General features: G+C 35.0%; 56 protein-coding genes, 1 other RNA gene and 1 other annotated feature (2 of these 58 running past the window's edge). Of the genes, 50 read left to right on the top strand and 7 right to left on the bottom strand.

Annotated elements, in window-relative coordinates; translation table 11 throughout:
- Positions 1–1,053, top strand: the 3' portion of a protein-coding gene (locus tag JOD07_RS05155) for a CapA family protein (RefSeq protein WP_204612610.1). 204 nt of this gene lie to the left of the window's left edge; only the last 1,053 of its 1,257 coding nucleotides appear in the window; its start codon lies beyond the left edge, outside the window; its stop codon occupies positions 1,051–1,053.
- Between the two features lie 45 nt (positions 1,054–1,098).
- Here the strand turns inward: JOD07_RS05155 and JOD07_RS15640 are convergent, their stop codons facing one another.
- Positions 1,099–2,778, bottom strand: a complete 1,680-nt coding sequence (locus tag JOD07_RS15640) for an ammonium transporter (protein ID WP_158738878.1) — start codon at positions 2,776–2,778, stop codon at positions 1,099–1,101.
- 82 nt (positions 2,779–2,860) lie between these two features.
- Positions 2,861–4,957, bottom strand: coding sequence for a glutamine synthetase III family protein (locus JOD07_RS05145; RefSeq protein WP_207756811.1), 2,097 nt, complete (start codon positions 4,955–4,957; stop codon positions 2,861–2,863).
- 621 nt (positions 4,958–5,578) lie between these two features.
- Here JOD07_RS05145 and JOD07_RS05140 point away from each other — a divergent pair.
- From JOD07_RS05140 to JOD07_RS05050, 19 genes are all read left to right on the top strand, one after another.
- Positions 5,579–6,670 carry a class II glutamine amidotransferase gene (locus JOD07_RS05140; RefSeq protein ID WP_158738879.1) on the top strand — a complete coding sequence of 364 codons (1,092 nt, stop codon included), beginning with the start codon at positions 5,579–5,581 and terminating at the stop codon, positions 6,668–6,670.
- Entirely contained in the window at positions 6,670–8,175 is a 1,506-nt protein-coding gene (locus JOD07_RS05135) for a glutamate synthase-related protein (RefSeq protein ID WP_158738880.1), read from the top strand. Before JOD07_RS05140 ends, JOD07_RS05135 begins: the two co-directional genes overlap by 1 nt.
- A 12-nt stretch (positions 8,176–8,187) precedes the next feature.
- Positions 8,188–8,616: a 4Fe-4S dicluster domain-containing protein gene (locus tag JOD07_RS05130; protein ID WP_158738881.1), complete on the top strand. Its 429-nt coding sequence runs from the start codon at positions 8,188–8,190 to the stop codon at positions 8,614–8,616.
- Between the two features lie 4 nt (positions 8,617–8,620).
- Positions 8,621–9,859, top strand: coding sequence for an NAD(P)/FAD-dependent oxidoreductase (locus JOD07_RS05125; RefSeq protein ID WP_204612608.1), 1,239 nt, complete (start codon positions 8,621–8,623; stop codon positions 9,857–9,859).
- Entirely contained in the window at positions 9,849–10,571 is a 723-nt protein-coding gene (locus tag JOD07_RS05120) for a GltB/FmdC/FwdC-like GXGXG domain-containing protein (protein WP_204612607.1), read from the top strand. Before JOD07_RS05125 ends, JOD07_RS05120 begins: the two co-directional genes overlap by 11 nt.
- 15 nt (positions 10,572–10,586) lie before the next feature.
- Positions 10,587–11,903 (top strand): type I glutamate--ammonia ligase, encoded by a 1,317-nt coding sequence (glnA, locus tag JOD07_RS05115; RefSeq protein ID WP_158738884.1) that lies wholly within the window; start codon positions 10,587–10,589, stop codon positions 11,901–11,903.
- 28 nt (positions 11,904–11,931) lie between these two features.
- Positions 11,932–12,501, top strand: coding sequence for an ANTAR domain-containing response regulator (locus JOD07_RS05110; protein ID WP_158738885.1), 570 nt, complete (start codon positions 11,932–11,934; stop codon positions 12,499–12,501).
- 19 nt (positions 12,502–12,520) lie between these two features.
- Complete coding sequence (gene dapF, locus JOD07_RS05105; protein WP_204612605.1) at positions 12,521–13,387, top strand: diaminopimelate epimerase; 867 nt, start codon at positions 12,521–12,523, stop codon at positions 13,385–13,387.
- Positions 13,377–14,561: an LL-diaminopimelate aminotransferase gene (locus JOD07_RS05100; protein ID WP_204612596.1), complete on the top strand. Its 1,185-nt coding sequence runs from the start codon at positions 13,377–13,379 to the stop codon at positions 14,559–14,561. The genes dapF and JOD07_RS05100 overlap by 11 nt, the downstream gene beginning before the upstream one ends.
- A gap of 153 nt (positions 14,562–14,714) precedes the next feature.
- A complete protein-coding gene (gene asnB, locus JOD07_RS05095) occupies positions 14,715–16,559 on the top strand; it encodes an asparagine synthase (glutamine-hydrolyzing) (RefSeq protein ID WP_204612594.1) in 1,845 nt (614 codons plus the stop codon).
- Positions 16,560–16,687: 128 nt separating this feature from the next.
- Positions 16,688–16,861, top strand: coding sequence for a 30S ribosomal protein S21 (rpsU, locus tag JOD07_RS05090; RefSeq protein WP_158738889.1), 174 nt, complete (start codon positions 16,688–16,690; stop codon positions 16,859–16,861).
- A 31-nt stretch (positions 16,862–16,892) separates the two neighbouring features.
- Complete coding sequence (locus JOD07_RS05085) at positions 16,893–17,336, top strand: GatB/YqeY domain-containing protein (protein ID WP_158738890.1); 444 nt, start codon at positions 16,893–16,895, stop codon at positions 17,334–17,336.
- A gap of 85 nt (positions 17,337–17,421) precedes the next feature.
- Complete coding sequence (gene yqfC / locus JOD07_RS05080) at positions 17,422–17,733, top strand: sporulation protein YqfC (RefSeq protein WP_158738891.1); 312 nt, start codon at positions 17,422–17,424, stop codon at positions 17,731–17,733.
- A 45-nt stretch (positions 17,734–17,778) separates the two neighbouring features.
- Positions 17,779–19,017, top strand: a complete 1,239-nt coding sequence (gene yqfD, locus JOD07_RS05075) for a sporulation protein YqfD (RefSeq protein ID WP_158738892.1) — start codon at positions 17,779–17,781, stop codon at positions 19,015–19,017.
- A complete protein-coding gene (locus JOD07_RS05070) occupies positions 18,980–19,951 on the top strand; it encodes a PhoH family protein (protein ID WP_158738893.1) in 972 nt (323 codons plus the stop codon). Before yqfD ends, JOD07_RS05070 begins: the two co-directional genes overlap by 38 nt.
- A 17-nt stretch (positions 19,952–19,968) precedes the next feature.
- Positions 19,969–22,194: an HD family phosphohydrolase gene (locus JOD07_RS05065; RefSeq protein WP_158738894.1), complete on the top strand. Its 2,226-nt coding sequence runs from the start codon at positions 19,969–19,971 to the stop codon at positions 22,192–22,194.
- Positions 22,154–22,615 carry an rRNA maturation RNase YbeY gene (ybeY, locus tag JOD07_RS05060; protein WP_243144505.1) on the top strand — a complete coding sequence of 154 codons (462 nt, stop codon included), beginning with the start codon at positions 22,154–22,156 and terminating at the stop codon, positions 22,613–22,615. Before JOD07_RS05065 ends, ybeY begins: the two co-directional genes overlap by 41 nt.
- A gap of 21 nt (positions 22,616–22,636) precedes the next feature.
- Positions 22,637–23,749, top strand: a complete 1,113-nt coding sequence (locus JOD07_RS05055) for a DUF3048 domain-containing protein (protein WP_158738896.1) — start codon at positions 22,637–22,639, stop codon at positions 23,747–23,749.
- Positions 23,750–23,751: 2 nt separating this feature from the next.
- Complete coding sequence (locus JOD07_RS05050; protein ID WP_158738897.1) at positions 23,752–24,144, top strand: cytidine deaminase; 393 nt, start codon at positions 23,752–23,754, stop codon at positions 24,142–24,144.
- A 24-nt stretch (positions 24,145–24,168) separates the two neighbouring features.
- Here JOD07_RS05050 and JOD07_RS05045 read toward each other — a convergent pair whose 3' ends face one another.
- Genes JOD07_RS05045 through JOD07_RS05035 form a run of 3 tightly spaced genes read right to left on the bottom strand, consistent with a single transcriptional unit; the run spans position 24,169 to position 25,221 of the window.
- Positions 24,169–24,741, bottom strand: a complete 573-nt coding sequence (locus tag JOD07_RS05045; protein ID WP_158738898.1) for a manganese catalase family protein — start codon at positions 24,739–24,741, stop codon at positions 24,169–24,171.
- Positions 24,717–25,016: a spore coat protein CotJB gene (locus JOD07_RS05040; RefSeq protein ID WP_158738899.1), complete on the bottom strand. Its 300-nt coding sequence runs from the start codon at positions 25,014–25,016 to the stop codon at positions 24,717–24,719. Before JOD07_RS05040 ends, JOD07_RS05045 begins: the two co-directional genes overlap by 25 nt.
- 13 nt (positions 25,017–25,029) lie before the next feature.
- On the bottom strand, positions 25,030–25,221 hold the full coding sequence (locus JOD07_RS05035) for a spore coat associated protein CotJA (RefSeq protein WP_243429248.1): 192 nt from the start codon (positions 25,219–25,221) through the stop codon (positions 25,030–25,032).
- A 201-nt stretch (positions 25,222–25,422) separates the two neighbouring features.
- On the opposite strand from JOD07_RS05035, the gene era reads away from it, so the two are divergent.
- The 22 genes from era (at position 25,423) to JOD07_RS04925 (ending at position 48,734) form a co-directional block, all read left to right on the top strand.
- Positions 25,423–26,328, top strand: coding sequence for a GTPase Era (gene era, locus JOD07_RS05030; protein ID WP_158738900.1), 906 nt, complete (start codon positions 25,423–25,425; stop codon positions 26,326–26,328).
- 59 nt (positions 26,329–26,387) lie between these two features.
- Positions 26,388–27,743, top strand: coding sequence for a magnesium transporter (gene mgtE, locus JOD07_RS05025; RefSeq protein ID WP_158738901.1), 1,356 nt, complete (start codon positions 26,388–26,390; stop codon positions 27,741–27,743).
- Between the two features lie 102 nt (positions 27,744–27,845).
- Positions 27,846–28,007 (top strand): YqzL family protein, encoded by a 162-nt coding sequence (locus JOD07_RS05020; protein ID WP_158738902.1) that lies wholly within the window; start codon positions 27,846–27,848, stop codon positions 28,005–28,007.
- Position 28,008: 1 nt separating this feature from the next.
- On the top strand, positions 28,009–28,761 hold the full coding sequence (recO, locus tag JOD07_RS05015) for a DNA repair protein RecO (RefSeq protein ID WP_204612592.1): 753 nt from the start codon (positions 28,009–28,011) through the stop codon (positions 28,759–28,761).
- Between the two features lie 48 nt (positions 28,762–28,809).
- Positions 28,810–28,990: a binding site (T-box leader), on the top strand.
- 57 nt (positions 28,991–29,047) lie between these two features.
- Entirely contained in the window at positions 29,048–30,430 is a 1,383-nt protein-coding gene (locus tag JOD07_RS05010; protein ID WP_158738904.1) for a glycine--tRNA ligase, read from the top strand.
- A 191-nt stretch (positions 30,431–30,621) separates the two neighbouring features.
- Complete coding sequence (ppdK, locus tag JOD07_RS05005) at positions 30,622–33,267, top strand: pyruvate, phosphate dikinase (RefSeq protein WP_204612590.1); 2,646 nt, start codon at positions 30,622–30,624, stop codon at positions 33,265–33,267.
- Between the two features lie 489 nt (positions 33,268–33,756).
- Positions 33,757–34,704, top strand: coding sequence for a TAXI family TRAP transporter solute-binding subunit (locus JOD07_RS05000; protein ID WP_158738906.1), 948 nt, complete (start codon positions 33,757–33,759; stop codon positions 34,702–34,704).
- The gene (locus JOD07_RS04995; protein WP_204612588.1) at positions 34,704–35,222 is read left to right on the top strand and encodes a DUF1850 domain-containing protein; all 519 of its coding nucleotides are present in this window, start codon (positions 34,704–34,706) and stop codon (positions 35,220–35,222) included. The genes JOD07_RS05000 and JOD07_RS04995 overlap by 1 nt, the downstream gene beginning before the upstream one ends.
- A gap of 63 nt (positions 35,223–35,285) precedes the next feature.
- On the top strand, positions 35,286–37,235 hold the full coding sequence (locus JOD07_RS04990; RefSeq protein ID WP_201800562.1) for a TRAP transporter permease: 1,950 nt from the start codon (positions 35,286–35,288) through the stop codon (positions 37,233–37,235).
- A gap of 138 nt (positions 37,236–37,373) precedes the next feature.
- Positions 37,374–38,384, top strand: a complete 1,011-nt coding sequence (locus JOD07_RS04985; RefSeq protein WP_204612586.1) for a deoxyguanosinetriphosphate triphosphohydrolase — start codon at positions 37,374–37,376, stop codon at positions 38,382–38,384.
- A gap of 11 nt (positions 38,385–38,395) precedes the next feature.
- A complete protein-coding gene (locus JOD07_RS04980; RefSeq protein WP_158738909.1) occupies positions 38,396–38,842 on the top strand; it encodes a YaiI/YqxD family protein in 447 nt (148 codons plus the stop codon).
- 150 nt (positions 38,843–38,992) lie between these two features.
- Positions 38,993–40,804: a DNA primase gene (gene dnaG / locus JOD07_RS04975; protein WP_158738910.1), complete on the top strand. Its 1,812-nt coding sequence runs from the start codon at positions 38,993–38,995 to the stop codon at positions 40,802–40,804.
- Positions 40,805–40,838: 34 nt separating this feature from the next.
- Positions 40,839–41,912 carry an RNA polymerase sigma factor RpoD gene (gene rpoD / locus JOD07_RS04970; RefSeq protein ID WP_158738911.1) on the top strand — a complete coding sequence of 358 codons (1,074 nt, stop codon included), beginning with the start codon at positions 40,839–40,841 and terminating at the stop codon, positions 41,910–41,912.
- A gap of 64 nt (positions 41,913–41,976) precedes the next feature.
- On the top strand, positions 41,977–42,666 hold the full coding sequence (locus tag JOD07_RS04965; protein WP_158738912.1) for a tRNA (adenine(22)-N(1))-methyltransferase: 690 nt from the start codon (positions 41,977–41,979) through the stop codon (positions 42,664–42,666).
- Complete coding sequence (locus JOD07_RS04960; RefSeq protein ID WP_158738913.1) at positions 42,657–43,475, top strand: Nif3-like dinuclear metal center hexameric protein; 819 nt, start codon at positions 42,657–42,659, stop codon at positions 43,473–43,475. The genes JOD07_RS04965 and JOD07_RS04960 overlap by 10 nt, the downstream gene beginning before the upstream one ends.
- Positions 43,476–43,501: 26 nt before the next feature.
- Positions 43,502–45,175, top strand: coding sequence for a nucleoside kinase (locus JOD07_RS04955; protein ID WP_158738914.1), 1,674 nt, complete (start codon positions 43,502–43,504; stop codon positions 45,173–45,175).
- Positions 45,176–45,237: 62 nt separating this feature from the next.
- Positions 45,238–45,586: RNase P RNA component class A (rnpB, locus tag JOD07_RS04950), an RNA gene on the top strand.
- A 312-nt stretch (positions 45,587–45,898) separates the two neighbouring features.
- Complete coding sequence (gene metF, locus JOD07_RS04945) at positions 45,899–46,771, top strand: methylenetetrahydrofolate reductase [NAD(P)H] (RefSeq protein WP_158738915.1); 873 nt, start codon at positions 45,899–45,901, stop codon at positions 46,769–46,771.
- A gap of 63 nt (positions 46,772–46,834) precedes the next feature.
- Positions 46,835–47,005: a hypothetical protein gene (locus tag JOD07_RS04940; protein ID WP_180322419.1), complete on the top strand. Its 171-nt coding sequence runs from the start codon at positions 46,835–46,837 to the stop codon at positions 47,003–47,005.
- A gap of 102 nt (positions 47,006–47,107) precedes the next feature.
- Positions 47,108–47,419, top strand: a complete 312-nt coding sequence (locus JOD07_RS04935; protein WP_158738916.1) for a hypothetical protein — start codon at positions 47,108–47,110, stop codon at positions 47,417–47,419.
- 12 nt (positions 47,420–47,431) lie between these two features.
- Positions 47,432–48,361 (top strand): DUF2953 domain-containing protein, encoded by a 930-nt coding sequence (locus JOD07_RS04930; RefSeq protein ID WP_158738917.1) that lies wholly within the window; start codon positions 47,432–47,434, stop codon positions 48,359–48,361.
- Positions 48,339–48,734: a GerW family sporulation protein gene (locus tag JOD07_RS04925; RefSeq protein WP_158738918.1), complete on the top strand. Its 396-nt coding sequence runs from the start codon at positions 48,339–48,341 to the stop codon at positions 48,732–48,734. Before JOD07_RS04930 ends, JOD07_RS04925 begins: the two co-directional genes overlap by 23 nt.
- Positions 48,735–48,781: 47 nt before the next feature.
- Here the strand turns inward: JOD07_RS04925 and ychF are convergent, their stop codons facing one another.
- Both ychF and JOD07_RS04915 read right to left on the bottom strand, forming a co-directional pair.
- Positions 48,782–49,879, bottom strand: coding sequence for a redox-regulated ATPase YchF (ychF, locus tag JOD07_RS04920; RefSeq protein ID WP_204612584.1), 1,098 nt, complete (start codon positions 49,877–49,879; stop codon positions 48,782–48,784).
- 132 nt (positions 49,880–50,011) lie between these two features.
- Positions 50,012–50,194: a hypothetical protein gene (locus JOD07_RS04915; protein WP_158738920.1), complete on the bottom strand. Its 183-nt coding sequence runs from the start codon at positions 50,192–50,194 to the stop codon at positions 50,012–50,014.
- 216 nt (positions 50,195–50,410) lie between these two features.
- Here JOD07_RS04915 and JOD07_RS04910 point away from each other — a divergent pair, with 216 nt between their 5' ends.
- The 8 genes from JOD07_RS04910 to JOD07_RS04875 form a co-directional block, all read left to right on the top strand.
- Positions 50,411–50,971 (top strand): YhcN/YlaJ family sporulation lipoprotein, encoded by a 561-nt coding sequence (locus JOD07_RS04910; RefSeq protein ID WP_204612582.1) that lies wholly within the window; start codon positions 50,411–50,413, stop codon positions 50,969–50,971.
- Positions 50,972–51,062: 91 nt separating this feature from the next.
- On the top strand, positions 51,063–51,926 hold the full coding sequence (lgt, locus tag JOD07_RS04905; RefSeq protein WP_158738922.1) for a prolipoprotein diacylglyceryl transferase: 864 nt from the start codon (positions 51,063–51,065) through the stop codon (positions 51,924–51,926).
- Positions 51,927–52,053: 127 nt separating this feature from the next.
- Complete coding sequence (locus JOD07_RS15970; RefSeq protein ID WP_158738923.1) at positions 52,054–52,221, top strand: aspartyl-phosphate phosphatase Spo0E family protein; 168 nt, start codon at positions 52,054–52,056, stop codon at positions 52,219–52,221.
- A gap of 159 nt (positions 52,222–52,380) precedes the next feature.
- Positions 52,381–52,812 carry a division/cell wall cluster transcriptional repressor MraZ gene (gene mraZ / locus JOD07_RS04895; protein ID WP_204612574.1) on the top strand — a complete coding sequence of 144 codons (432 nt, stop codon included), beginning with the start codon at positions 52,381–52,383 and terminating at the stop codon, positions 52,810–52,812.
- A 16-nt stretch (positions 52,813–52,828) separates the two neighbouring features.
- Entirely contained in the window at positions 52,829–53,764 is a 936-nt protein-coding gene (rsmH, locus tag JOD07_RS04890; protein ID WP_204612572.1) for a 16S rRNA (cytosine(1402)-N(4))-methyltransferase RsmH, read from the top strand.
- 16 nt (positions 53,765–53,780) lie between these two features.
- Positions 53,781–54,332, top strand: a complete 552-nt coding sequence (locus JOD07_RS04885) for a septum formation initiator family protein (protein ID WP_158738926.1) — start codon at positions 53,781–53,783, stop codon at positions 54,330–54,332.
- A 4-nt stretch (positions 54,333–54,336) separates the two neighbouring features.
- Complete coding sequence (locus tag JOD07_RS04880) at positions 54,337–56,367, top strand: penicillin-binding transpeptidase domain-containing protein (protein WP_204612570.1); 2,031 nt, start codon at positions 54,337–54,339, stop codon at positions 56,365–56,367.
- A 68-nt stretch (positions 56,368–56,435) separates the two neighbouring features.
- Positions 56,436–57,671 carry the 5' portion of a penicillin-binding transpeptidase domain-containing protein gene (locus JOD07_RS04875; RefSeq protein WP_204612568.1) on the top strand. It continues 714 nt past the right edge of the window, so 1,236 of the gene's 1,950 nt are visible here — the first part of the coding sequence; the start codon lies at positions 56,436–56,438; its stop codon lies beyond the right edge, outside the window.

The following is a 57,671-nucleotide window of genomic DNA, read 5'->3' as shown; positions in this document are numbered from 1 at the left end:
GGTGATATTATGGTTCATAAATGGCAGCTTTGGGAGGCATATGATTCATCGAGCAACACATATAATTTTGATAGACAATTCGAATTAATAAAGTCAGAATTAGTTGCTGCAGATATAACTATTGGTAATTTGGAAACAACTTTTGGAGGAAAAGAAAGAGGGTATAGTGATTACCCAAGATTTAATACACCAGATGCTCTGGCAACTACATTAAAAGATGCAGGATTCGATTTACTGACAACTGCCAATAATCATACCATGGATACCAATGCCCCGGGAGCAATTCGAACTTTAGAGGTTCTTGACCAATTAGGACTAGAGCACGCAGGTACTTACAGAAGTCAGGAAGAAAGTGAAAAGATGCAATTAAAAGTGGTCAATGGAATTTCTTTTGTCTTTTTATCTTATACTTATGGTACCAATGGAATTCCTGTCCCTAAAGACTTGCCTTATTTGGTAAATTTAATTGAGACTGAAAAAATGAAAGCAGACATTAAAAAAGCTGAAGAATTATCTCCAGACTTTATCGTTGTCAATCTTCATTTTGGAGAGGAATATCAAAAATATCCCAATGAAACGCAAAAAGAATTGGTAGATGAATTATTTGATGCAGGGGCAGATATTATCCTCGGAGGACATCCTCACGTTATTCAGCCTATGGAAGTTAGAAAAATTATACGTTCCGATGGTACTGAAGAGAGGGGATTTGTAATTTACTCCCTGGGGAATTTTATTTCATGTCAAAGAACACCTCTGGATCCCCCCAGAGATGCTGGAATCATTTTAAATTTAGATTTTGAAAAAATCGATGATCAAAAAGCAATGCTTAAAGGGATATCGTTTATGCCCACATGGGTACAGTTTACTAAAAGAAATGGAAAAAGAGTCATTCGAGTGATAGGAAATAATTTATCCGATGAAGATTTAAAGACATACTTAACAGAAGAGGAAATCAACAGATTTAGAAGTACAAAACAGAATACTTTAAAGCAGCTTTTAGGAGATCAAGAAGTTAAAGAAGAGAATGGATTTTATATATATGATATTGAATAAAGTAAAAAACCTAAACCCTTTATTTAAAGGATTTAGGTTTTTATTTTATGCAAGACTGGCAGATTCTTCCGCATCATCTTGTAATGCGTCATAACCTTCTTCACCGGTACGAATTTTAATTACGTTTTCAACGTCATATACAAATATCTTTCCATCTCCGATATGTCCTGTATATAAAGCTTTTTTGATTGCATCGATTACAATAGGAACAGGGATTTTACATACAACGATTTCAACTTTAACTTTAGGCAAAAGATTAATTTCAAGTGGAGCGCCTCTATAGTATTCAAGACTGCCTTTTTGCATTCCACATCCTAATACATTTGTTACAGTCATTCCTGTAATACCGATTTGGTCCATAGCAGCTTTTAATTTTTCAAACTTGCTTTGTTTTGTGATAACAACAATTTTGGTCATTTTTGCATTTACTTTTGAAGTATTATATTCTACTGGTACAGCTTGATCGATGGATGGAGCAGCAACAGCAGCTTCAGCTTGCGGTAATATCATAAAGTCTGCGTAACTGCTTGCAATACCGTGTTCTTCAATATCAAGTCCTGTAATTTCCTCTTCTCTTGAAACTCTAAGACCAACGGTGAAATCAATAATAGAGAATACAATGGCCATTGTTATCCCAACCCACGCAATTACGGCCAAAACACCGATAGTCTGAACAGCTACAAAGTTGAATCCTCCGCCGTATAAAAGACCTCCGTCAAGAGCGAAAATTCCAACCATTATCGTTCCAGCAGCACCACACAAGCCGTGAACGCCAACTGCTCCTACAGGGTCATCTACTTTCAGAACTTTATCAATAAATTCTATACCAAATACAATGATGAAAGCAGAAATAATACCTATAAATAAAGCTCCGGCAGGAGATACCATGTCACAACCTGCTGTGATTCCTACAAGGCCTCCGAGGGCACCATTAAGTGTCATAGAAACATCTGGTTTTTTATATCGGATCCATGTGATAATCATGGTAACGGTTGCGGCAGCGGCAGCAGCAAGATTGGTCGTAACGAAAATTGATGACATTGAAAGTAAGGATTCATCTCCGGTAGCAGAAACTGTTGAACCACCATTGAAGCCAAACCAGCAGAACCAAAGAATAAATACACCTAAAGCTCCCAAGGTTAAGCTGTGACCTGGTATAGCTCTTGATTCACCGTCTTTTGAATATTTACCGATACGAGGACCTATGATTTTAGCTCCGATGAAAGCAGATACGCCTCCAACCATGTGAACAGCAGTAGATCCTGCGAAATCATGGAAACCTAATTGTGAAAGCCAACCGCCTCCCCAGATCCAATGACCAGAAACAGGGTAAATAAATGCACTGATTACAACACTGTAGATACAATATGCTAAGAATTTTGTTCTTTCAGCCATTGCACCTGATACAATGGTTGCCGCAGTAGCACAGAATACTGTTTGGAAAATCAAAAAGGCATAGGAAGGAATAGTAGAACTGTAATCACCCCTTACGAAGAAGTCGGGTGTACCAATCAATCCGAAGTTTGAAGTACCAAACATGATCCCAAATCCTATTACCCAGAAAACAATAGTTCCTAGAGCAAAGTCCATGAGATTTTTCATAATGATATTTCCGGCATTTTTAGCTCTGGTAAAACCTGTTTCTACCATTGCAAAACCAGCTTGCATGAAAAATACAAGAACAGCACCTAATAATACCCAAATCGTATCAACTGATGAATACATATTTATTCCCCCTTTAAATGATTAAATATATAAATAAAGGCGTGCATTCCATATTACAGTATAGAATACACGCCTTTGTGCTTTAATAAACACTATATAAAAGTTCACCGTAAGTTGGGTAAGCCCAATATTTTTTACCAACTTTGATTTCAAGATTATCGATTACGCTTCTAAGCTCTTGCATTGCGATATATACTACTTCACGATAATATTTTGCAGTATCTAGCAGATTGTTTTGATTTTTAGCTTCAAGGATTGCATTATCCAGCTTTTCGATATTCTTGTAGAGACAAGCAGTTGAATCGGAAATCGATTCAATTAATGCTTCTTCAAGTTTACAGTTCAAATCTTTGCTAATAGATTTTTTATTTACAACAACTTCAGTCAAATCTTTCAGATAGCTTATAACAGAAGGAATAATTCCTCTCTTTGTCATGTCAAGTAAGGTCAAAGCTTCAATGTTAAGTACTTTAATATATTCTTCTAACATTATGTGATATCTTGCAAAGATTTCTGCTTCTGAGAAAATATTGTGTTTAGTAAATAATTTTATATTTTTTTCAGCGATAAGATATGGAATCGCTTCAACTGTAGACTTAAGATTTAAAAGTCCTCGCTTTTCAGACTCTTTAACCCATTCTTCAGAGTAGTTATTGCCATTAAATATAATTCTCTTATGTTCCTTGATCGTTTCTTTGATGATTGCAGTTAATTCTGATTTAAAATCAGAAGCAGCTTCAAGTCGATCTGCAAATTGAGACAGACTTTCTGCAACAATTGTGTTAAGAATAACATTTGGATCAGAGATAGAGGAACTGGAACCCAGCATTCTAAATTCAAATTTGTTACCTGTAAAGGCAAATGGTGAAGTTCTGTTTCTGTCGGTAGTATCTTTAGGGAAATGAGGAAGCACAGTTGCACCGATTTCCATTTGACATTTTTCTTTTTGATTGTAGCAGGTATCATTTTCAATGGATTCTAAAATTTCTGTTAGTTCTTCTCCAAGGAAAATAGAGATAATAGCAGGAGGTGCTTCGTTAGCGCCTAATCTATGATCATTTCCTGCACTTGCTACAGATATACGGAGCAGATCTTGATATTCATCCACTGCTTTGATTACGGCGGCCAAGAAAAGTAAAAATTGTGCATTTTCGTAAGGAGTTTCTCCTGGCTCTAGAAGATTTATACCGGTATCGGTTGAAATGGACCAGTTATTATGCTTTCCACTTCCATTAACACCGGCAAATGGTTTTTCATGCAACAGACAAACCAAATTATGTTTGTTTGCAATTTTTTTCATGAGTTCCATAACCAATTGGTTATGGTCTGCTGCAATATTAACTGTTGAGAATATTGGAGCGATTTCATGTTGGGCTGGAGCAACCTCATTGTGTTTGGTTTTAGCGAGCACACCAAGTTTCCAAAGCTCTTCGTCTAATTCTTTCATAAAGGCGGAAACTCTTGGTTTAATAGAAGCAAAATAGTGATCTTCTAATTCCTGACCTTTTGGAGGTCTTGCACCAAATAAAGTTCTGCTGCAATAAATTAAATCAGGACGTTTTTCATATAATTCCTTATCTATTAAAAAATATTCTTGCTCAGGACCTACAGTTGCCATAACTCTTTTTACATTGTCATTTCCAAAAAGCTTTAATATTCTTTTAGCTTCGCGATTAATAACTTCCATAGAACGGAGTAGAGGAGTCTTTTTGTCAAGAGCCTCTCCACTATAAGAGCAGAAAGCTGTTGGGATATAAAGGGTGTTATCCTTTACAAATGCATATGAAGTCGGATCCCAGGCAGTATATCCGCGCGCTTCGAAAGTTGATCGAATACCGCCGCTTGGAAAACTTGAAGCATCAGGTTCTCCCTTAACGAGTTCTTTTCCTGAAAATTCCATGATTATGTGATCGTCACCGGTAGGAGAAATAAAACTATCATGTTTTTCAGCGGTTACACCGGTCATTGGCTGGAACCAATGTGTAAAATGTGTGGCCCCTTTTTCAATTGCCCATTCTTTCATAGCACTTGCTACAACGTTTGCGACATCTAAATTCAAATGTTTTTGCTCAGCGATTGTTCTTTTTAAAGCTTTATATACATCTTTGGGCAGTCTTTCTCTCATAACTTTATCATTAAAAACCATACTTCCGAATAAATTTGGGATATCCATAATCATTCCTCCTTATAATAGTTCTATTCCTGCTTCTCTAAAATCACTGTTTAAAAGCATCTTATGGAATGGAAGATTTTTTTTAATCTCAGCCAGCTTTTGTTAATTGCTCATCAAGGGCTTTTGCATCTACACGAATACCCATGGAAGAGATTTTGCTGTCTAAGTTTCATAAAGACTAAGCACAGGTTTATAGCCCTGAGGCATAATTGATTTTTTCATGATCAACCATTCCTTTCAAAAAAATAAGGCGCCACAGGTTTTTAACCTATAGCGCCTTTGCTTTATGTAAGTAGTATATCACTAAAAAAGTAATTTGTAAATAGATTTTTTTAAAATTTGCAAGAAATATTTATGGACTTGCAATTAAAAGGGCTAAAACGGAATTTTTTAGGAGGTTTTTGTTTCGAATATGAATATTAAAATTCAAAATCCTTCAATTTAATATTGACAGAATTGTAGTTTTACTATATCATTATATTACTACAGTGAACAAAGGCGTTCACCAAATAACAGCAAAGGCAGTAATTGTGCTTTTGTTATTTGGTGAACGCCTTTTTATATACTGAAATAAATGTCGAAATATGTTGAAGCTAAAGAAAGAGAGATATTTTTGGAGGTGGGAATATGTTGAAAGAAGGAGAAATAAGGATACCGTCCGGATGTGCTATCTCGGGAATTTTTTCGAAATCTGGTAAAAGAATTAGTGGAGAATCGATCATTAAGTCCATTGCGACAATGCATGACCGCTCAAATGGTTTGGGAGGAGGATTTGCAGCTTACGGAATCTATCCTGAGTATAAAGATTATTATGCATTTCATATATTTTATGATGGAAATACCTCAAAAAAAGAATGTGAAGAATTTTTAGAACGTCATTTTGATATTATTAACTTATCTAAAATTCCAACAAGAAAAACCCCTGGGATCACAGATGTTCCACTGATTTGGCGATATTTTGTGACACCCCTTCCGACCAAATTAAGTGAAAGTCAGTTGGATGAAAAAGAATTTGTAGCAAGATGTGTCATGAAAATAAATACGAAAATTAATGGTGCATATGTATTTTCCAGTGGTAAAAATATGGGCGTTTTTAAAGCAGTAGGATATCCAGAAGATGTTGGAGAATTTTACAGACTTTCTGAATATGAAGGTTATTGCTGGACTGCCCATGGAAGATATCCAACCAATACCCCAGGATGGTGGGGAGGAGCGCATCCTTTCGCATTGCTGGATTATTCAGTAGTACACAATGGAGAGATCTCTTCTTACGATGCTAATAGAAGATCTATCGAAATGTACGGTTATAAATGTACATTACAAACAGATACTGAAGTCATCACTTATATCATTGATTATTTAAACCGTAAAATAGGACTTGGTTTAGAAGAGATATCCGGTGTGGTTGCAGCTCCATTCTGGCAGGTTATTGACAGAATGCCAAAAGAAGAAAAAGAAAAATACACTTATTTACGAAATACATTCGCATCTTTATTGATTACCGGGCCATTTTCCATCTTGGTAGGATTTGATGGAGGAATTATGGCACTAAATGACAGATTAAAACTTCGTTCCATGGTGGTTGGAGAAAAAGATGATACGGTGTATATAGCAAGTGAAGAATGTGCCATTCGAATTATAGAGCCGAACTTAGATAAAGTATGGGCGCCTCAGGGCGGGGAACCAGTTATAGTTACATTGAATGGAGGTGCAAAATAATGGGGGTAAATTATCTATATCCTGAATACGAAGTTGTACGAAATATGGACAGATGCATTAACTGCAGAGTTTGTGAACGACAGTGTGCCAATGAAGTTCATAGTTACGATGAAGAAAGAAAGATCATGTGCAGTGACGATGCCTTATGTGTAAATTGCCACAGGTGTGTATCTCTTTGCCCTACAAGAGCCCTCAAAATAGTAAAAAGTGATCATACCTTTAAGGAAAATGCTAACTGGAGCGGCAGATCAATTTCGGAAATATATAAACAAGCAGAAAGTGGCGGAGTACTTCTGTCCAGCATGGGAAATCCTAATAATTTTCCTGTTTATTTTGATAAAATCCTTATTAATGCTTCTCAGGTCACTAATCCTTCCATTGATCCTCTTCGTGAGCCTATGGAAACGAAAGTATTTTTGGGTAGTAAGCCTAATAAAATAGAAAGAGACAAGGATGGAAAACTTGTAAACAATTTATCTGCTGGTGTTGAATTAGCCATGCCCATTATGTTTTCTGCCATGAGCTACGGTTCTATAAGTTATAATGCTCATGAGAGTTTGGCAAGAGCTGCACAAGAAGCAGGAATCCTTTATAACACAGGTGAAGGCGGACTTCATAAAGATTTTTATCAATATGGAAAACATACGATAGTGCAGGTTGCGTCAGGCAGATTTGGAGTGCATAAAGACTATCTTGAAGCAGGAGCTGCAATTGAAATAAAAATGGGGCAAGGGGCAAAACCAGGCATAGGAGGACACCTCCCAGGAGCTAAGATCGTAGGAGATATTTCTAAAACTCGAATGGTTCCTGAAGGCTCTGATGCTATTTCTCCGGCTCCTCATCATGATATTTATTCAATTGAAGATTTAAGACAATTAGTATATTCCTTAAAAGAAGCTACGGATTATAAAAAGCCAGTGATCGTTAAAATAGCAGCCGTTCATAATGTGGCGGCAATAGCCAGTGGTATTGCGCGAAGCGGAGCAGACATTATTGCCATTGATGGATTTCGTGGAGGTACAGGTGCTGCTCCTACAAGAATAAGAGACAATGTGGGAATTCCTATTGAACTTGCCCTGGCAAGTGTGGATCAAAGGCTTAGGGATGAAGGCATAAGAGACAATGTTTCTATTGTTGTAGGAGGAAGTATTAGGAATAGTGGAGACATTGTTAAAGCAATTGCTTTAGGGGCTGATGCTGTATATATCGGAACTGCTGCTTTAATTGCTCTGGGATGTCATCTTTGCAGAAGCTGCCATAGCGGAAAGTGTAACTGGGGTATAGCAACCCAAAAACCTGAATTGGTAAAGCGTTTGAATCCAAATATTGGTTATAAGAGACTTATTAATCTTGTGAAGGCATGGAATCACGAGATCAAAGAAATGATGGGTGGTATGGGTATTAATTCTATAGAAAGTTTAAAAGGAAATCGTCTGATGCTTAGAGGTGTAGGACTTAATGAAAAAGAACTTCAAATACTAGGTATTAAGCATGCAGGAGAATAAGGGGGGATTTCAGTGAAAAAAGTATATGTTAATGAAGAATGGTGCTTAGGGTGTCATTTGTGCGAATATTATTGTGCTTTTGCCAATTCTAATGAAAGAGATATGGCAAAAGCACTTAAAAACGTATCAATTCATCCAAGAATTCAGTTAGAAGAAGGTAATAATATAAACTTTGCAGTATCATGTAGACACTGTGATGACCCGCTGTGTGTAAAAGGATGTATTACGGGAGCACTTTCAATCCATGATGGAGTGATTACTGCTGATACCAATAAATGTGTTGGATGTTATACTTGTATCTTATGTTGTCCTTATGGCGCGATTAGTCCTAGTGATCATGGGGTGATTCAAAAATGCGAATTATGTACCAATAATATAAAAGGAACACCCTATTGTGTACAAGGCTGCCCTAATAACGCAATTGTATTTGAAGAGAGGTGAAAAGATGAAATACGTTATCATTGGAAATTCAGCAGCTGCTGTAGGCGCGATTGAAGGAATCAGAAAGATTGATACAGATGGAGAAATAATAGTAATCAGCAAAGAACCTTACCATGTATATTCAAGGCCTCTTATATCTTATTTATTATATGGAAAAACAGACGAAGAAAGAATGAAATATCGAAAAGATAATTTCTATGAGGTTATGAACTGCAAAACAATACTTGGTAAGGAAGCTGTAAAAATTCATCCTGAGCGTAAAGAAATCGAACTTGATGATCATACAGCAGTACATTATGATAAGTTGCTTATAGCTACGGGTTCACAACCTTTTATTCCGTCTGTAGAAGGATTGGAAAGTGTAAAAAGCAAATTTACTTTTATGTCGCTGGATGATGCAAAAGATTTGGATAATTCGCTTACTCCTGATAGTAAAGTATTAATTATTGGTGCGGGCTTGATTGGTTTAAAATGTGCTGAGGGGATCAGAAAGAAAGTAAGTAGTATAACTGTAGTGGATCTGTCAGACAGAATTCTTTCCAGTATATTAGACAAAGAAGGTGCAAGCGTAGTTCAATCTCATATAGAAAAAGAAAACATTGAGTTTATTTTGAATACCAGTGTTGCAAAATTTTTAGATCATAAAGCCATACTGTCCAATGGCGAAGAAGTTGATTTTGATGTGCTGGTTTTAGCTGTAGGGGTTCGTCCTAATATAAACTTAATAAAAGAGATTAATGGTAAGGTTGACCGAGGTATTGTAGTGGATGAATTCTGTCAGACCTCATTATCTGATATATACGCTGCTGGAGATTGCTGTGAGTCTCATGATATTACAACAGATCAAAATAAAGTTCTTGCCTTATTACCGAATGCCTATATGATGGGTGAATGTGCAGGGACCAATATGGCCGGTGGAGAAAAAATATATGATAAAGCAATTCCTATGAATGCTATAGGCTTTTTTGGATTGCATCTGATTACCGCAGGGAGCTATGAAGGAGATGTCTATACTCAAAATATCCCCGGTCAGTACAAAAAACTATTTGTAAAAGATGGACTGCTAAAAGGCTATATTATAATTGGTAATATTGAAAAAGCAGGAATTTATACGAGTTTAATCAGAGATAGGGTTCCTCTTAGTGATATTGATTTTGAACTAATTTGCCGTAAGCCTAGTTTAATGGCTTTCTCAAAGATAGAACGTAAGAAAAAGCTAGGGGGTGTGATTCATGGATATTAATGCTAAAGCGTTACATTTTAAAGATTTAAATGAAAAATTAAAAAATACCACTGATATAGATATAGTGATTGATGAATGCAACGGCCAGAGATATATAGCAAGTGGCCAGAAAGGGAAAAATATTATCATTAATGGTGTTCCAGGAAATGCTCTTGGTTCATATTTAAATGGCTGTACGATAAGAGTTTATGGAAATGCTCAAGATGCCACTGGAGATACTATGAATGACGGAACGATTTATGTTCATGGCAATTCTGGAGATGCTTGCGGTTATGCAATGCGGGGAGGAAAAATATTTATCAGAGATAATGCAGGATATAGAACTGGTATACATATGAAACAGTATAAAGATAAGAAACCAGTTATAGTGATAGGAGGCAGTGCAGGAAGTTTTCTTGGAGAATATCTTGCAGGGGGTATTATAATCGTGCTAGGATTAAATTGTAAAGATACTCCCCCAGTGGGAAATTTTTGTGGAACTGGTATGCATGGGGGTAAAATTTATTTAAGAACGAATCACCTTCCGCAGGATTTGCCAAAACAGGTTATTGCCAGAGAAGCTACGGAAGATGACATGGAGGAAATCAAAGGATATATTGAGGAATATTGCCAAGAATTTGGCAAAGACAAAGAGAGTATTTTAAATGCTAATTTCTTTTGTCTGATTCCAGATACGAAAAACCCCTATAAGCAGATGTATACCCATAATTAAAGGAGGTTTTGGGGCATGACCTATACAATGAAAGAGGTTTTGCAATTTGTAAAAGAGAATGATGTAAAGTTTATTCGCTTGGCATTCTGCGATATATTAGGAATTCAGAAAAATATTTCAATTATGCCGGATGAACTTGAAAGAGCTTTTGAAAGTGGTATTTCATTTGATGCCTCTTCTATTTTAGGATTTATGAATATTGAGCATTCAGATTTGTTTTTATATCCGGATCCTTCAACTTTAAGTATATTACCTTGGCGGCCCCAGCAGGGAAGAGTGATACGATTCTTTTGTGATATAAAACATCCTGATAAAAAACCATTTGAAGGAGATACGAGAAATATTCTTAAAAAAGCTGTAGAGCGTGCTGAAAAAATGGGTTATGTTTGCAAGATAGGTTCTGAATGTGAGTTCTATCTTTTTGAAACAGATGAAAAAGGAAAGCCAACATTTACTCCTTATGATGAAGGGGGATATTTAGATATTGCGCCCCTTGATAAAGGTGAAAATGTTCGAAGAGAAATATGCCTGTCTCTTGAGCAGATGGGAATACAGCCGGAAAGTTCCCATCATGAACAAGGTCCAGGGCAAAATGAAATCGATTTTAAATACAGTGATGCTATAACAGCTGCAGATAATCTTATTGCATTTAAATCAGTTGTTAAAGCTATAGCATCAAGAAATGGCCTCTTTGCATCATTCATGCCAAAGCCTATTGCCCATGAAAGCGGCAGTGGTCTGCATATTAATTTATCTCTTTTAAAAAATGGATTTAATATTTTTAGAAATGGTGATGTGAATTCGTCCGATGCCAAAAGTTTTATTGCAGGGGTTTTGGATAAAATTCTTGAAATTACTGCATTTGCTAATCCTACTACAAATTCCTATGCTCGATTTGGAGTCTTTAAAGCGCCTAAATATGTATCATGGTCAAAAGAAAACCGTTCACAACTCATAAGAATTCCTGCTGAAAAAGGAGAATATAGCAGGATGGAACTTCGTTCTCCAGATCCATCATGCAATCCCTATATTACTTTTGCGTTGATTTTGCATGCAGGACTTGATGGAATTGAAAAACGACTAGAGCTTCCACAACCAATTAATTCTAATTTATATCTCACCGCAAGCCATGAAATAGAACATTTAAAACTTCTTCCTCAGAATCTGAAAGAGGCTTTAGACATTGCATCCAGCAGTTCTTTTGTTAAGAATATTTTAGGAGAAGAGACGCTTGGGAAATATGTTGAAATCAAACTTGGAGAATGGGATCGATATGTAAAAAGCTCAGATAAAGAGAGCATAGATAAACAGATGTATTTTCATATACTCTAAATTTAGATAAGGATAAGTCGGTGGTGGTATGGAGCGTGTTTTAATTGTGTCAAGTTCTGAGAAAGTCAGTGTTTCATTGGAAGAACTTTTAAAATTCAATTCTTATAAAGAAATTATCTGTGTAAAAAGTGCCAATGAAGCAAAGCGCATTTTGATTGATCGAGAAATTGATTTGTGTATTATCAATGCACCTTTGACAGATGAGTTTGGAGCAAATTTTGCAATTAATGTTGTGAGCAGAGGAACAATACAGGTTATGCTCATTGTTAAAAGCGAATTGGAAGATGAGATATGCGATAAGGTTGAAAACTACGGTGTATTTGTAATATCCAAACCAGTTAATCGACAGGTATTCTGGAGTGCTCTGAAGCTTATTACAGCATCCTATAACAGGATGCGGGGCCTTAAAAATGAAAATGAGCAATTACAGAAGCGAATAGAAGATATTCGCTTTGTTGACAGAGCCAAATGCGTATTAATTGAATATTTGAAGATGACAGAGCCTGAAGCTCATAGATTCATAGAAAAACAAGCAATGGATATGCGCATTACAAAAAGACAAGTGGCAGAAAGAATCTTAAAGACTTATGAAAAGTAAATATGAAAGGAGTGAAAATATGCGATTAAAGTTCACAAAAATGCAGGGTTGCGGTAACGATTATATATATTTAAATTGCATGGAAGAAGAATTGGCCAATCCAGAACACTTATCAATTGTATTGTCTGACAGACATTTTGGTATTGGTGGAGACGGAATAGTAATGATTTGTAAATCTAATGTTGCAGATGCAAAAATGCGAATGTTTAATATAGATGGCAGTGAAGGTAAAATGTGTGGTAATGCTATTCGTTGTGTGGGGAAATATCTTTATGAAAATAAGATTGTTGATAAAGAAGAACTTCTGATTGATACTTTAAGTGGTATAAAACATTTAAAATTATTTATTAAAGATCATTCTGTTGAGTCAGTTCAAGTAGATATGGGCAGGGCAGAGTTTACTCCCAGTCAAATTCCGGTACTTTTAGAGGGAGATAGAATAATCAATAGGGAAACCATTATTGGAAATCAACCATACCGCATTACTTGTGTATCCATGGGAAATCCCCATTGTGTAGTTTTTATGGATGATATAAAGAATATAAAGCTTGAGGAATTGGGACCAATGTTTGAACATGCTCCGATTTTCCCTGAAAGGGTTAATACAGAATTTATAAAAGTCATAAACGAAAACACATTAGAGATGAGGGTATGGGAAAGAGGCAGTGGTGAAACCTTGGCTTGCGGAACAGGTGCCTGCGCTGCAGCGGTGGCAGCAGTAGAGAATGGATTTTGCAAAAAAGGTGAAGACATTAAGGTAAAACTTTTGGGTGGAGAACTGATTATAAATTATACAGATGAAGTCGTTTTTATGACGGGCAAAGCTCAAAAAGTTTTCGAAGGTGTTATTGATCTTGTGGATGGAGGGATAAATATTGCAGATTAATAGTAATTATTTAAATTTACATGATAGTTATTTATTTTCTACTATTGCCAGAAAAGTATCAGAATATAAAAGTAAACATCCAGACAAAGACATTATTAGATTAGGGATAGGGGATGTAACCCTCCCTCTTTGTGAAGCAGTAGTCAATGCAATGCAAGCGGCGGTTTCAGAAATGGGTACGCAAGAGGGATTTAAAGGATATGGGCCGGAACAAGGATATGATTTTTTAAGATCAGCTGTAAAAGATTATTATAAAAACAGAGGCGTAATATTGGAGGAAAATGAAGTATTCATTAGCGATGGAGCCAAAAGTGATTTGGGGAATATTTTAGACATTTTTGGATTAGAGAATACAGTTTTAATTCCTGACCCGGTGTATCCGGTTTATGTAGATACGAATATTATGGCTGGCAGAAAAATTATTTATATGAATGCAAATGAAGAAAATGGCTTTTTGCCTATGCCTGATCCGGATGTAAAAGCTGATATTATATATCTATGCTCACCTAATAATCCTACAGGTGCGGTTTATAATAAAGATCAATTAAAGGCATGGGTGGATTATGCCCTTTCAAATAAAGTAGTCATTCTTTTTGATGCAGCGTATGAAGCATTTATTCAAGATAAGGAATTACCTAGAAGTATTTATGAAATAGATGGGGCTAAGCAATGTGCGATTGAATTTTGTTCCCTTTCAAAAACTGCAGGATTTACCGGCACAAGATGCGGATATACTATTGTTCCTCATGAACTTGTTTATGAAAATACAAGTTTAAATAAATTATGGCTTCGCAGACAAACCACTAAATTTAATGGTGTTCCATATATTATTCAGCGAGGAGCAGAGGCGGTTTTCACAGAAGAAGGGCAGAAACAGATTAAAGAAAATATAAACTATTATTTGGAGAATGCCAAAATTATTTCGGAAACTCTATCTGATTTGGGAATTTGGTTTGTCGGAGGGAAAAATTCTCCATATATCTGGCTTAAATGCCCAAACAATATGACATCTTGGGAGTTCTTTGATTATTTGCTTGAGAATGCTAATGTGGTAGGAACTCCGGGAGAAGGATTTGGGAAAAATGGAGAAGGATTTTTTAGATTGACCTGCTTTGGAAAGAGAGAGGATACCATCACTGCTATGAGGAGAATTTCCCGTATAAAATTTGAATAATGAAACTTTTCAATATCTATTTCATATAATAGATATTGACAAAGACGTCACAGTTATGTGGCGTCTTTTTTTTATTAACTAGACAAGTCTGTTTCGTAAGTATGAGTCAAGTATTTGGGAAACTGTAAGTGATCTTGATTAGGAGGGATCAATATGTGTGGTATTGCAGGATGGATAGATTATAAAGAGAATTTAACAGAAAGAAAGCATATTATTGACAAAATGTCTGAAACATTAGCTCGTCGTGGACCGGATGCAGATGGCATTTATCTTAAAAAAAATGCATGTCTAATTCATAGAAGACTTATTGTTGTGGATCCTGAAAATGGGATTCAGCCAATGACTATAGAAAAAGGGAATGCAAAATATACTATTGTATATAATGGTGAACTTTATAATACAGAGGATCTTCGTAAAGAACTTCTGGAGTACGGATATTCATTTAAGGGCCATTCCGATACCGAAGTATTATTAACATCTTTTATCCACTGGGGAGAAGATTGTCTTGAAAGATTAAATGGTATTTATGCCTTTGCTGTATGGAATGACTTGGAAGAAAAGTTGTTTATGGCACGGGATAGAATGGGTGTAAAACCATTATTTTTCTATATTCACAAAGAGAGTATTATCTTTGGTTCAGAATTAAAAACTCTTTTGGCTAACCCCTTAATTCAACCTGTCATTAATAAAGAGGGATTAACTGAAATCTTTTTTTTAGGTCCTGGACGAACCAGTGGTAATGGTGTGATCAAGGGAGTAAGAGAATTAAAGCCTGGAGAATATGCCATATTTGATAAAAAAGGATTAAGAATTAAGACTTACTGGTATTTAAAAGCTGAGGAACATCAAGACAATATTGAGAAAACTATTGAAAAGATCAGAGATTTAATCATTGATGCGGTGAAGCGTCAATTAGTGTCCGATGTACCACTTTGTTGCTTTTTATCTGGAGGTCTTGATTCGAGTATTATTTCCAAAATCGCTGCGAATGAATATAAATTTATGAATAGAGGAAAACTGAATACGTATTCTGTTGATTATGTAGATAATCAAAAATATTTTAAAGCAAGTGTTTTCCAACCCAATTCAGATAAAAAATATATTGAACATATGGTGAATGAAATAGGTTCTATTCACCATGAAGTAATTCTTGATCATGTTGATTTGGCAGAAGCTTTATATGATGCTACCTTAGCCAGGGATTTACCCGGAATGGCTGATGTTGATTCTTCTCTTCTATTATTTTGCAAAGAAGTTAAAAAAGATTTTACTGTTGCAGTTTCTGGTGAATGTGCAGATGAAGTCTTTGGAGGATATCCTTGGTATCATAATAAAGAGATATTATTTGAAGATACTTTTCCCTGGGCCCGCTCTCTTGAAATAAGAAAAAGCATTTTAAAACAAGGAGTATTGGATGATGGGGAAGAATATGTAAGGCAGAAATATCAAGATACTATAAACAGTGTAGATGTTTTACCAGGGGATGAAAAGTTCAATACGCGTATGCGACAAATGTTTGCATTAAATATTAACTGGTTTATGCAGACCTTACTTGATAGAAAAGATCGTATGAGTATGTATAATGGACTGGAAGTAAGAGTGCCTTTTTGCGATCACCGTATCGTTGAATATGCATATAATATGCCATGGAGCATTAAAGCCTTGAATGGAAGAGAAAAAGGTATTATCAGAAAAGCAATGGAAGGTATACTGCCAGATGAAATCATTTTGCGAAAGAAGAGTCCATATCCTAAGACCCATCATCCTAAATATTTAAAAATAGTGAGTGAAAAAGTAAAAGCTTTGGCAAATAAGCCTGGTTCAATACTGTCAGAGCTAATCAATTGGGATACAGTAAAAAGTATAGCAGAAAATCCCGCGCAATTTACTTCCCCCTGGTATGGTCAGCTGATGACAGCGCCGCAAATACTTGCTTATATTTTACAGATTAACACTTGGCTTGAAGAATTTCATGTTAAAATTGAAGGAGATCTATAGAATTATTCTTTTTTTAATTAGTATTGACGAAAGGCGCTGAATTGTGTATAATCTAATACAGTGCTTTAGAACTTTTCTCCGTTTATATGCATAAAGCACAACCTTGCAAGCCGGAGGGAGGGGAATCCATGTCAGAGGTTATCGTTAGAGAAAATGAATCTTTGGATAGTGCTCTACGCCGTTTTAAAAGAAACTGTGCTAAAGCTGGTATTATGCAAGAGATTCGTAAGAGAGAACATTACGAAAAACCAAGTGTTAAACGTAAAAAGAAATCAGAAGCTGCTAGAAAGAAAAATAGATAATTTTGTATAAATTATATAAAGGATGATGGTTATGTCTTTAAAGGCAAAGCTTTTGGAAGACATGAAGGCAGCGATGAAAGAAAAAGATAGTGTACGTAAGAACGCAATTCAGATGATTCGTGCTGCGATCTTGCAGGTAGAAAAAGATCAAAAAATCGAGTTGGATGATGAAGGCGTTATTGAAGTGATTGCAAAAGAATATAAAAAGCGTAATGATGCTCTTTCTGAAATCGAAAAAAGCGATCGTCAAGATTTGATAGATGATTTGAAGAGAGAAATCAGTATTTTACAAGCTTATCTTCCTGAACAATTATCTGATGAAGAATTAGAGAAAATCGTTGCCGAAGTGATTTTGGAAGTTGGAGCATCCTCCATGAAAGATATGGGTAAGGTTATGGGTGCTGTAATACCAAAAGTAAAAGGTCGTGCCGATAACGGAAGAATTAGTGCAATAGCTAAAGAGAAATTAAAATAAAACCTTGGAACAAAGTTCCAAGGTTTTTATTATGTCTTAAAATCCCTTTTTCTGCATATTAATGTATGAGGGGAGGGACGCGTTTATGGGTAGAAGGAAGAGAAAAAATAAGAAAGAAGAAAATATACAACCGATTAATTTAAAGAAAAAAGTTACAGACATACTTGAACTCCCTAAAGAAGTTGTATTAAATCTTCCAATGATTTCTATGTTAGGGAATGAAGAAATGCATATTGAAAATTATAAAGGAATTCTTGAATATGATTCTGAAAGAATAAAGATTTATACCAGCAATGGCGTATTAAAACTGGAAGGGCGAGGGCTTTCTCTCAAAGCCATGACAACAGAGGAAATTGTAATCAAAGGGACAATTTTTAGAATTGAATTTTTAATATAGTATTGGCAAATTCCTGGGGTGCAATTGACTTTGGGGGGGTGAATTATGTTTTTATCAGTATGGAATTATTTAAGAGGCTATGTTACTATAGAGGTATCCGGATTTTCCGTTGAAAGATTTATGAATTTAGCATCCCATAAAGGGATTTATTTATGGGATATTCAAAGAAACAGAGCTAAAGTTCAAATGAAAGTAAGTATTGCGGGATTTCGCTTATTAAAAAGTTGTGCCAAAAAAACAAGATGTAAAGTAAGAATCATAGAAAAAAAAGGCTGGCCGTTTATACTGTACAGATATAGAAAGCGCAAAGTTATGGGATTGGGCTTTTTAATCTTCTTTGGCATTTTATATATTTTATCTTCTTTTGTATGGGTTGTAGAAATCAAAGGGAATACAAGGATTTCAACAGAAGAATTAACCAAAGCTTTGGGGGAATACGGAGTAAAACCCGGTGTCTGGAAATATAAAATCAATCCATCAAACATAGAAGGCCTTCTGATGAATGATTTTAATGATATTGCGTGGACGGCTGTAGATATTAAAGGTACAAAAGTTACGGTAGAATTAACGGAGACAGTTGTTAAGCCTGAAATTGTAGATCAAACAACCCCGTGTGATTTAGTGGCTGAAAAAACAGGTTTAATTGTTAGCATTGCGACTCGTGCAGGAACCCCAAAAGTCAAACCTAAAGATGTTGTTCAAAAAGGAGATTTGTTGGTGAGTGGTGAATTAATAGTTAAGCAGGATGAAGAAGGAACTGTTATAAAGTATGTTCATGCAGATGCCGAAGTTAAAGCAAAAACTCGCTATGAGATAACCTATGATCAGCCTTTATCGTATATAGAAAAACAATATACTGGAGAAGTAAAGAAGCAATATGGGATTAATATATTAGATAAAAAACTGAATTTATTTAAACCTCGTATTTCTTTTCAAAATTATGATAAAATTATTAGTAGCAGGCAATTATCTGTTACAAAGCATTTTGTGCTTCCAATTGAAGGAATCATTTATGAGTATAGAGAATTTATACCTGTCACTCATAAAAGAACTTTAGAAGAAGCAAAAAAATTGGCAGAAGAAGAGATTAAGAAAAGGCTGATAGCGCAAATGGATGAGGAAAGTGAAATAATCAGTCATGACATACAGTTTTACCCTTACGAAGAATTTTTGAGAGCAAAGGCTGTGGCTATTGTAATCGAACGAATAGATAAGCCTCAGGTCATTGATAGGAGGAAAATCATTAATGGAACAAAAGGAAAAAATACTGCAGATACCAACTGAGTACATTTCTAATATATTTGGTAAGTTTGATGAGAATATTAAAAAAATTGAAAAAACTTTTGATGTAGAAATTGTCAATAGAGGAGAGGATATCAAGGTTATTGGTGAGGAGAATAAAATTAATCAGGCACTAAGAACTTTAAATGAATTGACTCATTTGGCTCAAAAAGGTGAACTCATTACCATTCAAAATATCGAGTATATCATTTCTTTAGTTCTGGAAAATATGGAGGAAGAATATAAAAAACTGCATTCAGACTTTATTTGCATGACAGCCCATGGGAAACAGATCAAAAGTAAAACATTAGGCCAAAAAAAATATGTCGATATGATAAAAAATAATATTGTTGTTTTTGGCGTAGGGCCTGCGGGTACTGGTAAGACGTATTTGGCCATGGCGATGGCAATAACGGCTTTAAAAAATAATGAAGTGAATCGTATTATTTTAACCAGACCTGCTATAGAAGCAGGAGAAAAACTGGGTTTTCTTCCCGGAGATTTGCAAAGCAAAGTTGATCCCTATTTACGTCCATTGTATGATGCATTGTATGAAATAATGGGCGCAGAGACATTTCTGAAAAATATGGAGAAAGGCATTATTGAAGTAGCGCCATTGGCATACATGCGTGGACGTACTTTAGACAATTCTTTCATTGTCCTCGATGAAGCACAAAATACGACTCCAGAGCAGATGAAAATGTTTCTGACCCGTATAGGATTTGGATCTAAGGCTGTTATAACAGGAGATGTAACCCAAGTCGATCTTCCTTTAGGGAAAAAGTCTGGACTTACAGAAGCATTAAAAATACTAAAAAATGTTGAGGGAATTGGGATTTCAATGTTATCAAAGAACGATGTAGTAAGACATCCATTGGTGCAGAGAATTATTCAGGCTTATGAAAAATATGAAAATAAAAAAGAGACAAAGAGATAAATGATAGGAGGATATTATTGAACAGGGGGCGTGCATTAAGGATCATACTGGTTATTCTTTCCTTTGTATTGACTTGCACTGCTATTTTAACCGGTGAATATTTTCAAACCATAGAAGACATTAAAGTAGGCGCCATAGCACCCAAACGTTTTACTTCACCAAGAGAAATAGAAAATAAATTGGCTACAGAAAAAAAGAGAGAAGAAGTAAGAAAGCAAATTGAACCTTTATATAAGCAGGAACCGCAAATAGAAAAACAGGCAGAAGATAAAATAGAATTGCTTTTTAATAAAGTTAAGGAAACACAAGAATATTTAGCAGAGCAAAAAGAGGGGGGTCATCAAACAGATGTGGATTTAATAACAGATGAATCCGATGGAAAAGAAGATCAAAGTGTTTTAGAGGAAATAGATGAGCAAAATGAAATATTTAAAAAAGAGCAAATAGACAATTTGCAGAAGCAATCGCCAATTCCTTTATCGGATGCGCAATTTGAACGACTGATCCAAATGAATTCGAAAGAGATTTTGGAGCTAAAAAAACTTTGTTTGGATATTACTCAGTCAGCATTTAGTATAGGAATCAGAGAAGAAACAAAGACAAAAAGTATTTTGGATGTAAAGGAGCAATTTGAAAGTCTTAATTTAGACCAAGACATTCAAACGCTAGGATATGATATAGTATCTTCTGTGATCAAGCCTAATATGACTATAGATGAGATCGCAACTCAAAAAATGCTTGAGGAGAAATTATCTAAAGTTGAACCTGTTAAAGTTCTTCCGGGGCAGAAAATTGTTGATGAAGGAGAAATCATTACTGAAGAAGCTTATCAAATATTAGAAAGTCTTGGTTTTATTAAAGCAGATTTTAAAGAAGAGTCCATAAGATATTTTGGAGCCATATTGCTCATTTGCTTGCTTCATAGTTTTATCTATACTTATATTTGGACTTTTAATAAGTCTATCATAGACAGTAGAAAAGAGATGCTTTTGCTGTTTTCAATATATTCAATTAGTCTTCTTATGATTAAGTTTATGGCACCTTTTAATTTTTCCTGGGTTCCTATTCCCATTGCAGGAATGTTGCTATCCATTCTTTTGGATGTAAGACTGGGAATTCTTTTAAATGGTTGTATTACAATTATTGGAGCTTTAATCAATAAAGAAAGTTTGGATTTCATATTATTTTTCTTTATAGTGGGTACGATTTTTTCTATATTAGTAATGAACACATATAAGAGAAATCGAATTTTATGGGTAGGTATTTTGGCAGGATTATTGAATGGTATAGCCATCATAAGTCTGGAACTGTTTTTGAATGGGGCAAATTCAATTGAATTGCTTTCTCATAGTTTATATGCTTTTATCAGTGGAGTATTATGGGTTATTATCACTGTAGGAAGCTTACCTTTCTGGGAAGTGGCCTTTGATGTTGTAACTCCCATCAAGTTGTTAGAATTGACGAATCCTGAGCAACCTTTATTGAAAAGACTTCTAATTGAAGCACCGGGGACATACTACCATAGTTTAATCGTTGCAAACTTAGCGGAAACAGCAGCTGCTGATATCAATGCTAATCCACTTCTGGTCAGAGTAGGCGGCTATTACCATGATATAGGGAAGATTGTATATCCTCAATATTTTAAAGAGAATCAGGTTTTGGACAATCCTCATGACTATTTGGAACCTTCGGTGAGTGCTAAGATTATCCATCAGCATGTAACAAATGGATTAAAAATTGCAACAGAAAATAAATTGCCAAGAGCTGTAAAGGATATGATTGCACAGCATCACGGCACAACCTTTACCCAATATTTTTATTATAAAGCGGCAAAAATCAATTCAAGTGAATCGATATCCAAAGAAGCATTTTGTTATGAAGGGCCTATTCCTCAATCTAAAGAAGCAGCATTAATTATGCTTGCGGATACAGTAGAAGCAGCAGTGCGTTCAATGAATCCCCATGAAAAAATCAGTGAAAAAACTGAGGAGCTTGTGAGAAAACTCATTAAAAATAAATTGGATGAAGGACAGTTGGATGACAGTAACCTTACAATAAAAGATTTGGAGACAATTGTACAAGCTTTTATGAAAGTATTTAATGGAATGTACCATGAGAGAATCAAATACCCTGATGGGACGGAGGATAAAAATAATGAAGATTTGGATGGAAAACAAAACATCATTCCAGTTGAGCGAGAAAATGAAGCAATTGATTCAAGAGATCATAGTGCAAGCGCTTAAGGTGGAAAAATACCCTCTTGATGTTGAAGTAAGCATTACTTTTGTGGATAATAATGAAATACAAGCAATCAATAAAGAATTTAGAAATATTGACAGACCTACAGACGTACTTTCCTTCCCTCTGCTGGAGTTTGAAGATTCAACGACAGCTGGGGAAAACGATTCTTTTTCGTTAGAAGGTTTGGAAGAATACATAAATCCCGAAACAGGGGATTTAATGCTTGGAGATATTATCATTTCAATTGATAAAGCAATCGAACAATCTAAAGAATACAATCATTCTCTTGAAAGAGAAATTGGTTTTTTAGTATCCCACAGTATGTTTCATTTAATGGGTTATGATCATATGGAGGAAGATGAAGAAAAAATAATGTTTGAAAAGCAGGAGAAAGTATTGCAGACTGTGGGACTCAGCAGATGATTGTCCGTTTGGGGGGATAAAATGAGGAAATATCAGTTTTTGGCTTCCATTATCGGAATGCTTTTGATATTATTTCTACTTGTTGGCTGTAATCAAAAGACTTCATTGGATACCCAAGATTACCAGGATTCAGAATCAATGCAAAACGACAATATTTTAGAAGAAGAGAAAATTTCTACTGAAGGAAAAGCAATCAATCCCCTGACAGGATTGTGGATTGATGAAGAGGTAGCAAAAAGAAGACCGGTGGCTGTTATGATTAATAATTTAAAAAAGGCTCTTCCGCAAAGTGGTATTTCTCAGGCAGATATTATTTATGAAACTTTAGTGGAAGGCGAAATTACACGACTTATGGCGGTATTTCAAGATTTCGATGCTAAAAAAATAGGGCCTGTTCGTAGTGCAAGACATTATTATTTAGACTTTGCCCTGGATCATGATGCAATATTTGTCCATTACGGAAGAAGTCCACAGGCTGAGAAAGCCTTTGAAGAATGGAATGTTTCACATTTGGAAGGAATATCTTATTTAGATGAAGTAATGTTTTGGAGAGATCCGGAAAGATATAATAAGCCAGGAATGAAAGAGCATAGTGCTTACACCAATGCCGAGAAAATTTTAAAGGCATGGGATATGGTAGGGTATGATAAAGAAAAAAGAAAGGATCTTGAGCCGGTGTTCCACTTCTTAGAGGAAGAAATTACACCTTCAAAAGGGCAGGTTGCAGAAGTAGTGCTTTTACCTTTTTCTAGTTACCAAGTATCGGAGTTTCGATTTGACAAGGATACTAATTTATATAAGAGATATCAATTTGGAGAGCCTCATATTGATATCGAAAATAATGAGCAATTAACTGTTAAAAACATTATTGTACAGTTTGCGCCAATATATCCTATACCTAAAGATACCGCGGGAAGAAAAGAAGTGGAATTAGTTGGCAAAGGAACTGGGCTATACATTACCAATGGTAAGGCAGTTCCCCTTACATGGTCTAAAAAATCTCATCAATCTCCAACTTCTTTTTTAAATGAAAATGGGACTGTATTGAAAATGAATAAGGGAAAAACATGGGTATGCGTTTTTCCAATGAATAAAGACGTAGAACTTCTTTCTGCACACGAAATGGAGGAGTAAATATGGATTACAGAGAATTGATTAAAAAGGCTGAAGAGGCTAGGGAAAAAGCTTATGTTCCATATTCCAATTTTAAAGTCGGAGCAGCAGTTTTAACAGAAAAAGGAGAGTTTTTTACTGGTTGCAACATAGAAAACGCCTCCTATGGTGCAACCAATTGTGCCGAGCGAACTGCTATTTTTAAGGCAGTATCCGAAGGAGAAAAAAATATCAAGGCTATAGCCATAGTAAGCAGCTCAGGGGATTTTACTTATCCCTGTGGAATCTGCAGGCAGGTTATTGCTGAATTTATGAGGGATGGAGAAATTATATTAGGGAATAGCAAAGGAGAATACAGGATCTATAAAACGGAAGAGATCCTACCCTTTGCTTTTACCGGACAAGATATAAAGTAAAAAGCTCTGCCGAGGCAGGGCTTTTTAAAAGATTTTTTTAGAATCTTGATATTCTTGAACGATTCTTAATGCTTCTCCAAATCTCTGGAAGTGGACAACTTCTCTTTGACGAAGGAATCGTAGGGCATCAATTACTCCTGGATCATCGCTGATGTTGATTAAATGTTCATATGTGGCTCTAGCCTTTTGCTCAGCAGCCATATTTTCATGAAGATTAGCAATCGGATCGCCTTTTGCGTTAAAATATTTTGCACTAAATTGAACTCCTGATGCATCGTGAGGATACAGATCAAGTCCATGATTTACATAGTGTTGTTCGAAAGGGGTTCCAACAATTTTAGATTCAGGAAGGTCTTTAGTAAGTTGATAAACAATCGTTCCAATCATCTCCCAATGGGCAAGTTCTTCTGTACCAATATCTGTAAGTATTGCCTTTGCCTGATTGGTTGGCATTGTCCACCTTTGAGTAAGATATCTTAGAGAAGCAGCCAATTCTCCATCTGCACCGCCAAATTGCTCTATGATCATGGCTGCAAGAGCAGGGTTGCAGGTACTAACTTTTACAGGATATTCTAACTTCTTTTCATAAATCCACATGGCATATCCTCCTTACATGTATACTCATCTTCCCAAGGCCAAGGAGATTCTATCCATTGCCACGGATATTGGCTTGGAGCATATCCAAAATTGGTTAGTGGGCCATATTGTCGTTCATACATCATTTTTAAATTCATTAATTCCTGGGTAAGTTTATTAAAATCCATAAGTGCTTGTTGATGTGTGGGATGGGTATCTAAAAATAAGTTAATATCAATGACTGCAAATTCCACTTCTTGGATTTTTCGCATTAATTGCTCGCGATTCATGTCCATAGGGTGACCTCCTTCACTGATTTTTCCTATTATATGGTTGATAAAGATTAGCGAAAAGGGTACCTTTCATTAAAGCTTCATTTAGCGGGAATAAGCGTTCATAGGGTTGATCAGGAACGTAAGCTCTTGCCAGTTTAACATCTTTTGGCATATACATAGGCATGGGAATATGTTTTGGCATATGCTTAGGATTAGGCATATTCATTCTGCATGCACTCCTTTAAAATCATTTTTTATATATTTTATACATTTATGGTAATAAATGTGAGTGAATATGCTGTATCTTTTATTCAGTAGAAGTATTTCAATTTTCTTGTCAAATCAAAGATTATATATTAAATTTAATATGCTATTTAAAAAAAGATATAAGCCATACTATTGATATAGATTAAAAGGAGGAATGAACTTGAAATCAGAATTTCGTTCAGGATTTGTAACAATTATAGGAAGGCCCAATGTAGGAAAATCTACTCTCATGAATCACCTGGTGGGTGAAAAAATAGCGATTATGTCGGATAAACCTCAAACGACCAGAAACAGAATCCAAAGTATTTTGACCAGAGATGATTTTCAAGTGGTATTTATTGATACTCCAGGTATTCATAAACCAAAACATAAGCTTGGGCACTATATGGTAAAAGTAGCGGAAACTACCTTGAATGAAGTGGATATTGTACTTATGTTGGTAGAACCGACTCCCCATATAGGACAAGGGGATCGTTATGTGATCTCCGAACTTCAAAAGGTAAAGACGCCTGTTATTTTAGTGATTAACAAAATTGATACTGTGGAGAAGCAAGCTCTGTTAGAAGTCATTGAAGCTTATAAAAATGTATATAACTTTGCTGAAATCATTCCTATATCTGCCTTTACAGGAGAAAATTGTGACAGGCTTCTTGATGTTATTCGTGAAAGACTTCCTAAAGGCCCTCAGTACTTTCCTGCTGATATGATTACAGATCAGCCAGAAAAACAACTGGTAGCAGAATTGATTCGGGAGAAGGCTTTACATTTACTGCAACAGGAAATTCCCCATGGCATTGCAGTCGAAATTGAAAGCATGAAGAAAAGGGAAGATCAGGATATTGTTGATATCAATGCAGTAATATATTGTGAAAGGGATTCTCATAAGGCAATTGTTATTGGTAAGCAAGGTTCTATGTTAAAGCAAATTGGCAGCAGATCAAGAATCGATATAGAAAGGTTGTTAGGTTCTAAAGTTTTCCTTGAGCTATGGGTGAAAGTCAAAAAGAACTGGAGAGATGACGATTTCTTATTAAAAAATTTCGGATTCGATCCAAAATCTATTTGAAAATGAATAGTCTCTATATTACAATAAAATCGTAGACGCAATGAAGTGGGGTGAGAAAAATGGAACAGCCAAATTTGTTGGATGAGATTAAAAATTTAATTCAGAATTCAGCCAGTAAGGAGCTAATATACAGGATAGAAGAACTCCATCCAGCTGATATTGCAGAAATACTGCTCGATTTAAATGAGTCAGAGCAGAAGTATTTATTTAAGCTGTTACCCCATGACACAGCAGCAGAAGTTTTAAATGAAGTAGACGGAGATACTTTTGCAGCAATACTTGAAAATTTGACTGCAGAAAAAACTACAGAAATTCTTGATGAAATGTCCTTAGATGATGTCGCGGATATTCTTGGTGAGTTATCCGAAAGTGAACAGACAAAAATTATAGAATTATTTGACCATGAAGATGCTGCAGATATTCGCGACTTAATGCACTACAGTGAAGATACTGCTGGTGGTATTATGACCACCGAATTTGTCTCTGTTAGAGAAGATATGACCATAAGTCAGGCAATAGAAGCACTACGAAACATGGAAAGTGAAGCAGAAACGATCTATTACGTCTACGTAACAGACTATATTGGTACTTTAGTAGGTGTTTTGTCTCTTAGGGAAATTATAATGAGCAAACCAGACCGACTTGTGTCTGAGGTTATGCAAAGTAATGTCATCTATGTAAATGTTAATATGGACCAGGAAGAAGTTGCTAAAGCAGTAGCGAAATATGACTTGCTTGCCATACCTGTTGTGGACAATGAAACTATTCTTCAAGGAATTATTACAGTAGATGATATTCTGGATGTTATTGAAGAAGAAGCGACGGAAGATATTTTCAGGATTGCAGGTACTGGCGAAGTTGAATACGATGAAAATGACAGTACTGCCAGTCATCTGGTATCTTCTGTAAAATCAAGACTGCCATGGTTGATGGTTACCTTGGCAGGAAGTTTTATTACTGGGGCAGTTATTACAGGGTTTGAAAGTCAAATCAGCCAAAATGCCGCATTAGTAAAATTCATGCCGGCTTTAACGGGAATGGGTGGAAACATCGGTACTCAATCTTCTACATTGACTGTACGAGGAATTGCAACCGGAAGAATTAACAGCAAGGAAATTTCAAAAAATTTATTAAGAGAAGCGTTAGTTGGTATATTTATTGGAGCCATTTGTGGCCTTGCAACGAGTCTGGTTGCTGGCATCGTTTTTTCGCAGCCCCAATTAGGACCAGTTGTAGGGATTTCTATGGCCGCTAATATGTTAACTGCTTCTACGATAGGAACATTGGCTCCGCTGATTTTTAAGAACATTGGTATTGATCCTGCGGTTGCTTCAGCACCATTTATTTCAACAACGATAGATATTACAGGAAACATCATTTACTTTACATTAGTAAAATTAATGGCAGGAATTTAATAGTATTTTGTCAAGGGATGTAACACTGGTAAGTTTTTTGCAGTATATAAACAAGCTAAGAGGATACCCTAATAATACAAATCTAAAATAGGGGGACTCGATATGCTTGAAAAAATTTTTTGGGATGTTTTTCAAAAAACAGGAAATATAGAGGCTTATCTTGCTTTAAAAGAATGTACTCATTGCAACGAAGAAGCATCTAAAGAACTGGTTCCTCAAACAGATAAATTAAAGGTTGAAAATAAATCGAAGAAAGATGAATAAAATGGAACATATTAAATCAAAAGGAATAGTCCTAAAGGAAATCAATGTAGGAGAAGCAGATAAAATCCTTAAGATATTTACTAAGCTTAAGGGTAAAATATCTGTTTCTGCAAAAGGCGCAAGAAAAAGTAAAAGTCGTTTAACCGCCGGAACACAGATGTTTTCCTATTGTGACTTTTTAATACATCAAGGGAAAAATTATAATATTATACAGCAATTAGAGGTTATTCATACATTTCATGGCATACGGGAAGACATTATAAAATTGACGTATGCCTCCTATTTTTTTGAACTTCTGGATTCTGTACTTGAAGAAGAACAAGTTAATGAAGATCTTCTCCTACTGACTCTAAAGACCCTTTCTGTTTTAGAAAAAACCAACAGAAACCCAAAATTAATTGCTAAAATATATGAGTTAAGATTAATGGCTTCGATTGGTTATATGCCTGAAATGTTTCAATGCGTCAATTGTGGAGGACAAGAAGACATTCATCGATTTAGTTCAAGGCTTGGAGGAATTTTGTGTAACGACTGCAGTAACAAAGATCATTATTCTCATAAAATGTCCAGAGGGACATGGTATACCATTCAGTACATATTATCTTCTGATTTATCTGAGCTTTTTAAATTTGATCTGGATGAAAAGATCTTAGAGGAATTGGATAAAATTACTCAAAGTTATTTGGCATATCATATAGAAAAAAGTTTTAAAACTTTAGATTTTTTGAGGGAAGTTCAAAATAATTATGAGTAATCCGTATTGACAAAGTTTAAGGAATTTGTTAGATTAATTTTAATTTAATACTCTGCGATGAGAAAGAAGAGTAGCTAAATAGATTTGTATAGCGAGTCGGAGATGGTGGAAGTCCGATCAATATATTTAGTGAAGGGAGCTTTCGAGCAGATGAAGGTTTAACAAGGTGGATGTGTTTTCACATCAACAAGGGTGGAACCGCGGAAGCATAAAGTCTTTCGTCCCTTATGGGATGAACAGGCTTTTTTTGTTGCACAAATATAATTTCATAATGGAGGTAATAAGAATGGAAAAGACTATGGAAAAAATAGTTGCTTTAGCAAAAAATAGAGGATTTGTTTATCCTGGATCAGAGATTTATGGAGGATTATCTAATTCATGGGATTACGGTCCTCTGGGTGTTGAACTTAAGAACAACATAAAAAAAGCATGGTGGAAAAAGTTTATTCAGGAAAGCCCATACAATGTGGGAGTGGACTGTGCTATTTTAATGAACCCTCAAGTATGGGTAGCTTCAGGGCATGTAGGAGGATTTAATGACCCTCTTATGGATTGTAAGGAATGTAAAGAAAGATTCAGAGCTGACCAACTGATAGAAAATTATGCAAAAGAAAACGGAATACAGATTTCTGTTGATGGTTGGGAAAACTCTAAAATGAAACAGTACATTGATGAAAATCATATCCCTTGCCCCAGTTGTGGATCAACCAATTTTACCGATATCAGGCAATTTAATTTAATGTTTAAAACTCATCAGGGTGTTACGGAAGATTCTAAAAGTGTTGTTTATTTGCGCCCGGAGACAGCTCAAGGCATCTTTGTTAATTTCAAAAATGTTCAAAGAACTACTAGAAAAAAAATACCTTTTGGTATAGGACAAATCGGGAAATCCTTCAGAAATGAAATTACTCCCGGAAACTTCATATTCCGTATCAGAGAATTTGAGCAGATGGAATTAGAATTTTTCTGTGAACCAGGAAAAGATTTAGAATGGTTTAATTATTGGAAAGATTTTTGTAAGCAATGGCTTTTGAATTTAGGCATTAAGGAAGAAAATATGCGTATTAGGGATCACTCCCCAGAAGAATTGTCTCATTACAGTAATGCGACTTCTGATATAGAATATTTATTTCCTTTTGGATGGGGAGAATTATGGGGTATAGCGGATAGAACCGATTATGACTTGAAGCAGCATCAAGAACATTCAGGAGAAGACTTAAGTTATTTTGATCCGAACCTGAATGAAAAATATATCCCTTATTGTGTTGAACCTTCATTGGGTGCTGACCGTGTAACACTGGCATTTTTATGTGAAGCTTATGATGAAGAAGAAATTGGAGAAGGAGATGTAAGAACAGTCCTTAGATTCCATCCAGCCTTAGCCCCTGTTAAAGCTGCAGTTTTACCTCTTTCCAAAAAACTTTCGGACTCAGCGTTTAAAATCTATGAAAATCTGGCAAAACTATATAATGTGCAATTTGACGAAAGTGGCAGTATTGGAAAGAGATACAGAAGACAAGATGAAATAGGAACGCCTTTCTGTATTACTTACGATTTTGATTCAGAAACCGATCATTCTGTAACGGTTAGAAATAGAGACACCATGGAGCAGGAAAGAATCAAGATTGAAGATTTAGAATCTTATTTAAGAGAGAAAGTGGAATTTTAAAATTTTTTAAAAATCCCTCTATGATTTTTTAGTTTTTATGATATAATTATTAATGATGTGAATAGACAAAACTTGGTAATAGATAGAGATAAAAATTACTATTTTCGTTCCATATAATTAATGAAATCAAATAACGAAAGTTTTGCTATTCTATAACAAAAGAACATTAAAATGTACAGGAGGTAATTTTCATGAGCAAGAAATTTGTTTACATGTTCAGTGAAGGCGATGCATCAATGAGAGAAATTCTTGGCGGAAAAGGTGCAAACTTAGCTGAAATGACAAAATTGGGACTACCAATTCCACAAGGATTTACTGTTTCAACAGAAGCATGTAATGAATACTATGAAAAAGGTCAAAAAATTTCTGATGAAATCGTAAAACAAATTGAAGAATCCTTAGCTAAATTAGAAGAAATTTCAGGGAAAAAATTTGGCGATACAGAAAATCCTTTACTCGTATCTGTACGTTCTGGTGCAAGAGCATCCATGCCTGGTATGATGGATACGATTTTAAACTTAGGATTAAATGACCAAGCAGTTGAAGGATTTGCAAAAGCTACTAACAATCCTCGTTTTGCTTATGATTCTTATAGAAGATTTATTCAAATGTTTTCTGATGTTGTTATGGGTATTTCCAAATCTAAATTCGAAAGAGTTTTGGATGAAATTAAAGAAGCAAAAGGTGCAGAGTACGATACTGACTTAACAGCAGAAGATATGAAAAATGTTGTTGCTAGATTTAAGGAATTATATAAGGAAGAAAAGGGAGAAGAGTTCCCACAAGATCCAAAGACTCAATTAATGGAAGCTGTTACAGCAGTATTCCGTTCATGGAACAATCCTCGTGCGATCGTATACAGAAGAATGAATGATATTCCTAGCAGCTGGGGAACTGCTGTTAACGTTCAAATGATGGTATTTGGTAACATGGGTGAAACATCTGGTACAGGAGTTGCCTTTACAAGAAACCCTGCTACAGGAGAAAAAGCGATCTATGGAGAATACCTTATCAACGCTCAAGGTGAAGACGTTGTTGCGGGTATCCGTACACCAAAGCCAATCAAAACATTAGAAGAAGATATGCCTGAAGTATATCAACAATTTGTTGAAATTGCTAATAAACTTGAAAATCACTACAAAGACATGCAAGACATGGAATTTACCATTGAAAATAAAAAATTGTATTTCCTTCAAACCCGTAATGGTAAGAGAACAGCTGCAGCTGCATTAAAGATTGCTGTAGATTTAGTTGAAGAAGGACTTATTACAGAAGAAGAAGCTTTACTTAAAGTAGATCCAAAGCAATTAGACCAATTATTGCATCCAACATTTGATGCAAAGGCATTAAAAGCTGCTAAACCAATTGGAAGAGGTCTTCCAGCATCTCCTGGAGCTGCTGCAGGTAGAGTATACTTTACTGCTGATGATGCAAAAGCTGCTAAAGAAGCAGGAGAAAGAGTTATCTTGGTGCGTCTTGAAACATCTCCTGAAGATATCGAAGGAATGGTAGCTGCTCAAGGTATCTTAACTGCTCGTGGAGGTATGACTTCTCATGCTGCTGTAGTAGCAAGAGGTATGGGAACATGTTGTGTATCCGGACTTGGTGAAATTAAAATCAATGAAGAAGAAAAATATTTCACATTAGGCGGAAGAACTTTCCATGAAGGAGATTATATTTCATTAGATGGTTCTACAGGTAATGTTTATGGAGAAGATATTCCTACTGTTGAACCTGAAATCTCTGGAGATTTCGCTAAATTCATGGGATGGGCTGATAAAGTAAGAAAACTTCAGGTTAGAACAAATGCTGATACACCAAAAGATGCTAGAATTGCAGTAGAATTTGGTGCAGAAGGTATAGGATTAACTCGTACTGAGCATATGTTCTTTGAAGAAGATCGTATTCCAAAAGTACGTAAGATGATTCTTGCTAAAACAGAAGAAGAAAGAAGAAAAGCTTTAGATGCACTTCTTCCATTACAAAGAGAAGACTTTATTGGAATTTACGAAGCTATGGAAGGACGTCCTGTAACTGTACGTCTTCTTGACCCACCATTACATGAGTTCTTACCACAAGCTGATGATGATATCAGAGAATTAGCGCAAGATATGGGTGTAACATTCGAAGAATTAAAAGCTACGGTAGAATCCTTGCATGAATTTAACCCAATGATGGGTCATCGTGGATGCCGTTTGGCAGTATCTTATCCTGAGATTGCAGAAATGCAAGCAAGAGCAATTATAGAAGCTGCTGTAATAGTTAAGAAAAACAAAGGTTATGATATCGTACCAGAAATCATGATTCCATTGGTTGGAGATATTAAAGAATTAGAATATGTTAAATCTGTAGTTGTGAAAACTGCTGATGAAATCATCAAAGAATCTGGAATTGAGTTAACCTATAAAGTTGGTACCATGATTGAAATTCCAAGAGCTGCGGTTACTGCAGACCAAATTGCAAAAGAAGCTGAATTCTTCTCCTTTGGTACAAACGACTTAACTCAAATGACCTTTGGATTCTCTCGCGATGATGCTGGCAAATTCTTAGATGATTATTATGAAAAACAAATTTATGAATTTGATCCATTTGCTAAATTAGACCAAACAGGTGTAGGAGCATTAATCCAAATTGCTGCTGAAAAAGGCCGCGCTACAAGACCTGATATTAAATTAGGTATTTGTGGAGAACATGGTGGAGATCCATCTTCTATCGAATTCTGTCATAGAATTGGATTAAACTATGTATCCTGTTCACCATACCGTGTGCCAATCGCAAGATTAGCTGCTGCTCAAGCTGCAGTATCTAATGGTCAAGTAAACCTTGGTCAAAAATAATAAAACAATAAATTTGATGTAGATCTACGTTTCGTGCAAAATCTTAAATGTTGTGATATATGATCATTTCATGTATCACAACATTTTTTTATATAATAAATAAAAAGTATCTATAAAATAAAATGGTCAATCAGGTTCAATCTGTTTTCGACAGGAAAATAGAAGCAGTGATAATTGCTGGCTTTTAAGTGAAGAGATTAAATGAAACCATAGATCATCGTTGAAAATTAGATAAAAGTTCAACAAGAAATGAACAATAGTTAGAATTGTCAATCAAATATTGAAAAAAATTTTTCAGTATGCAATTGCAAAGTCAAATTATAAATGTCAAAGCAGAATTATTATAAAAAAATATTGAGATTGCAACTAACTTAAGCGAATCTGTTGAAAAAAATTTAGTATTGTTATAAACTATTATAGTATGGATTTGAATATTTCCTTTGGTAATCATTCAGGATTCAAAATTTTTAATTTGCAGGAGGATGATTTATGAGAAAGAGTTTGTATGTTTTAGTGTCCATGGTACTGATGATTTCTTTGGTTTTATCAGGTTGTGGAGGAAAGACTACATTAAAGATGGCTACAGGCGGCACGACAGGTACATATTATGCTTATAGTGGGGCAGTATCTCAAGTGCTTAGTCAAAAAGTTAATAACTTAAGTTTTAATGTACAATCCACTGGTGCTTCAAAAGCAAATATTTATCTTGTATCAGATAAAGAAGCAGACATGGGTATCGTTCAAAATGATGTTATGTATTATGCTTATAATGGTATTGATCTTTTTGAAGGAGAAAAAATTTCTGGTTTTTCTGCTATGGCAGGACTTTATGCAGAAGTTTGTCAAATAGTATCCAAGAAAGAAATTACTTCTATTGCAGATCTTAAAGGTAAACGTGTTTCTGTAGGGGACGTTGGTTCAGGAGTAGAGTTTAATGCCCGTCAAATTCTTGAAGCTTATGATATGACATTTGATGATATTGTTGTCAGCAATTTAAGTTTTGGTGACAGTGCAACCGCATTAAAGGATGATAAAATAGATGCCTTTTTCTGTGTTGCTGGAGCACCCACAACTGCAATTGTAGAACTTGCTACTTCCAACCAAATTAATTTGCTGGAAATTGATGATGAACATGCAGCAAAATTAATTGAGAAATATCCCTTCTATACAAAATTTTCTGTTCCAGGTGGATCTTATAAAGGTGTCGATACTGATGTCCAGACTGTGGCTGTAGTGGCTACTTACATTGTTTCTGACAGTCTTAGTGAAGATTTGGTTTATAACATGACCAAAGCCCTTTTTGAAAATGCAGATGAAATTGCAAATGCGCATCCAAAGGGTGCTGAATTAAATCCTGAGTATTCAGTCTCCAGTATTTCTATACCTATACATCCAGGTGCAGAAAAATATTATAAAGAAATCGGCGTTTTGAAATAATGAAAAGAATTAATTTACTGACGGGGGCCGCAATCGTGGCTGTATTGTTTACGGTCTCCGTTATTTTATTCTTTGTTTTTTCCTCTCCATGTCTAATTTTAAAAAATAGTGACACAGGTGAAATTATCGCATCTTTTCCTGTTAATGATGGAGACGAGTTTTCTGTTACTTTTATTCATTCTGTAAATAATAGCCCGGTGACTGATGTTTATCAAATCAGGACTGGTAAAATTTATGTTGATCGAACAATTTATTATGCTTTTGGTGCAGGTGTACAGACAGAAATAGAAGAAGGACAATCTCTGGAATATGGCTCAGATGGTGCTATGATTGTCAGTGGTTTTAATAAGTTAATGGATCGTCTTTCTTATATTGTTGGGACAGTTTCTGATCATATTTTACATATTAATGGAAAGGATATTAGTTTGCGAGAACTCTGTGGAAAAAATACGACTGTTCAGTTTGTAACTGGACGAAGGTTTATATCTGTTCGAAATGATGAACCAGGTAATCAATAAATTTTAAAATACGGTTTTTGATTTGGAATAGGTATAAAAATCAAAAAATAAGGAGGATGATGTATGTCTGAAGTAAAACACACAGCCCATTCTTTAATGGAAGAAGCAGAGCAAATCGATGTAGATGCCTTAATGGCTGAATATGATCGAGAATCTAATACAAGGCATTATACTGGTGTACCCAGAAAGATTGTACGTTGTATCTTAGTTGTTTTTTCTCTGTATATATTTTATATGAATCTTTTTAGCGTCTGGCCGGAACAAATCCGCAGAACTTCTTTTGTAGGCTTTATTATTTTTATGGCCTTTGCACTTTATCCAGCGAAGAAAAAGTCTGCAAAAAGGGAAAATTATGTACCTTGGTATGACATAGTTCTTGGTATTGTAGGAGCAGCTTGTTTTGCGTATTTTATCATTAATTTTGAAACTCTTTCTGCCAGAGCAACTCGTATCACTCAATTAGATGTTATTGTTGGTGTTGTAGGATTACTTATTACTGCTGAAGTATGCAGAAGAGTAGTTGGTATTCCAATTTTGGTGGTTGCCGGCGCTTTCATTGCTTATGCTTTTTATGCAGGATATTCCTTAAAGCGTATCGTATACACATTATTTTATACCCTTGATGGGATACTTGGTACGCCTATAGGTGTTTGCTCAACTTTTATTGTATTGTTTATTATTTTAGGTTCATTTCTTGAAAAGACGAACATTGGTACTTTTTTTATAGATATGGCCAATTCCATTGCAGGGCGAGCAGTAGGTGGACCTGCCAAGGTTGCGGTTATTTCCAGTGCCCTGGAAGGAATGTACTCTGGTAGTTCTGTTGCTAATACTGTTGGTTCTGGTAGTGTTACTATTCCTGTAATGAAAAAAGCAGGATATGACAAAGATTTTGCTGCAGCGGTTGAGGCTGCTGCTTCAACCGGAGGACAAATTATGCCTCCAATTATGGGAGCAGCTGCATTCCTTATGGCTGAAATGACAGAAACAAGCTATGCTACGATTGCCTTAGCAGCAGTTTTTCCGGCAATCCTCTACTTTAGCGGTATTTTTCTAATGGTACATTTTGAAGCAAAAAAGACTGGATTAAAAGGACTTCCCAAGGAACACATTCCTAACTTTTTTAAATTGTTTTTCCAGAAAGGATATTTGTTCCTCCCCATTGTTGTATTGATTACAACGATGTCTATAGGATATACTGCATCTCGAGCTGCCTGTCTTGCCATACTGACTTCTATTGTTGTCAGTATGTTTCGGGAAGATACAAGGCTGACGCCTCAAACTTTTGTTGAAGCTTTGGAAAACGGTGCAAAAAATACCATTGGAGTTGCTGCAGCATGCTCAATAGCAGGTATTATAGTAGGAATTGTCTCCCTTACCGGTTTAGGCCTTAAGCTTGCTGATGGCTTGCTTACTTTATCAGGAGGCATTAACATTATTGCATTGTTTTTAACGATGATTGCTTGTCTTATATTAGGAATGGGTGTACCAACTACTGCAAATTATGTTATTATGGCTACCATCACTGCACCGATCATATTGAAATTGATGCCGGAAACACCGGTCCTTGCTGCACACTTTTTTGTATTTTACTTTGGTGTAGTTGCAGACATTACGCCACCAGTAGCTTTGGCAGCCTATGCAGGGTCAGCAATTTCTGGCGGAAATCCTATTCGGACTGGAGTCATTGCCACTAAGCTGGCTATATCGGCATTTATTATTCCGTATATGTTTGTACTAAATCCTGCAATGTTGATGGTGAATACTTCGCTGCCACAGATTATTCAGTTTTCTATTACATCCATGCTTGGTATGTTTGCTATTGCAGGTGGTTTAGAAGGTTTTATGAAGTCAAAACTTCCAATATGGCAGAGAATTCTGGCGGTTGCAGGTGGTCTTATGCTCATTGAACCAAGCTTGACTACAGATCTTATTGGTATTGTGATTATAGTATTCATAATTTTTATCCAATATGTTTTAAAGGGTAAGGACAAATCAGTAGAATCTGTTTAAAAGTCATTACCATTATTCCTTGTTAAAGGGATGATGGTAATTTTTTTATCAAATGATTTTGAAGGATTTTGAAAAAATGTGTAGTATATATTTAAGTATGAGGAGTGTTATAACATGTAAGAACAGGTGGTGATAACGTTGCACCTTAGAGAGATTCAAGAGAAAAGGGAGTTTGATTTTCTAAGTCCGTATGCAGTGAAAAGTAAAGAAAGCAAAGGAAGAAAATATGATGAGCCCAAATGTGATATTCGAACAGATTTTCAAAGAGATCGTGACAGGATTCTTCACTGCAAAACTTTTAGGAGATTAAAACACAAAACTCAGGTGTTTATATCTCCGGAAGGAGATCACTACCGTACAAGACTAACTCATACACTGGAAGTTGCACAGATTGCAAGGACTATTGCCCGGGCACTGTCTTTAAATGAAGACCTTACAGAAGCTATTGCTTTAGGACATGATTTAGGCCACACCCCTTTTGGACATACGGGAGAATATGTGTTAAATGAAGTATGTCCTATGGGTTTTAGCCATAGTGAGCAAAGTTTGAGAGTAGTAGAAATACTTGAACGAAACGGAAAAGGATTGAACCTTACATGGGAAGTAAGGGATGGAATTATTAACCATCAGACAAAAGGTAATCCAAGTACTTTGGAAGGAAAAGTTGTTCAAATTTCAGATAAAATCGCGTATATTAATCATGACATTGATGACGCTATAAGAGGAAAAGTATTAAAAGAAACAGATCTTCCAAAAGATTGTGTTGAAATTTTAGGGAATAGCTTTGGTGAAAGAATTAATACTATGATTATAGATGTGATCAAAAACAGTATTCATCAACCTGATATTAAAATGAGCGATGAAATAGGTAAAATGGTGAAAAAACTCCGGGCGTTTATGTTTGAACATGTATATATAGGTTCACAGGCAAAAAATCAGGAAAAAAAGGCAGAACATATTGTTGAGCAGCTGTATTATTATTTTATTAAACATCCTGAAAGTATCCCAAAAGAATTCTATTTACATTATAAATCAGGAGATGAGATGAAAGAAAGAATTGTATGCGATTATATTGCGGGGATGACGGATCGATATGCCATTAATAAATATATGGAAATATACGTACCTTCTTCGTGGAATATTCTATAGGAGATCATGTAATGGAAAATTTTAGAATTATTATTGATGGCGATAGTTGTCCCGTCTTAAAGATAATTGAAGATGTTTCAAAGGAATATAATATTAAAGCAATCGTTTTTTGCAGCTACGCACATGTTCCAAATAAGAGATTTGATATGGAATATAAGATAGTAGACTCAGCACCTCAGTCGGTAGATATGACCATAATGAATCATGTAAAAAGAGATGATATTATTGTTACTCAGGATTATGGTTTGGCTTCTCTTGTTTTATCAAAAGGAGCAAGAGCAATTTCTCCAAATGGCAATATTTATCTAAATGAGCAAATCGATTTATTACTTTATGATAGGCATTTAAATAGCGAAATAAGAAGAGCAGGTGGTCGTACAAAAGGCCCGCGAAAAAGAAATGAACTGGATAATGCTAAATTTAAAAAAAATCTGATCAAGTTGATTGAGCAGACTTAAAATGTTAAAGGTAAATTGGTTAATATAATGGTCATTATTTTTGTTTTTTTATATATTTTAAACAAATCTTTGTGAGCTTAAAGGATTTCCGAAAAATATGTCGAAACAAATATATGTATTTTGATAGGTCCAAAAAGATAGGGGAGTCCCATGTATTATTCAGAAGAAATCATTGAAGAAATTCGAAGCCAAAATGATTTGGTGGACGTAGTTTCTGAATATGTGAGATTACAAAGAAAGGGCAGTTCATATTTTGGATTATGCCCATTTCATAATGAAGATACGCCTTCTTTCTCTGTCAGCCCTGATAAGCAAATGTATTATTGTTTTGGTTGTCAGGCAGGTGGCAATGTATTTACATTTATTATGCAGATGGAGAATTTTAGTTTCGTAGAAGCGATCAAGCATTTGGCTGACAGGGCACATATTACTTTACCACAACCTGAATATTCAGAAGAAGTTCGCAAAAAGATGGAAGAAAAGCAGATTTTGCTGGATATGCATAAGGAAGCTGCTAAATATTTTTATGCAAATCTGCGCTCCTTAAGGGGCCAACAGGCCAGTGAATATTTGAATAAAAGAAAGTTAAGCAAGAACACTCAAAAGCTTTTTGGAATAGGCTATTCAAACATGGACTTTGGAGATTTATATCAATATTTACTGTATAAAGGATACGAGGAGGAGCATATTTCAAAAAGCGGATTGGTTATACCAAAGAAAAAAGGTAAAGGGTATGTGGATAGATTTAGAAATAGAATTATGTTTCCTATTTTTGATGTTCATAATCAGGTCATTGGTTTTGGCGGACGCGTGCTGGATGATAGTCTGCCCAAATATATGAATTCTCCGGATACTCCCTTATTTGATAAAAGTAAAAATCTTTATGGTCTTAATTATGCAAGAACATCTGGGAAGAATCAAATATTGATTGTTGAGGGGTATATGGATGTTATATCCTTATATCAGGCAGGATTTGAAAATGTAGTGGCTTCTCTTGGTACAGCTTTTACCTATCAGCAGGCATCTTTATTAAAACGCTATACAGGAGAAGTTGTTATAATTTATGACAGCGATACAGCAGGGACCAACGCTGCATTAAGGGCGATACCTATTTTATCGTCTGCTGGATTAAAAATAAAAGTGGTCCAAGTACCCGGAGAGAAAGATCCTGATGATTTTATTAAGCAAAACGGCCCTGAGGCATTTCAACAATTGCTTGATCATGCCATGGGGGCAGTTACTTTTCAAGTTTCGGTCTTAAGAAAAAAATATAACATTGAAGATACTGAGCAAAAAATTAAATTTACCATGGAAGTAGCACAATTACTTTCCAGGCTAGACAATGAGATTGAGCGGGATGTATATCTTCAGGAAATATCTAATGATACCAAAATTTCTACCCAGTCTATTTTGAATGAAATAAAGAAAACTCAAGAATTTCAAAGAAAAAATAGTATTAAACTGAGTAGTTATTCACAAAGACAGGAAAGTGAACTCCACGATCATTTAAAAGTAAATAATGTATTTAACAACATAGATGAGAAAAACGGATTATATAAGGCTCAAAAGAATATTCTTAATTTCCTTTATAATAATCCACTACACTATCATAAAATTAAGCCACATTTATCTTATGAAGACTTTATTGATCCAGTATTAATGAAAGTAGCTAAGCTAATTTATGAGCAGTATGATAAAGGCTTAAAAATTGAACCTGCTGTTGTGATTAATCATTTTGAAAATTTAAATGATCAAAAGCAAGTTTCTATGATTTTTCGGGACGAAAAAAGTAAAAATCAGGAATATGATATTGAAAAAGCGATAAATGATCAAATTAAATTAATAAAAAAAGCAAATATCGACATGAAAAGCAGAAATGCAACTGATATATATGAAATTCAATCTTTAATTGAGCAGAAAAAGCAGCTAGAAAAATTGTATATTAACCTTATAAGTGGTTAAAATAGTAGACAGGTGAGGAAAGGATGGATTCTGCGTGAAAACAAGCGAACAAACCAAATTTTTGACCCGTGTGAAGGAATTGGTCGCATTAGGTAAGCAAAAAAAAGGTGTGCTCGAATATAAAGAAATTATGGATCATTTTTCCGACATGGAATTGGAGCCGGAGCAAATAGAAAAAATTTATGAATATCTTGAGCGACAGAATATTGATGTATTAGGTAATATTGAAGAAGAAGAAGAGCCGCTGGATGATCTGGATTTAAGTCTGCCAGAAGGCATTAATATTGACGACCCGGTGCGAATGTATTTAAAAGAAATCGGAAAAGTACCTCTTCTTACGGCAGAAGAAGAAATAGAATTGGCTCGCAGAATGGAACAAGGGGATCCGGAAGCTAAAAGAAAACTAGCAGAAGCCAATCTTAGACTGGTTGTTAGTATTGCAAAACGCTATGTAGGACGTGGTATGTTATTCTTGGATTTGATTCAGGAAGGAAACTTAGGACTTATTAAAGCAGTAGAAAAGTTTGATTATGGCAAAGGATTTAAGTTTAGTACATATGCAACCTGGTGGATTCGCCAGGCCATTACAAGAGCGATCGCAGATCAGGCAAGAACCATAAGAATTCCTGTTCACATGGTGGAAACAATTAATAAATTGATTCGTGTATCAAGACAACTTCTTCAAGAATTAGGCCGTGAACCTCAGCCTGAAGAAATTGCAAAAGAACTGAATATGCCGGTTTCCAAAGTAAGAGAAATCATTAAGATTGCTCAGGAACCTGTTTCTCTTGAAACGCCCATAGGAGAAGAAGAAGACAGCCATCTGGGTGATTTTATTCCGGATGAGGATGTACCTGTTCCTGCTGAAGCTGCAGCATTTACTCTTCTTAAAGAGCAATTGATTGATGTTCTTGATACGTTAACTGAGCGGGAACAAAAAGTGCTTCGTCTTAGATTCGGACTGGATGATGGAAGAGCAAGGACTCTCGAAGAAGTTGGTAAAGAATTTAATGTAACCAGGGAACGTATCAGGCAGATTGAAGCAAAGGCTTTAAGGAAATTAAGACATCCAAGCAGAAGTAAAAAACTGAAGGATTATTTGGAATAGAAGTTGACTAGCATCAACTTCTTTTTCATATGGTTAAAATGAATTAATTTTAAAGGAGAAATATATGGAGTTATCAAAACGTTTATATACAATTGCGCAGCAAGTTCCTCAAGGTGCCATTGTGGCAGATATAGGAACAGATCATGGATATGTACCGATTTACTTATACCAGAAAAAAATTATAAAGAAAGCTATAGCAACGGATATCAACAGAGGTCCTCTTAAGCGGGCAGAAAAAAATATAAAAGCCCATAATGCAGAGCAAATCATAGCAACCAGATTAGGAAACGGATTAGAACCCATTCAGCCCAATGAAGTGGATACCCTTATATTGGCAGGAATGGGAGGAATGTTAATTATTGATATTTTAAATAATCGTCTTAATCTTGTAAAGGGAGTAAATAGAATTATTTTGCAGCCCCAACTGGACCAAAAAGAAGTAAGACAATATTTGCATAAAATTTATTTCAAAATCATTAATGAAGAAATAGTTTATGAAGACAATAAATATTACTGGATTATTGTTGCAGAACCAGGAGAAGAAGAATATGACGATATAAAATATTATTTATTTGGAAAAAAACTTTTGGAAAGTAAAAGCTCTATATTGATGAGATATATAAAAGAAAAACTTATTCAACTAAGAAACATTTTAGAAAAACTAAATGAGACTTCAACGGACAATACCCTAAAGCGTATAAATGAAATAGAACAAGAGATTAGGCTGCATGAGGAGGCTTTAAAATGTCTTTAACATGTAAAAAAATTATTGAAGAATTAAACAAACTGGCTCCGGAGTATTTAGCTGAAGAATGGGATAATGTAGGTTTAATGATTGGGGATATGGATCAGGAGGTAAAACGAATCCTTATTGCTTTAGATGCCATTCCTGAAGTTGTTAACGAAGCTATTGCAGAAAAAGCAGATTTAGTTATTACCCATCATCCTTTTATTTTTAAACCTTTAAAAAATATCCGAAAGGATCATATTTTAGGGAAATGCATATACGATTTAATTCAAAACAATATTTCAGTTTATTCAGCGCATACCAATCTGGACATTGCCTTTGGAGGAACGAATGATGTACTGGCTCAAATATTGGAATTAGAGAATATATCGATATTATCGGAATTAGAATTTAAAGGACAGGATATTGAAGCAAAATACGGCATGGGCAGAATTGGGACATTAAAAAGAAGCTATACTTTAGATGAATTTGCAAAATTTGTTCAAGATAAATTAAAACTGCCCAATATAAGAATTGTTGGAGCATCCAATCATCTGGTCAATAAAGTTGCATTGACCACGGGAAGTGGCATGTCCTATCTTCAGGATGCTGTTAATAAAAAAGCAGATGTGTTCATAACGGGAGATGTTAAATTTCATGATGCTCAGAGAGCACTTCAGATGGGGATTTCTTTAATTGATGCTGGACATTATGGAACAGAGAATCTCATTGTACCTGTTATTAAAGAACATCTGGAAAAGATGCAGAAACCGGATCATGCTCTGGAAATACTAATTTCTAAAGTAAACGGTGAGCCATTCAGAGTTAATATCTAAACACATGAGGTGGGAGGGGAAATATAATGAATCAAACAAGTGAACTAGTCAACATACAAGTTACTTTTCCTAATGGAGAAATAAAAAAATATATAAAAGGAATTAGACTTCAGGAAATCGCTCAAGATGTGCAGGATCGCTACAAAGGAACTATCGTAGCAGCTAAAGTGGATAATAGAATTAAAGAATTAAACAATCAACTTATGGAGGATTGTGATATTGAATTCATTGATTTAACAAGTGCAGACGGAATGAGAATTTATCAGAGGAGCGTATCTTTTTTACTTGTGTATGCGGTAAAAGAGTTAAAGAAAGACGGGAACGTTATCATACATCACTCCATGGGACCGGGCTTTTATTGTGAATTATCAGGCGACCAAGATTTATCCGAAGAATTTTTAACAGAAATTGAAAAGAAGATGAAAGAAACAGTAAATCAGGATCTTCCCTTTGAAAAAATGTCCATTCCCTTAGAAGAAGCTATGAAGATTTTTGAAGAAAATGGTATGGATGATAAAAGAAATTTATTTAAATACAGAAGATCTTCGATGGTAAATCTGTATCAACTGGGATGGCTTAAAAATTATTTTTACGGCTATATGGTGCCCAGTACGGGATACCTGAAATATTTCAAACTGGTTTATCATCCACCGGGATTTATATTACAGTTTCCTACTGCAAAAGAACCAACTAAAGTACCGGAATTTGCTCCATTAAAAAAGCTTTCTCAAATCTTCTTAGAATATGAAAGATGGGGAAATATTTTAAGAGTAGATACTGTTGGAGCATTGAATGACATCATAGCTGATCATGAAATCGGAGGACTTATCAGAATTTCGGAAGCTCTTCATGAGAAGAAAATTGCTCAGATTGCGGATAAAATTGCAGAGAAAAGGGATACGATAGGCATTGTTTTAATTGCTGGTCCATCTTCGTCAGGAAAAACGACATTTGCTCAAAGACTGGCTATTCAGCTTCGTGTAAATGGTATGCGTCCTCATGCCCTTTCAATAGACGACTACTTTGTAGATCGAGAGCATACCCCCAGAGATGAAAACGGCGAATATGATTTTGAGTCTTTAGAAGCCATTGACATAGAGCAATTCAATCAAGATTTGTCAAGGTTACTAAAAGGAGAGATTGTAGAAATCCCATCTTTTAATTTCAAAAATGGGAAAAGAGAGTACAAGGGCAGAAAAATAAAAATGGACACCAATGATGTCCTTTTGATAGAAGGTATTCATGGTTTAAATGAAAAATTAACAGCAGACATTCCGAAAGAAAATAAATTTAAGATTTATATAAGTGCCTTGACACAGCTTAATCTGGATGACCATAACAGGATACCAACAACAGATGTAAGGCTTTTAAGAAGAATTGTGAGAGATTACCTGTATCGAGGAACCGATGCGGAGAGAACGATTGAATTATGGCCTTCTGTGAGAAGAGGAGAAGAAAGAAATATATTTCCATACCAGGAAGAAGCCGATGTTATGTTTAATTCTGCTTTAATTTATGAATTAGCAGTATTAAAGCAATATGCAGAACCTCTGTTGTTCAAGATAGATCCTAAATCTAAATGCTATTCAGAGGCTAAAAGATTGTTTAAGTTCCTCGATTATTTCTTAGGGGTGAGCAGCGAAGCTGTACCGCAAAATTCGATTATAAGAGAATTTATTGGTGGTAGTTGTTTTCATTAGAAAAAAATTCATTTGACCATATTTGATCCTTGTGATAATATAATTAAGCTAAGTAAATAAAGTGAGTAAATCAGACGGTCGCGAGTACAGTACCGAAAGGTCGTACTTGAGGAAAGTCCGAGCTCCATAGGGCAGGGTGCTGGGTAATACCCAGTGGAGGCGACTCTAAGGAAAGTGCAACAGAAATAAACCGCCAGTTTTACTGGTAAGGATGGAAAGGTGAGGTAAGAGCTCACCGCTCCTTAGGTGACTAAGGAGGCTCTGTAAACCCCACCCGGAGCAAAACCGTATAGGGGAACATATGCGGTGGCCCGCCGTGTTCCCGGGTAGGTTGCTTGAGCGTATAGGCAACTATACGTCGAGATAGATGACCGTTTAATACAGAACTCGGCTTATAGATTTGCTCACTTACATAAAGCCCTGAATATCAGGGCTTTTATTATAGAAAAAATAGTATGTATTGTGTAATTACATAATATAGTTAATTGATGGGAAAAAAGAAAGGATCTTAATCAACAAATGCAAATGTTAAGCTTTAAGCAAATTATGTAGATGTATAATTATTTAATTAATTATAAGCCTATTCTATTAGTAGAATAGGCTTTTTTCAAGGATATAAAAGCTTTAAAGGTTGATTTAGTCGCAAAAAAATAATATTATTCTTGTATAATTTTAAATTTATGATATAATGGTAAAAATTTAAGAAGAATGAGGAGGAAAAAAATGAAGCTATCGCAAATATATTCATCTGACACCAGAAGATTGTCATTTGAAATTTTTCCGCCTAAGACAGATATTCCAATAGATACAGTATTTGATACTATTTCAAAACTGAAGCAATTGAATCCTTCTTTTATTAGTGTTACATATGGAGCAGGAGGCTCAAATAAAGGGCGTACAGTTGAAATTGCATCAAAAATAAAAAATGAACATGGATTGGAAGCTATGGCCCATCTGACCTGTGCAGGGCATACTAAAGAAGATATCGATTACATTTTAGAGGAGTTAAAGCAAAAAGGAATTGAAAATATACTGGCCTTGCGGGGAGATCCGCCAACCAACCAACCGAATTTTGATTATCATAAAAATGATTTTCCCTATGCGGTGAAATTAATCGAATACATAAAAAGCAAAGGGGATTTTTCCATAGCAGCGGCAGCATATCCTGAAGGACATAAAGACAGCAAAAGTATTACTAAAGATTGGTATTATTTAAAGGAGAAAGTTGATGCAGGGGTGGATGTATTAATCACTCAATTATTTTTTGATAATCGAATTTTCTATCACTTTATGGAGGATATTGAAAGAATAGGAATACGCTGTCCGGTTATTCCAGGTATTATGCCTATTTTTAACAGTAAACAGATTAAGCGCATTATATCCCTGTGTGGATCTTCTATGCCGGGAGAGTTGTTAACTATGATGGATCAATATGGAGATTCTCAAGATGATTTAAGAAAAGCAGGAATAGAATACGCAATTCGTCAGATTCAGGATCTTTTGGACAATGGCGTTTTGGGCATTCATTTGGAACCTATGAATCGTCCTGCATTGGCAGAAGAAATCATTAAAGGATTGAGTTATAAATTTAATTAAAGCGAATAGATTATTGTCTATAGTATATACTAAGTGTGAAATAGTTTTAAAGGAGTGTATACTATGGACTTACAACAATTTGAGCAATTAAAAAAACGCTTCCAAAATGGAAATGTAGATGAAAAAATAGATATTTACGTTACCACTGAAGGGTTAACTCAAGAGCAGTATAAACAGCTCTTAAGATTATTTCCTTTAGAACATCTCTCTAAACTGGAAAGTGCTCTGCAATAAAGTCACGGTATCTCGTGACTTTGTTTTTTATCTTTGTTATAATATATTATGAATTAGTTAAAAATTGATCATAGAGGATGTATTTGTGAAAGAGGAGTACTTATGATTTTCTCGAAAAACTACTATGTTGGGAAGAATGTACGAAATGAAAGTCGAGTTATAAAAAGACTTCGCCGAAAACGCCCTTATAAAAATATTTATTGCATTTGTCTTGGAAATTCCTCGAAGCATTTAATGTACATTATAGAAAGCAAAGAAATGTTTAAACCTATTTATTTTAATCAGGAATATAAAGTAATAGGTATTGCGAACGGTAAACGAGAAGCCTTTGAATTAACTCGCGTGATCATTGAATCGGTTTATAAAGAATACGGAGACCCCATTAAAGTAAAAGAATTTTTTGCATTGGAGTAGGAGCATTTCATGATGTCTATACTTTCGGTTTTGGTGTCAATTTTAAAATACGCTGGATTGATTTTGGAAATTATGCTGTTGATCTTGCTAATTTTATTGGTTATTATTTTATTTGTACCTTTTCAATATTCTTTTTGCTTTTCAGGTAATAAAAATATAGATGCAGATGTTAAAGTAATATGGTTAAAAAAGATTCTTTATTATCACTATGTGATTAAAAATTCTAAGAAAACAACTAAGGGCCTTTATTTCTTTGGCAGAAGTTTATTAAAAGAAGAAAAAGTAGAAGAGGAAGAACCACCAGTTCATACAACTCAAGATAAAATTTCAGACATAGATATAAAGGAAAAAAGTAAAAAAGATGTTTCACCTCATCATGAGAATGAAAGTACATATATCAAACATACAAGTAATGATGTCTCCCGTAATAAAGAGAAGAAATCCAAAAATACTATAGAGCATCATAAAGAAGAAGCTGAGCTAATTAAAAGTATAAAAAGAGAAGTTGAGGATTTGGGCGATGAGATGGAGGAGCAAGTAGAAGAGAAAGACAGTTTTGGAATAAAAGATCTGCTTCATTATCCGAATAAGTGGGCGGTTTTATCCTGTACATATGAATTTTTAAAAAAACTGTTTCTTCATATTAAGCCCAGAAAGCTTTATTGTGAGATAGAATTTGGTTTGGAAGACCCTTCCCATACTGGCTATGTTTTAGCCGGAATAGGAATAATGTCCCCCTATTTCGGAAATAGTGTAAATATCAAAGCGAATTTTGAAAAAAAGATTTTTCAGGGAGAAATCAGTGGACGAGGGAGATTCTCAATAGGCATAATTCTTAAATATATTATTGAATTCCTGTTAAAACCACCTGTAAAGCAAATCGTAAGGCTTTATTTTAACAAACGAAAGGAAGATAAAAATGGAATCGAATTTGAAGAATAATTTTGAAGCTTTATTTGGACAATTGGAGAATTTTATATCTACCAAAACAGTCGTAGGAGAACCTATGCATATTGAAGATGCAATTCTTCTTCCATTGGTTGATGTAACTTTTGGAGTTGGAGCAGGAGCTTCTGGGGGGAAAAATGAAAAAGGCGAAGATAAAGACTCAGGAGTAGGGGGATTAGGAGCAAGAATTACTCCCAGCGCTATGCTGCTGATTAAAGACGGTACAGCTCAGCTTATTAGTGTTAAGAATCAGGATAGTATTAATAAGCTGATAGATATGATCCCAGGATTTTTATCAAAATTTAACTTTGGCAGCAAAAAAGAAAAAGAGCACACTGAAAAAAGCGAATCAGAATACGAAATATAAAAATCGGACTGCAGTAGGGCAGTCCGATTTTTATATCAATTATACATTTATACATTAAAACGGAATAAAATGATGTCACCATCTTGCACCACATATTCTTTACCTTCCAGTCTTACCAATCCTTTTTCTTTGGCAGACAGGTAAGAGCCGCATTCCATCAAATCATCGTAAGAGACAACTTCAGCACGAATAAATCCTCTTTCGAAATCACTGTGAATTTTTCCCGCTGCCTGAGGAGCTTTTGTACCTTTAACAATTGTCCAGGCACGTACTTCTTTAGGACCTGCGGTTAAGAAACTAATAAGACCAAGCAATTTATAGCTTGCAGCAATAAGTTTCTCCAGGCCTGTATCATGAATGCCCAGGTCTTCCAGGAACATTTTCTTTTCATCTTCATCCAGCTCTGCAATCTCCTCTTCGATTTTTGCACAGATTACAAAGACTTCAGAGCCTTCTTTTTTTGCGTAATCTGTTACTGCTTTTACATAATCATTATTTTCGCCATTGTTAATCAAATCATCTTCAGTAACATTTGCTGCATATAGAACAGGTTTGTAGGTTAAAAGATTTAAAGAAGCTACAAATTCTTTTTCTTCATCAGATGTGAATTCAATACTTCTTGCACATTTTCCGTCTTCCAGTTCTTTTTTTAACTTTTCCAATATCTGCAATTCATTTTGGAGAGCTTTATCAGCTTTAGCTGCTTTTTGAGTTTTTTGTATGCGTCTATCTAAGATTTCAAGATCTGAAAAAATAAGCTCAAGATTAATCGTTTCAATATCACGGATAGGGTCTACAGATCCTTCTACATGAACAATATTTGTATCCTCAAAACATCTCACAACATGAACGATTGCATCTACTTCACGGATATGGGACAAGAACTTATTGCCAAGACCTTCTCCCTGGCTTGCTCCTTTAACAAGACCTGCAATATCCACGAACTCAATAACAGCAGGAGTGACTTTTTCTGCATGATACATTTCATCCAAACGGGTTAACCTTTCATCGGGAACAGGTACAATACCTACATTAGGATCAATTGTGCAGAAAGGATAGTTGGCTGATTCTGCTCCTCCCTTTGTAAGAGAATTAAATAGTGTGCTCTTTCCTACATTAGGAAGGCCAACGATACCAAGTTTCATAAACTATTTCTTCCTTTCGTTTTCTATTCGATAGATCATTCATCTTAACTACAAGTCAATATTATAGCGAATCCTCTTTATTTAATCAATCCCGCCTATAAAGAAAATGCACAATGAAAGCATTGTGCATCTTTAGTCTCTTGATACGAAATATCCTAAAATAAAACCTTGAACAAAAGTAAAAAGGAATATACCTATTGCAAATAAAATATAAGTTTGCTTTTTCTCGTTTGCAATGAAAACTCCTTTATTTGGAGATTGCTCAATTTCTCTTTGCGCAACACGATAATGACGCTTTTTAGCTTCTGAACGCATGGTGATTCCTCCTATCGATATAAAAAATATTTAGATACTTATGATTATTTTACCATAGCTTTTCAGCTAAAAAAAGCAATTAATCTTATTATCTTATTTAAAAAGGTTTTTATTCGCTTTATTCATGAGGATATCAAGAAATCAGTGGAGAAATGAACATACTTTTCTACATTAAAAATTTTTGTTTTTTCAAACACTAATATTGGAGGTGGACATATGCCGAAAAGCAAATACTTAATTGGTTTGATTTATGTCTTTATTATAACTGCATGCAGTGCAAATAATACAATAAATTCGAAATCAATACAGAACAGAATTGAAAATTCAGAAGATCAATATAATACGAGTAAAATAGAAGCAAAAGGCTCAATGGAGGAATTTAAAAGAACGAATCCCTATAATGTCCCGGAACAAGTTGAAAAAAATAATATCTGGGATATTCAATATAGCAGTGAAAGAGCTAAACATATTGCAAGAATAATAACAACACTTCCAAAGGTAGAGAAGGCTACTGTTATTGTCATGGGGAATATTGCTTTAGTAGGCGTCGAATTGGATCATGGCATAAATGAAGAAGAAGTTGAAGAAGCAAAAAAATTAATTGAGGAAAAAACTTTTTTGGCGGATGCTTCATTAAAAAATGTTGCGGTAACTGCATCCCCTGAGTTGGTTAAGAGAATTACATCTATTGCCCAGGATTTAAATAATGGTAAACCAATAGATGGACTTGCTGAAGAACTGGGTTCGATTATAAGAAGAATTACTCCTATCGTTTAAAAATATAGTATGATTTTATTTTACATTTTTAATAAAAATAATTATAATTAATAATCATCATTTAATATACTAAAGAAAAAGGGGAATTATGATGGATAGAATGCCTGAAGTGTGGTTTCCACATTTAAATATTAAAATTTACGAATTAGATCCTGTTGCATTTAAACTTTTTGGTTTTCCTGTTTACTGGTATGGAGTTATTATAGGTTCGGCAGTGATCCTGGGACTTCTTCTGGCGCAGAGAGAAGCAAAAAGGACGAATCAAAATCCAGAAAATTATATAGATTTTTTATTATATGCTTTAATTGCAGCGCTTATTGGCGCAAGAACCTATTATGTTATTTTTTCATGGGAAAGCTATAAGGATAATCTTTTGAAAATCTTTGCCTTTAGAGAAGGCGGATTAGCTATATATGGAGGCGTTTTGGCAGCTATTGGAGTAGCTTGGGTTTTTACAAAGAAAAGAAAATTATCTTTTTGGCTGCTGGCAGATACTGCTGCTCCCAGCTTAGTACTAGGTCAATCCATTGGCAGATGGGGGAATTTTTTTAACCAGGAGGCATTTGGCAGATATACTGATTCGATTTTTGCAATGCGCTTAATGAAAAATAATGTGGGGCAGCATCTAACAGAAGATATTTTAAACAACATAATTACTTATAATGGGATCCAGTATGTACAGGTACATCCCACATTTTTATATGAATCATTCTGGAATTTTGGCCTTTTCCTTTTCCTTCTGTGGTACAGAAGGAGAAAAAAATTTACAGGGGAAATCTTTTTAATGTATTTGGCCGGTTATGGCTGTGGAAGGGTATGGATAGAAGGATTAAGGACAGATCAGCTTACTATTGGAAATACAGGAATAGCTGTTTCTCAGTTATTATCCGGAGTATTAATTGTTAGTTCTATTATATTTGTGATGCATAAAAGAAAAAATGCAAAAGAAATATAAAAATGGGAAAAATGTGTAAAAATATGTTGATTTATCATTTAAAACGTATTATAATAATTATACAAATAGAGAGATAGATAAAGAGATTATGATTTAACTATGGGGATTTTTTAAATGAGGTGAAAAAATGAATAATATTTATGGGGAGATCGATGTTCTACGAGAAAAGTTAAACCAATTGATCGTAGAAGAAGAAGATTTTCAAGAAATTTACAAACTTAGCACTGAGTTGGACAGGTTGATTTTACTCTATTATAATTATGATCTTTGTAACTCACAGTGTATAGATTCATAATTTAATAAGAATTTACTATCTTGAGATAGGTAATAACGCCTATCTCTTTTTATTTTCTTGAAAATACTTGAAAAAAAGAAGTTAACATATTACAATACAAGGTAGAAAGTGGTTGTAAGTGGAGGAAAGTGGTGCGTAAGTGTTTAAGGTGGGATACACATGTTTATGGGGGAATATCAACATACAATTGATACTAAAGGACGGTTGATTGTTCCGGCTAAATTCAGAGAAGAGTTGGGAGATGTGTTTGTTATAACAAAAGGATTAGATAACTGCCTTTTTGTGTATCCTTATACTGAATGGAAGATTTTTGAAGAAAAGTTAAAAACTCTTCCGCTTACAAGTGGAAATGCAAGAAAATTTGTTAGATTTTTCTTCGCAGGTGCTGTGGAGTGTTCCGTGGACAAGCAGGGAAGGATCCTTATTCCTAATAACTTGAGGGTTTATAGTGGATTGGAAAAGGATGTCATATTGATAGGGGTTTCAAATCGAGTAGAAATATGGAGTAAAGAGAATTGGGAAGCATATAATAATGATGAGGATTTTGATGCGAGTGTTTTAGCAGAAAATATGCAAGATTTGGGAATATAAGCAATGAGGTGAAAAGATGAATTTCCATCATGTATCAGTTCTTCTTAATGAATGTATCGATGGATTAGAGATTCTGCCTGATGGTATTTATGTCGACGGAACAATGGGCGGTGGAGGCCATTCAGAAGCTATTTGCAGTAAATTAAGCAGAAAAGGATTATTAATTGGGATAGATCAGGATCTAAATGCGATCAGAGCTTCTGAAAAGAGATTAAAAGTGAAATATCCTAATATCATAATGGTTAATGATAATTTTTCACATATTAGAAAGATATTGGGGGATTTAAATATTCCTTCTATTAATGGAATGCTTTTGGATTTAGGAGTTTCTTCTCATCAATTGGACGAGCCCGATAGAGGTTTTTCATATATGCATAATGCAGAATTAGACATGAGGATGAATCAGAATGCATCGTTTACGGCAAAAGAAGTAGTAAATGAGTATAGTGAAAATGAATTAGAAAAAATTATTAAAAATTATGGAGAAGAGAGATGGGCGAAAAGAATTGCACATTTTATTGTGGAAGAGAGAAAAAAGACACCCATTTCAACCACATTTCAATTGGTAGATATTATTAAGAAAGCCATACCAGCAGGAGCCAGAAAAGATGGTCCTCATCCTGCCAAGAGAACATTTCAGGCTATTCGAATCGAAGTAAATGGGGAACTGGAAATATTAAGAAATACCATACTGGATATTGTGGATTTGCTTGATCATAAAGGAAGGCTCTGTATCATTACATTCCATTCTTTAGAAGACAGAATAGTAAAACAGACTTTTAAAGAATTAGAAAATCCATGTACCTGTCCACCTGAGTTTCCAGTCTGTGTATGCGGGAAAAAGAGACAAGTGAAAATAATTACTAAAAAACCTGTTTTGCCAACAAAGGAAGAACTAGAAGCCAATCCAAGGGCAAGAAGTGCTAAGCTTAGAATTTTGGAGAAATTATGATTTTGGGGGAGTTAAAATGGGAAGGAAGTATGTTGCGCATAAGAAATTGAAAAAGAATGACTTTTATAATGAACAGATTTTTGTACCCGGAGCAACTGCGCCTAAACTTAGTACTGAATTTCATGAGATTTTGGTAGAAGACGCGTTAAAGCATCCTTTGCAAAAGCAAAAGGCAGAGAAATCTAATGAAGTTGTATTTTACAAATTAAAACTGGTTGGAAATGTTGTTTTAATTTTTATTGGCTGTTTATTTCTTATGGGACAATATGCTTCAATTACATTTAATCAAAAGCAAATTAAAAATATGAAATCTCAGTTGAAGGAACTACAAAACATGAATACATCTCTGAAATCAGAAATCGCAGAAAGCATTGATCTTACAGTCATTAAGAAAAAAGCTACAGAAAAACTGGGAATGGTAGAGCCAGCACCACATCAGATTGTTTATATTGATATACCTAAAGTGAGTTATACAGCATATTATCAACCTAATAATGAACAAGAACAAACTGCTGAGGAAGATGTTGTAGCTGCCAGCTTCTTTGATTTTTTTAATTGGAAAGAGTGAAATAATGAATGAATTAATCGTTCAACAGGTTAAAAGAAGATATTTTTTAATGCTACTCTTTTTCTTATTTTCAATTCTTTTTTTGATGTATAGAATTGGCTATATAAAATATGTGGACGGAGCAGAATATGAAGAGAAAGCAGTACTTCAGCGTTTGAATAATGAGCAGATCATTTATCCCAACAGAGGGAGTATAGTAGATAGAAATTATCATGATTTAGCTTTAAGTACAATTGTATATAATGTTATATTAGATCCTGATGTTTTACTTAAACAGGTTTCAGAAAATGAAAAAAATAGAACAGTGCAAACTTTGGGCAAGTTTTTATCTGTTTCAGAAAAAGATTTGAACGATATCATTTCACAAAATCCCCATTCCAGATATGAAGTAATAAAGAAACATATTAAAGCGGATATGGCACAAAAAATTAAAAACGAAGGATTAAAAGGCGTATGGCTGGAAGAAGATTCGATTAGAAGTTATCTAAAAGATGAATTTGCAGCACATATCCTTGGGTTTGTAAACAAAGACAAAAAAGCTCAATATGGGATAGAACAGCAGTATAATGAATGGCTTACAGGAGTTCCAGGGCGTGTATTTCCAATGTTAAAAGAGGGTAAATATATTATGGAAGAAAATATTCCTGCCAAGCCCGGAAATACAATTGTATTGACGATAGATGAGACTATTCAGCATTTTGCGGAAATTGCACTACAGAATGCTGTCAATGAACATCATCCCCAAAATGCTTCGATCATTGCTATGGATCCCAATACAGGGGAAATTTTGGCGATGGCTGCATATCCAACGTTTAATCCTAATAATTACAATGATTTAAGTGAGTATATTGACAAGAACATATGGAACAGTTTATCAAAGGAGGAAAAAGTAGAACAACTTAATGCTGTATGGAAGAATTATAATGTCAGTAATACATATGAACCTGGTTCAACTTTCAAGCCTCTTTTAGTGGCAGCGGCTCTGGAGGAAAACATTATTTCTTTGGATGATCACTTCTACTGTGGGGGCTATAAAAATGTTTATGGCCAGGTGATTAAATGTTGGAAAACCAGTGGGCACGGTGACCAGACCATCGAAGAAGCTTTGGCGAATTCATGTAATGTTGCCATGATGGATATTGTAGAAAAGATGGGGTCAGAGATTTTTTATCGTTATCAAAAGGTGTTTGGTTTTGGAGAAATAACAGGAATAGATCTTCCGGGGGAAGCAGAGGGAATTCTTCACAGGTTAGAAAATTTAAATCCGGTGGAATTGGCCACCAGTTCTTTTGGACAATCCTTTAATGTTACGCCGTTGCAGATTTTAAATGGATTTGCTTCAGTGATCAATGGTGGAAACTTGATGAAACCTTATATCGTAAAGCAGATTGCTTCTGAAAATGGAAATGTTGTTAAAGAATTTACTCCCATCGTGCGAAGAAAAGTGATTTCAAAAGAGACTTCCCAGTTGGTAAGAAATCAGCTGGAATCTGTTGTAAAATCAGGCACAGGAAAAAAAGCAAAAGTGGAAGGTTATAGAATTGGTGGAAAAACAGGAACAGCAGAGAAGTTACCCAGAGGTGAGGGGAAATATGCCCTTTCATTTATTGGATTCGCTCCAGTGGAAAATCCTAAAATCATTGTACTTGTATTGCTAGATGAAACGGAGTATTATTCAGAAGGTAGTGGTGCTGCGGCCCCTGTGGCTAAAGAATTATTTGAAAATATTCTTCCATATATAGGCGTAGAGCCTTCTGATAAAGAAGTTGAATATGAGAGAACGGATATTGAATTGCCTGATTATAAAGGGTTACAGCTCATGGAAGCAGATATGGATCTTACGATTAAAGGACTGAATTATGAGGTGATCGGTACAGGAAGTCTCATTATCGATCAATTTCCTAAGGCAGAGACAAAAGTACCTCAGGGTATGAAAATTAAATTATATGTCTCTGAAGGACAAAACGAAGAGTCAGATCAAACAGAAATGAATGAACAACTAGATCAAACTGAACAGATTGAACAGAATGAATAGAATGAATATTACCCCCATTATTGCAATAGAATGATACTAAGCAGTGTGTGCAATGATGGGGGAATCATATGGATAAACCTACTGTAAAGATAAAAAGAAAATTATTGTTTTTTTTATTTGTTTTTACATTGGGTATTGTGGGCCTAATGTTTAGAATTGCATATTTGCAAATTGTACAGGGGGATTTTTTGCAAGAATTGGCTTATGAACAGCATACCAGAGATCGTTTGATTTCCCCTCAAAGAGGTACGATTTATGACAGAAACGGAGTAGCATTGGCAAAAAGTGCAACAGTAGCAACTATTGGGGTTATTCATGCACAAATTGAGAATGCAGAACAAGTCGCACGAGTTCTTTCAGAAAAGCTGAATTTAGACTATGAAACAGTGAAAAAGAAAGTAGATAAGGTTGTTGCCCTTGAAAGAATTCAATCAAAAGTAGATAAGGAAGTCGCTGATGAAATACGCAAAATGAATCTTCCAGGAGTAAAAATTGATGAAGATTCAAAAAGGTATTATCCTTACAGCAACTTAGCCAGCCATGTCATAGGATTTGTAGGGAAAGACAATCAGGGCATTATTGGTTTGGAAGTAAAATACGATGAATATTTGAAAGGCACACCTGGCAAAATCTTAACGGAGACAGATGGTAAAGGCAGAAAATTAAAGAATACTCCAGAAAGAAGAATTGAACCCATTCCAGGGGATCATTTAGTAACAACCATTGATTTAACTATTCAACAATATGTAGAACAAGCTTTGGATAAGGCCGTAAAAGCAAAAGATGCAAAACGTGGCAGTGTGATTGTCATGAATCCTCAGAATGGTGAAATCTACGCCATGGCCAATAAGCCTGATTACGATTTAAATCAACCTTTTAAAATTAATAATTCTGAGTTAGATCAAATATGGGATACGCTCAGCACAGAAGAGCAATACAAAGAACTCAATAAAATGTGGAGAAATTTTGCCATTAACGATACATATGAGCCAGGTTCCACATTTAAAATAATCACTTCAGCAATGGGATTAGAAGAAAAAGTTGTTGATGTAAACTCTCATTTTAACTGCAATGGTTATCATACTGTTGCAGGGAGAATGATCAAATGCTGGAGATATCCCAGAGCTCATGGCGCTGAAACTTTTGCTCAAGGAGTCCAAAACTCCTGTAACCCTGTATTTATGCAGATAGCTGAACGATTAGGAGCGAAGAAGTTTTATCAATACATGAAGTTATTTGGTTTTAGCGAAAAAACAGGGATCGATGTCCCTGGGGAAGCGGTAGGAATTATGCATAATCTAAAG

The organism is Defluviitalea raffinosedens, from assembly GCF_016908775.1.
Lineage (GTDB): Bacteria > Bacillota > Clostridia > Lachnospirales > Defluviitaleaceae > Defluviitalea > Defluviitalea raffinosedens.
The sequence above is the reverse complement of the archived record's forward strand: the minus strand, read 5'-3'. Positions and strand labels throughout refer to the sequence as shown.

What these genes read in the sequence shown, in the direction of transcription:
- JOD07_RS15640 (WP_158738878.1), bottom strand. Translation starts at nt 2,778, where the DNA reads ATGTATTCATCAGTTGATACGATTTGGGTATTATTAGGTGCTGTTCTT.
- JOD07_RS05145 (WP_207756811.1), bottom strand. Translation starts at nt 4,957, where the DNA reads ATGATTATGGATATCCCAAATTTATTCGGAAGTATGGTTTTTAATGAT.
- JOD07_RS05140 (WP_158738879.1), top strand. Translation starts at nt 5,579, where the DNA reads ATGTTGAAAGAAGGAGAAATAAGGATACCGTCCGGATGTGCTATCTCG.
- JOD07_RS05135 (WP_158738880.1), top strand. Translation starts at nt 6,670, where the DNA reads ATGGGGGTAAATTATCTATATCCTGAATACGAAGTTGTACGAAATATG.
- JOD07_RS05125 (WP_204612608.1), top strand. Translation starts at nt 8,621, where the DNA reads ATGAAATACGTTATCATTGGAAATTCAGCAGCTGCTGTAGGCGCGATT.
- JOD07_RS05120 (WP_204612607.1), top strand. Translation starts at nt 9,849, where the DNA reads ATGGATATTAATGCTAAAGCGTTACATTTTAAAGATTTAAATGAAAAA.
- glnA (WP_158738884.1), top strand. Translation starts at nt 10,587, where the DNA reads ATGACCTATACAATGAAAGAGGTTTTGCAATTTGTAAAAGAGAATGAT.
- JOD07_RS05110 (WP_158738885.1), top strand. Translation starts at nt 11,932, where the DNA reads ATGGAGCGTGTTTTAATTGTGTCAAGTTCTGAGAAAGTCAGTGTTTCA.
- dapF (WP_204612605.1), top strand. Translation starts at nt 12,521, where the DNA reads ATGCGATTAAAGTTCACAAAAATGCAGGGTTGCGGTAACGATTATATA.
- asnB (WP_204612594.1), top strand. Translation starts at nt 14,715, where the DNA reads ATGTGTGGTATTGCAGGATGGATAGATTATAAAGAGAATTTAACAGAA.
- rpsU (WP_158738889.1), top strand. Translation starts at nt 16,688, where the DNA reads ATGTCAGAGGTTATCGTTAGAGAAAATGAATCTTTGGATAGTGCTCTA.
- JOD07_RS05085 (WP_158738890.1), top strand. Translation starts at nt 16,893, where the DNA reads ATGTCTTTAAAGGCAAAGCTTTTGGAAGACATGAAGGCAGCGATGAAA.
- yqfC (WP_158738891.1), top strand. Translation starts at nt 17,422, where the DNA reads ATGGGTAGAAGGAAGAGAAAAAATAAGAAAGAAGAAAATATACAACCG.
- yqfD (WP_158738892.1), top strand. Translation starts at nt 17,779, where the DNA reads ATGTTTTTATCAGTATGGAATTATTTAAGAGGCTATGTTACTATAGAG.
- JOD07_RS05070 (WP_158738893.1), top strand. Translation starts at nt 18,980, where the DNA reads ATGGAACAAAAGGAAAAAATACTGCAGATACCAACTGAGTACATTTCT.
- ybeY (WP_243144505.1), top strand. Translation starts at nt 22,154, where the DNA reads ATGAAGCAATTGATTCAAGAGATCATAGTGCAAGCGCTTAAGGTGGAA.
- JOD07_RS05055 (WP_158738896.1), top strand. Translation starts at nt 22,637, where the DNA reads ATGAGGAAATATCAGTTTTTGGCTTCCATTATCGGAATGCTTTTGATA.
- JOD07_RS05050 (WP_158738897.1), top strand. Translation starts at nt 23,752, where the DNA reads ATGGATTACAGAGAATTGATTAAAAAGGCTGAAGAGGCTAGGGAAAAA.
- JOD07_RS05045 (WP_158738898.1), bottom strand. Translation starts at nt 24,741, where the DNA reads ATGTGGATTTATGAAAAGAAGTTAGAATATCCTGTAAAAGTTAGTACC.
- JOD07_RS05040 (WP_158738899.1), bottom strand. Translation starts at nt 25,016, where the DNA reads ATGGACATGAATCGCGAGCAATTAATGCGAAAAATCCAAGAAGTGGAA.
- JOD07_RS05035 (WP_243429248.1), bottom strand. Translation starts at nt 25,221, where the DNA reads ATGAATATGCCTAATCCTAAGCATATGCCAAAACATATTCCCATGCCT.
- mgtE (WP_158738901.1), top strand. Translation starts at nt 26,388, where the DNA reads ATGGAACAGCCAAATTTGTTGGATGAGATTAAAAATTTAATTCAGAAT.
- JOD07_RS05020 (WP_158738902.1), top strand. Translation starts at nt 27,846, where the DNA reads ATGCTTGAAAAAATTTTTTGGGATGTTTTTCAAAAAACAGGAAATATA.
- recO (WP_204612592.1), top strand. Translation starts at nt 28,009, where the DNA reads ATGGAACATATTAAATCAAAAGGAATAGTCCTAAAGGAAATCAATGTA.
- JOD07_RS05010 (WP_158738904.1), top strand. Translation starts at nt 29,048, where the DNA reads ATGGAAAAGACTATGGAAAAAATAGTTGCTTTAGCAAAAAATAGAGGA.
- ppdK (WP_204612590.1), top strand. Translation starts at nt 30,622, where the DNA reads ATGAGCAAGAAATTTGTTTACATGTTCAGTGAAGGCGATGCATCAATG.
- JOD07_RS05000 (WP_158738906.1), top strand. Translation starts at nt 33,757, where the DNA reads ATGAGAAAGAGTTTGTATGTTTTAGTGTCCATGGTACTGATGATTTCT.
- JOD07_RS04995 (WP_204612588.1), top strand. Translation starts at nt 34,704, where the DNA reads ATGAAAAGAATTAATTTACTGACGGGGGCCGCAATCGTGGCTGTATTG.
- JOD07_RS04990 (WP_201800562.1), top strand. Translation starts at nt 35,286, where the DNA reads ATGTCTGAAGTAAAACACACAGCCCATTCTTTAATGGAAGAAGCAGAG.
- JOD07_RS04980 (WP_158738909.1), top strand. Translation starts at nt 38,396, where the DNA reads ATGGAAAATTTTAGAATTATTATTGATGGCGATAGTTGTCCCGTCTTA.
- dnaG (WP_158738910.1), top strand. Translation starts at nt 38,993, where the DNA reads ATGTATTATTCAGAAGAAATCATTGAAGAAATTCGAAGCCAAAATGAT.
- JOD07_RS04965 (WP_158738912.1), top strand. Translation starts at nt 41,977, where the DNA reads ATGGAGTTATCAAAACGTTTATATACAATTGCGCAGCAAGTTCCTCAA.
- JOD07_RS04960 (WP_158738913.1), top strand. Translation starts at nt 42,657, where the DNA reads ATGTCTTTAACATGTAAAAAAATTATTGAAGAATTAAACAAACTGGCT.
- JOD07_RS04955 (WP_158738914.1), top strand. Translation starts at nt 43,502, where the DNA reads ATGAATCAAACAAGTGAACTAGTCAACATACAAGTTACTTTTCCTAAT.
- metF (WP_158738915.1), top strand. Translation starts at nt 45,899, where the DNA reads ATGAAGCTATCGCAAATATATTCATCTGACACCAGAAGATTGTCATTT.
- JOD07_RS04940 (WP_180322419.1), top strand. Translation starts at nt 46,835, where the DNA reads ATGGACTTACAACAATTTGAGCAATTAAAAAAACGCTTCCAAAATGGA.
- JOD07_RS04935 (WP_158738916.1), top strand. Translation starts at nt 47,108, where the DNA reads ATGATTTTCTCGAAAAACTACTATGTTGGGAAGAATGTACGAAATGAA.
- JOD07_RS04930 (WP_158738917.1), top strand. Translation starts at nt 47,432, where the DNA reads ATGTCTATACTTTCGGTTTTGGTGTCAATTTTAAAATACGCTGGATTG.
- JOD07_RS04925 (WP_158738918.1), top strand. Translation starts at nt 48,339, where the DNA reads ATGGAATCGAATTTGAAGAATAATTTTGAAGCTTTATTTGGACAATTG.
- ychF (WP_204612584.1), bottom strand. Translation starts at nt 49,879, where the DNA reads ATGAAACTTGGTATCGTTGGCCTTCCTAATGTAGGAAAGAGCACACTA.
- JOD07_RS04915 (WP_158738920.1), bottom strand. Translation starts at nt 50,194, where the DNA reads ATGCGTTCAGAAGCTAAAAAGCGTCATTATCGTGTTGCGCAAAGAGAA.
- JOD07_RS04910 (WP_204612582.1), top strand. Translation starts at nt 50,411, where the DNA reads ATGCCGAAAAGCAAATACTTAATTGGTTTGATTTATGTCTTTATTATA.
- lgt (WP_158738922.1), top strand. Translation starts at nt 51,063, where the DNA reads ATGGATAGAATGCCTGAAGTGTGGTTTCCACATTTAAATATTAAAATT.
- JOD07_RS15970 (WP_158738923.1), top strand. Translation starts at nt 52,054, where the DNA reads ATGAATAATATTTATGGGGAGATCGATGTTCTACGAGAAAAGTTAAAC.
- mraZ (WP_204612574.1), top strand. Translation starts at nt 52,381, where the DNA reads ATGTTTATGGGGGAATATCAACATACAATTGATACTAAAGGACGGTTG.
- rsmH (WP_204612572.1), top strand. Translation starts at nt 52,829, where the DNA reads ATGAATTTCCATCATGTATCAGTTCTTCTTAATGAATGTATCGATGGA.
- JOD07_RS04885 (WP_158738926.1), top strand. Translation starts at nt 53,781, where the DNA reads ATGGGAAGGAAGTATGTTGCGCATAAGAAATTGAAAAAGAATGACTTT.
- JOD07_RS04880 (WP_204612570.1), top strand. Translation starts at nt 54,337, where the DNA reads ATGAATGAATTAATCGTTCAACAGGTTAAAAGAAGATATTTTTTAATG.